Origin of the sequence: Amycolatopsis tucumanensis, from assembly GCF_021654135.1 — a bacterium.
In the GTDB taxonomy this organism is placed as follows: Bacteria; Actinomycetota; Actinomycetes; order Mycobacteriales; family Pseudonocardiaceae; genus Amycolatopsis_E; species Amycolatopsis_E tucumanensis.
In genome coordinates, this window is the sequence record NZ_JAKGSD010000006.1 from 54,991 (window position 1) to 102,754 (window position 47,764).

Below are 47,764 nucleotides of genomic sequence, written 5' to 3' on the forward strand. Positions count from 1 at the left end.
TCGCCGAGCTGGCGGGACGGTAGGCAGCCAACAAAAACTCAGCCCCCGTTTCCCTTGGTTGGGAGACGGGGGCTGAGCTGCTGTGGGCCCAGGAGGACTTGAACCTCCGACCTCTTCGTTATCAGCGAAGCGCTCTAACCGCCTGAGCTATGGGCCCTCGAACGGAGAGAAGACTACAACATGCCTTCTACTCGCGTTCCGACAGGGTCACCTCTAGGCCTCCGGCCAGGTCGGCGGACACGTTGTAGATGAACGCGCTCACCGTGGCCAGCGCCGAGAGCAGCACGATGTTGATCGCGCCGAGGATGGCCGCGATGCCGAACACCCGGCCGGCGCTGATGAGCGGTTCGTTGGTCACGCCGGCACCCTCGCCGGACACCAGGGACGAGTAGGTGCCGTTCAGCTTGTCCCACACGCCCATGCCGTCGAGCACCGTGTACAGCACGCCGACGGCCACCAGCCACACGAAGAACAGCGCGACACCGAGAACCAGCGACAGCTTCAGCACCGACCACGGGTCGAACCGCTTGATCTGCAGGCTCGCCCGGCGCGGGCCGCGGCCGGGGCGGCGCAGTGCGCTGGGCGTCGAACGTCCCTTGGTGCCGGCACTGGCGACGCTCACCGTTTCCTGCCCCCTCAACCCTGACAACGCGTCGTCGCGCGCCGCGGGGTTGCCGAACAGACCCTGCGCCGCCGAACCGGTGACGACCGGCTGGTCGTCACCGTTCGAGTACAACACAGTTTTCTCGGCCTGGCCTTCCGACGACCACCCGTCCCGGTAACCGCCTGCCTTGGGGTCGGTCGTCGTGCCCTGACCGGCGTCGCGGCTCAGCCGCTGCCAGGGCGGCGTGCCCGCGTCACCGGTCTGCGCACCGTGCTGTTCGGGGTTCTCCGGTGTCGTCACTTAGCTCTCTTCCGAGACGGGTTCTTCGGTTCCTCCGTTGCCTTCACCATTACCGACGCCCGAGGGCTCATCAGCGTTGCGTGCGACCGCGAGAAGAGTCGTACCCTCGCCCAGGTTGATCAACCGCACGCCCTTCGTCTGCCTGCCCGCCTTGCGCACCTGGTCCGCGGGCGTGCGGATGACGCCGCCGCTGGAGGTGATGGCGTAGAGCTCGTCGTCGGCGTCGACGATGAGCGCCCCCACCAGCCTGCCACGCTTGCGGTCGTGCTGGATGGTCAGCACACCCTTGCCGCCGCGGCCCTGCACCGGGTAGTCCTCGATCGGCGTCCGCTTGGCGTACCCACCGTCGGTGGCGACCAGCAGGAACTTGTCCGGCTTGACCACGTTCAGCGCGAGCAGCTCGTCACCGTCGTTGAACCGCATTCCGAGCACACCCGACGTCGGGCGGCCCATCGGGCGCAGCGTCTCGTCGGTGGCGTGGAACCGGATCGACTGGCCCTCGGCCGACACCAGCAGCAGGTCGTCCTCCGGGCCGGCGAGCACCGCACCGACCAGCTCGTCGCCCTCACGCAGGTTGATGCCGATCAGGCCGCCGGAGCGGTTCGAGTCGAACTCGCTCAGCCGCGTCTTCTTGACCAGGCCCTTCTTCGTGGCCAGCACCAGGTACGGCGCGACCTCGTAGTTCGGGATCTCGATGATCTGCGCGATCGTCTCGTCCGGCTGGAACGCCAGCAGGTTCGCGACGTGCTGACCGCGGGCGGCGCGGTTGGCCTCGGGCAGCTCGTACGCCTTCGCGCGGTAGACGCGGCCCTTGTTCGTGAAGAACAGGATCCAGTCGTGCGTCGAGCACACGAAGAAGTGCTGGACGATGTCGTCCTGCTTGAGCTGCGCGCCCTGCACGCCCTTGCCACCGCGGCGCTGCGAGCGGTACAGGTCGGTCTTGGTGCGCTTCGCGTAGCCGGTGCGCGTGATGGTGACCACCACGTCCTCGACCGCGATCAGGTCCTCGACCGACACGTCGCCGTCGAACGGGATGATCTGGGTGCGCCGGTCGTCACCGAACTTGTCGACGATCTCGGTCAGCTCGTCCTTGACGATCTGCCGCTGGCGCTCCGGCTTGTCCAGGATGTCCTGCAGGTCGGCGATCTCCAGCTCGATCTTCGCCAGTTCGTCGACGATCTTCTGCCGCTCCAGGGCAGCCAGGCGGCGCAACTGCATGTCCAGGATCGCGGTGGCCTGGATCTCGTCGATGTCCAGCAGCTCGATCAGGCCGGTGCGCGCCTCGTCGACCGTCGGCGACCGGCGGATCAACGCGATGACCTCGTCCAGCTGGTCCAGCGCCTTGACCAGACCACGCAGGATGTGGGCGCGTTCCTCGGCCTTGCGCAGGCGGAACCGGGTCCGCCGGACGATGACCTCGATCTGGTGCTTGACGTAGTGCCGGACGACCTGGTCCAGCCGCAGCGTGCGCGGCACCCCGTCGACCAGGGCCAGCATGTTGACGCCGAAGTTGTACTGCAGCTGGGTGTGCTTGTAGAGGTTGTTCAGCACCACCTTGGCGACCGCGTCCCGCTTGAGCGTGACCACGATCCGCATGCCGCGCCGGCTGTTCGACTCGTCGGCGATGTCGGCGATGCCGGTCAGCTTCCCGTCCCGCACCAGGGTGGCGATGTTCTCCACCAGGTTGTCCGGGTTGACCTGGTACGGCAGCTCGGTGACCACGAGCGTGGTGCGGCCGCGGGCGTCCTCCTCGACCTCGACCACCGCGCGCATCCGGATCGAGCCGCGGCCGGTGCGGTAGGCCTCCTCGATGCCCGACGTGCCCAGGATCAGGCCCTTCGTCGGGAAGTCCGGGCCCTTGATCCGCTGCATCAGCGCGGCCAGCGTCTCGTCGTCGCCGGCCTCCCAGTTGTCCAGCGCCCACACGACACCCTCGGCGACCTCGCGCAGGTTGTGCGGCGGGATGTTGGTCGCCATGCCGACCGCGATGCCCGACGTGCCGTTGACCAGCAGGTTCGGGATCCGCGACGGCAGGACGTCCGGCTCCTGCGTGCGGCCGTCGTAGTTGGGCGAGAAGTCGACGGTCTCCTCTTCGATGTCCCGCAGCATCTCCATGGCCAGCGGGTCGAGCCGCGACTCGGTGTACCGCATGGCCGCCGCGGGGTCGTTGCCCGGCGAGCCGAAGTTGCCCTGGCCGTCGATCAGCGGGTACCGCAGCGCCCACGGCTGGGCCAGCCGCACGAGGGCGTCGTAGATCGCCGAGTCGCCGTGCGGGTGGTAGTTGCCCATCACGTCGCCGACCACGCGCGAGCACTTGTTGTACCCGCGCTCCGGCCGGAACCCCGAGTCGTACATCGAGTAGAGGACGCGGCGGTGCACCGGCTTGAGGCCGTCCCGCACGTCCGGCAGCGCGCGCGACACGATCACGCTCATCGCGTACTCGATGTACGAGCGCTGCATCTCATGCTGGATGTCGACCGGCTCGGTGCGGTCGTGTTCCGGCGGCAAGGTTTCCGTCATGGGGTCCTTCTACTGACGAATGGGAAAAGGAGGCGGGGGCGCGCTACACGTCGAGGAAGCGGACGTCCTTGGCGTTGCGGGTGATGAACGAGCGCCGGGCTTCGACGTCCTCGCCCATCAGGACGCTGAACAGCTCGTCCGCCGCGGCGGCGTCGTCCAGCGTGACCTGCAGCAGCAGACGGCGGGACGGGTCCATCGTGGTCTCCCACAGCTCTTCGGCGTTCATCTCGCCGAGACCCTTGTACCGCTGGATGCCGTCTTCCTTCGGCACCTTGCGGCCGGCTTCGGCGCCGGCCGCGAGCAGACCGTCGCGCTCCTTGTCCGAGTACGCGTACTCCGGCTCCGACCGCGGCCACTTGATCTTGTAGAGCGGCGGCTGCGCGAGGTAGACGTGGCCGTGCTCGATCAGCGGGCGCATGAACCGGAACAGCAGCGTCAGCAGCAGGGTGCGGATGTGCTGGCCGTCGACGTCGGCGTCGGCCATCAGCACGATCTTGTGGTACCGCAGCTTGGAGAGGTCGAAGTCGTCGTGGATGCCGGTGCCCAGCGCGGTGATCAGCGACTGGACCTCGTTGTTCTTGAGCACCCGGTCGATGCGGGCCTTCTCCACGTTGATGATCTTGCCCCGGATCGGCAGGATCGCCTGGAACCGCGACTCCCGCCCCTCCTTGGCCGACCCGCCCGCGGAGTCACCCTCCACGATGTAGAGCTCGCACTCCTCCGGGTTGGTCGACTGGCAGTCCTTGAGCTTGCCGGGCAGGCCGCCGATCTCCAGCGCGCCCTTGCGGCGCACCAGGTCGCGCGCCCGGCGGGCGGCCATCCGCGCCTGCGCGCTGGACAGCGCCTTGTTGATGATCGTCTTGGCTTCGGCCGGGTTGCGCTCGAACCAGTCGGACAGCCACTCGTTGGTCTTGGACTGGACGAACGACTTGGCCTCGCTGTTGCCCAGCTTGGTCTTGGTCTGGCCCTCGAACTGCGGCTCGGCCAGCTTGATCGAGATGATCGCGGTCAGGCCCTCGCGCACGTCGTCGCCGGAGAGGTTCTCGTCCTTCTCCTTGAGGAGTTTCTTGTCCCGCGCGTACGCGTTGACCACGCGGGTCAGCGCAGCGCGGAAGCCCTCCTCGTGGGTCCCACCCTCATGGGTGTTGATGGTGTTGGCGAAGGTGTGCACCGACGGCGTGAACGAGTTGTTCCACTGCATCGCGACCTCGACCTCGAGGCCGTCGCCCTTGGCGTCGAAGCAGATGATGCTGGAGTGGATCGGGTCCTTCGAGCCGTTGATGTGCTTGACGAAGTCCTCGAGCCCGCCCGGGTAGTGGTAGACGCGCTCCTTGACCCGCGCCTGCTTGCCGTCGGCGTCGGCCTCGGTCTCCGCCTCGGTGACCCGCTCGTCGCGCAACGTGATGCTCAGGCCCTTGTTCAGGAAGGCCATCTCCTGCAGGCGGCGCGAGACCGTCTCGGTGTTGTACGTCGTGGTCTCGAAGATGTCCGGGTCGGCCCAGAAGGTGGTGGAGGTGCCGGTGCCCTCGGCGGGGCCGACCTCTTCCAGCGGGCCGGGCTTGGAGTGGTCGTAGTGCTGACGCCACTTCTTGCCGTCGCGGGAGACCTCGACGTCGAGCGCCCTGGACAGGGCGTTGACTACGGAGACACCGACGCCGTGCAGACCGCCGGACACCGCGTAGCTCTCGCTGTCGAACTTGCCGCCCGCGTGCAGCACGGTGTGCACGATCTCCAGCGTCGACTTCTTGTGGACCGGGTGCTCCTCGACGGGGATGCCGCGACCGTCGTCGACCACGCGGACGCCGCCGTCGGCGAGGAGGGTGACCTCGACCTTCGTCGCGTAGCCAGCCATGGCCTCGTCGACCGAGTTGTCGACGACCTCCCAGATCAGGTGGTGCAGACCGCGTTCACCGGTGGAACCGATGTACATGCCTGGCCGCTTGCGGACCGCCTCGAGACCCTCGAGCACCGTGATGGAGGACGCGTTGTAGTCGTTCTGCTGAGCTGCCACGAGCCTGCTTTCTCCTCAGTCTTGCCCAAGGGACTCCCCCACTGCCCTCCAGTCTACTTGGCCAGCTCCGCTGACATGCCGCAAGGACACCCCTGATTTCGTCACAGAGGCCCGAACGCGAGCGTCGCCGGGTCCGGCGCTATCCGGCGGGGGTCGAGCCGCGATACGACGCGCTCAGTCACCCATAGGTGTCGCGTGGCCCGCGACCGGGCACGTGCCGCGGGCCCTTCCGCCAGCTCGGGGCGGTCGGGCCGTGGATGCGCATGCGCTTGACCACGCCGTGTCCCACCCCAGCGGCGATCTTGGCGATGAGCTGGCTCTGCAGCAGGCGCAGCTGCGTGGCCCACGCTGTCGAGTCGGCGCGGACGGTGAGCTCGCCGTCCTTCAGCGTCACCGGCTGGGCGTGCTCGGCGACGTCCTCGCCGACCAGGCGGGCCCACTCGCCGAAGACCCGGCTGCTGGTCACGCGCTCCTGCCAGCCGCGTTCGGCGACCAGCCGCCCGACGAGGCGGCCGAACGGCTGCGGGTCGCGGGCGTCCGGGCCGGCTCCCGACCAGCGGCGCCGGCGCGGGCTCTGGCCGCCGAGCTCGAACTTCCGCCTGCCCGGCTCGGTGCCCCTGGCGTCGGCCTTGGCGCGAGCGGCGGCCAGTGCGGAGCGGACGAGATCACGTCCGGTAGTGTTCCCGTTCGGCCCAGCCGGGACGTCACCGTCCGTGTCTGATCCACTCTTCTGGGGAGTCTGCGCCGCTTGTGGCGCGGTTGAAGATCGCTCGTTTGGCCGCTTGGTCACGCGGGGCGATAACGCGTTCACCGTGTTATCCACACTATCCACAGAGTTGTCCCCAGATCGGTGGGTAACTCCTGTGTCGCCGGTCACTCGCCGTGGCTCATCAGGCCGTTGGTCATCAGGCACTGCGCACCTCCCCGTCGGCGACGGTGAACCGGACCCCGGCCAGTTCCCCTGGCACGTCCTCGTCCACCGCCGCGGTGACCAGCACCTGTTCGGCACCCGCGGCCACCTCGGCCAGCCGTGACCGGCGCCGCCGGTCGAGCTCGGCGAAGACGTCGTCGAGCAGGAGCACCGGCTCACCCGCTTCCCGCCGCAGCAGCTCGTAGGACGCCAGCCGCAGCGCGAGGGCGAACGACCAGGATTCCCCATGGCTCGCGTAGCCCTTCGCGGGGGCCTCGCCGAGGACGATTTCCAGCTCGTCGCGGTGCGGCCCGACCAGGCTGATCCCCCGTTCCAGCTCCTGCTGCCGGACCTGCGCCATCGCCTCCACCAGGATACCGGTGAGGACCTCCGGTTCGGCGCGTTTCCCGTCCGGCACCCCGTACCCCTCGGGTAGTGCCGGGCCGAGGCTGGACCGGTACGAGATCTTCGCCGGCCGCGAGTCGGGCGCCACCCCGGCGTAGGCCGCGGTGGTGTGCGGCCCGAGGTCGGCGACCAGGTCGAGCCGCGCGGCGAGCAGCTGGGCGCCGACCACCGAGAGGTGGTTGTCCCACACCTCCAGGGTCGACAGCGCGTACGGGTCGTCGCGCGCCACGCCCTTCTTCTTGCCCGCCGTCTTCAACAACGCGTTGCGCTGCTTGAGGATCCGCTCGTAGTCGGCGCGCACCCCCGCGTACCGGGGCGCGCGCTGCACCAGCAGCTCGTCCATGAACCGGCGGCGCTCACCCGGGTCGCCGCGCACCAGCGCCAGGTCCTCCGGGGAGAACAACACGGTGCGCAGGATCCCGAGGATGTCCCGCGGCTTCCCGACCGCGCCCCGGTTGACCCGGGCGCGGTTCGCCCGGCCGGGGTTGATCTCCAGCTCGACGGTCAGCTCGCGGTCCTCGTTGACCACGGCCGCCCGCACGAGTGCCCGCTCACAACCGTGCCGCACCAGCGGGGCGTCCGTCGCGACCCGGTGCGACCCGAGGGTCGCCAGGTAGCCGATCGCCTCCAGCAGGTTGGTCTTCCCGCGGCCGTTCTGGCCGACGAGGACCGTCGGTCCGGGGGTGAGCGGCAGGTCAGCGTGCTCCCAGGAGCGGAAGTCGGTGACCTGCAGGTGCCGTATGTGCACGGCTGGGTGCCTACTCGCCGGCCTTCTTCACGGCGTGGCCGCCGAACTGGTTGCGCAGCGCCGCGACGGCGCGCATGGCGGACGAGTCCTTCCGCCGCGAGGCGAACCGCGCGAACAGCGCGGCCGAGATCACCGGCGCCGGCACCGCGTGGTTGATGGCCTCCTCCAGCGTCCACCGGCCCTCGCCGGAGTCCTCGACGTAGCCCTCGAGGTCGTCCAGCTCCGGGTCCTCGTCCAGCGCGCGCACCAGCAGGTCGAGCAGCCAGGACCGGACGACGGTGCCGCGCTGCCAGCCCTTGATCACGGCCGGCACGTCCTCGACGACCTTCGCGGCCTCGAGCAGCTCGAAGCCTTCGGCGTAGGCCTGCATCAGGCCGTACTCGATGCCGTTGTGGATCATCTTCGCGTAGTGGCCCGCGCCGACCGAGCCGGCGTGCGAGAAGCCCTCCTCGCGCGGGCCGTCCGGGCGCAGCGCGTCGAAGATCGGCATGGCGCGCTCGACGAGCTCCTTGTCGCCGCCGACCATCAGGCCGTAGCCGTTCTCCTTGCCCCACACGCCACCGGACACACCGCAGTCGAGGTAGCCGATGCCCTTGGCGGACAGCACCTCGGCGTTGTGCTTGTCGTCGGTGAACCGGGAGTTGCCGCCGTCGATCACCAGATCGCCCTCGGCGAGCAGCTCACCCAGCTCGGCCACCGTCTCGCGGGTCGGCCCGCCCGCGGGGACCATCACCCAGACGATCCGCGGGGCGTCCAGTTTGGACACCATGTCGGCGAGCGAGGTCGAGTCCGAGACCGCCTGGTTGCGGTCGAAGCCGACCACCTCGTGCCCGGCGGCGCGCAGCCGCTCGCGCATGTTGAAGCCCATCCGGCCGAGGCCGACCAGTCCCAGCTGAACCATGGAACTCCCCTTCGTGCTTTCTCCGTCGCGGTCAGCCGGGTAGGCGGACCGGCATCAGTAGATAGAGGTAACCAGGAACGACCTGGCCCTGCTCATCGGCCGGCTTGATCAAAGCCGGACGGTTCGGGGTGGTGAAGGTCAGCTCGGCGCGGTCGTGGTGCAGCGCGCCCAGGCCGTCGACGAGGTAGCCCGGGTTGAACGCGATCGTCACCGGCTCGCCTTCGTACTCCACCGGCAGCTCCTCTTCGGCGCTGCCCTCGTCGTCGCCGCCGGCCGACAGGCGCAGCGAGTTGTCGCCGAACTCCAGCCGGACCTGGGTACCCCGCTCCGCCACCAGCGACACACGTTTGATCGCCTCCGAGAGCGGGGACACCTCGATCACCGCGCGGGAGGAGTGCTGGTTCGGGAGGAGCTGCCGGTATGGCGGGAACTCGGCGTCGAGCAGCCGGGTGGTCGTGTAGCGGCCGTTGCCGGACAGGCCGAGCAGGCCCTCGCCGCTGGCGAGCCCGACGGACACCTTGTTGCCCGCGGTGCCGAGCGACTTGGCCGCCTCGGCGAGGGTGCGCGCCGGGACGAGCACCGCGGCGTCGGCCAGACCCTCGGCGGGCTCCCACGCGAACTCGCGCATCGCCAGGCGGAAGCGGTCGGTGGCGACGAGGGTGAGCGAGTTGCCGGAGATCTCCAGCCGCATGCCGGTCAGCATCGGCAGGGTGTCGTCCTTGCCCGCCGCGACGGCGACCTGGGTGACCGCCTGGCCGAACGCCTCACCGGCGACCTCGCCGGCGAACGTCGGCTGGGCCGGCAGCTGCGGGTAGTCCTCGACCGGCATGGTCGGCAGGCTGAACCGGGCGCTGCCGCAGGTGATGGAGGCGCGGGAGCCCTCGACGGAGATCTCGACCGGCTGGGCCGGGAGCGCCTTGGTGATGTCGGCGAGCAGCCGCCCGGACACCAGCAGCCTGCCGCCGTCGGCGATCGTCGCCGGGACGCCGACCGTCGCGGAGACCTCGTAGTCGAAGCCGGAGACGGTGAGCGCGTCGGTGGAGCCGTCGGATCCGGCGTCGAGCAGCACCCCGCCCAGGACCGGGACCGGTGGCCTCGACGGCAGGCTGCGTGCCACCCACGCGACGGCGTCCGCGAGCCCGTCGCGCTCGACGCGGATCTTCATGTGCCCATCCTTTCGACAGCCGAGCCCCTCATCGCGGCCCGAGAAGATCGACAAACGTCCCCGGGCAGGCCTCGAGCAGCGCGCTGGCCAGGGATCTCGCAGTGTGGTGTGGCCCGGTGCCGATGTCGCCAACGACGAGCGGGCTGGGTGTGGATACCCACGTTAGAACGTGAGCGGCACCGGCGTCACTCGGGGCAGCCCATCGATTTGTCGATAAGACGATCTCGTCCGGAGCTCTGTCCCCATGTCCACAGCCCCCTGTTTTTCTCCGAAGGACTTCTTGAGAAAAAACCAAAGGCAGTGACAGTAATAGGGGCTGTGGATTCTGGGGACTACTGCCGTCGTCGCAGGTCCGCTCGCGCGGCGGGGTGTGGACATCTGTGGAGTACTACCGGTGGACAACTCGGGCCGTCCGTGGACAACTTCGGGCGCTCCCCAACTGATCCACAGTTGTCCCCAGCTGTCCACAGAACTGTCCCCAGTTGTGGGGATGTTCGTCCCCATGGCCGCGCACAGACGCGGTCGCCGTGGAACCAACCCAGTGGGTGACCACGCTCGCGTCGATCGATGCGTTCTCGTTACTGGGATCACAGATTTCGCGCCGCAGCGCGGCCCGCCGCGGCCGCACTCGCTGTCACACAAGCGATCCCGGCCCACGCGGCGAACGGCAGCCGCTCACCGAGAACAAGCGCGCCGGCCACTCCCGCCACCGCCGCTTCGAGGCTCTCCAGCACCGCGACCGTGCGCGGTGGAACCCGGCGCAGCGCGGCGAGATCGAGCGAGTACGGGATCACGGCCGACAGCACCGCGACGCCGAATCCCGCCAGCAGCAAGGAAGGCCGCCACACCGGCGCGGTCACGCCGAAGGGCAGCGCGAGGATCGCGGCCACCGTCACCGCGAGCGCGAGCATCGATCCATCCGGGACACTCGCGCCGACTTTCCGGCTCAGCACCAGGTATCCGCCCATCGACACGGCGGACAGCAGAGCGAGCGCGACTCCGGCCGCCGGAAGCGTCGTCCCGGACGGCGAATGGAACAGCCACACCCCGAAGGCGGCGACCAGAGCGAAACCGACGTCACGCGCTCGCCGTGCCGTCGCCACCGCAACTCCCAGCGGACCGAGCAACTGCAACGCGCTCGCCACGCCCAGCGGCAGGAAACCCAGCGCCGGGTAGATCAGGTTCATCCCGGCGATCGCCACGCCGAAACCCAGCACCGGCGGCAGGTTCCGGCGCGACGGCAACGCCGGGCGGTGGATCGCCAGCAGCACGAGCGCGGCGAAGGAGAGCCGCAAGGCGACCACCCCGCCGGGGCCGGCCGCGGCGAAGAGCTGCTTCCCGAACGCCTGCCCGGTCTGCACGCTGACGACGCTGCCGAGGACGAGAAGTGCGGCTCCCATGCCGTCGAGTCTTGGCGCGGACCCGGTGAAGATCCATCGAGACTTCGCGCACGGAACTCTTTAGCCTCCACTACATGATCGACCTCCGGCGCCTGAGCGTCCTCCGGGTACTGGCCGAGCACGGCACCGTCACGGCCGCCGCGGAGGCGCTGCACCTGACCCCGTCGGCGGTCTCGCAGCAACTCCGGTTGCTCGCCAAGGAGGTCGGTGTCGAACTGCTGCGCCGCGATGGCCGCCGCGTCCGGTTGACCCCCGCCGCGGTGGTGTTGCTCGAGCACGCGGATTCGCTGTTCGCGCAATGGGAACGGGCGCGGGCCGACCTGACCGCGGGCGAAGAGGTCGGCGCCGTGCGCATGTGCGGCGTCTCGTCGACGGTCGCCGCGTTGCTCGGTCCTGCGGTCACGCGGCTGCGGCAGGAGCACCCGCGGCTGACGGCGCGCGTGATAGAAGAGGAAAGCGCTGACTGCTACGAGCTGTTGCTCGCCGAGGCGGCCGACATCGCCGTCGTGCTGCCCACGCCCGAAGCGCCGCCCGTCGACGACCCCCGCTTCACGCAGTGGCCGCTCCTCGACGACCCGCAGGACCTCCTCGTCGCCGCCGGACATCCGCTGACTCGGCAGGACGCGGTGGAACTCGCCGACGCCGCGCGTGAACCGTGGATCGTGAAGCCGCGCCACAACGACACGTACACGCTCCTGCAAGCCGCTTGTGCCGCCGCCGGTTTCACGCCGCGCATCGCGCACGAAGCCAAGGAGTGGTTCGCGGTGTCCGCGCTCGTCGCCGCCGGGCTCGGGGTGTGCCTCGTGCCGCGGCTCGCTCCCCTGCCACCGCAGCACGAGGTGGTGCGGATTCCGTTGCGCGGCAACCCGCGTCCGTCGCGGCGCATCGTCGGCTGCGTCCGGCGCGGGAGCGAGGAGCAGTGGCCGATCGCCCGCGCGATCGCGGCGATCGAAGCGGTGTGCGCGGAGCGGGCTACTGACGGGCGCGCTGTTTGATGCGCGCGGTGAGTTCCTGCACCTGGTCGTAGATCCGCCGGCGCTCGGCCATCTCCTTGCGGATCTTCTTGTCCGCGTGCATGACCGTCGTGTGGTCGCGGCCGCCGAACGTCTGCCCGATCTTCGGCAGCGACATGTCCGTCAGCTCGCGGCACAGGTACATCGCGATCTGCCGCGCCGTGGCAAGGGCTTTCGTCTTGCCGGGGCCGCACAGGTCGTCGACCGTCACGTCGAAGAACTCGGCCGTGGTGGCCATGATCGTCGGCGCGCTGATCTCCGGCGCCTGCGAGTCCGGGATCAGGTCGCGCAGCACGATCTCGGCGAGACCGACGTCCACCGGCTGCTGGTTCAGCGACGCGAACGCGGTGACGCGGATGAGCGCGCCCTCCAGTTCTCGGATGTTCGCCTCCACGCGCGAGGCGATGAACTCGAGCACGTCACCCGGCACGGCCAGCCGGTCCTGCGCCGCCTTCTTGCGGAGGATCGCGATGCGCGTCTCCAGTTCGGGCGGCTGGATGTCGGTGATGAGGCCCCACTCGAACCGCGTGCGCAGCCGGTCCTCCAGGGTCTCCAGCCGCTTCGGCGGCCGGTCCGAGGACACCACGATCTGCTTGTTCGAGTTGTGCAGCGTGTTGAAGGTGTGGAAGAACTCCTCCTGAGTACCTTCCTTGCCCTCCAGGAACTGGATGTCGTCGACGAGCAGGATGTCGATGTCCCGGTAGCGCCGCTGGAACGCCACCTTCCGGTCGTCGCGCAGCGAGTTGATGAAGTCGTTGGTGAATTCTTCGGTCGAGACGTAGCGCACGCGCATCCCGGGGAAGAGCCGCTGTGCGTAGTGCCCGACGGCGTGCAGCAGGTGCGTCTTGCCCAGCCCGGACTCGCCCCAGATGAACAGCGGGTTGTACGCGCGGGAGGGCGCCTCGGCGACGGCGAACGCGGCCGCGTGCGCGAAGCGGTTGGACGCGCCGATGACGAACGTGTCGAACGTGTACTTCTCGTTGAGCCGCGTCTTCGACGTCTCCGGCTGGGCCGGCGCGGTGTAGGGCTGGCCCGCGCTCGGCTGGCCGGAGAACATCGGCCAGATCTCGTGCGCGGCGGCCAGGGCCTCGCCCTCTTCGTCGACTTCCTCGTCACCGTCGTCCTCGGGCAGGACGGCCTTCACCGGTTCCGGCGGGTGCGCCCGGACCCGCCGCAGCGGCGGGAGCATGCCGTCGTCGAGCGGCGGCATCTTCGGGGGCATCACCGGCGCCTCGGCCGCGGCGACGGGCGCCGTTTCCACCCGGGCGGGTGACGGGTACGGGGCGGGCGGCGGAGGAGGCGGGGTCACCTCGGCGGTGTCGACCTTCACGGCCAGCGAGACGGGACGGCCGAGCCGGCGCGAGAGCGCGTGCGTGATCGGGTCCCGCAGGGCGCGCTCGATCGCTTCCTTGGCGAAGTCACTCGGGGCGGCGAGCAGGGCCGTGCCGTCGAGCAGGCCGATCGGGCGGGTGACTCGCATCCAGGCCCGCTGCTGAGGCGAAAGCGTGCCGTCCGACAGCTCCCGGACCACCTGGTCCCAGACCACGCCCAGATTCAACTGGTGCTCGGACACCGACTTCGTCCCCTCCCCTCGTCACCCCGGACGACCCCACCGACCTCGAAGAACACCCGAGCCGGGCGCCTGGCTCACTCACACGAGCGGCGCCTCGCAGCCCCCTGGTCACCGCGCGCAGCAAGTATCCACAGAGTTGTCCACAACTGTGCACTAATGTACGGCGGCCCGCAGTCACTCCACCTGCGGGTGCGAACCTACGCCAGCCAGAGCCTCCACACCTTCTTACGGCGGCGCCGAGCACCTCGAACGGGTGACCCAAGAGGAGACACGCTAACAAAGGCCCGTGCCGTGCCACAAGGCACCGTGGGAGCCAGGATGGCATGCCTCACGTGGCGTCGCCACTCGGTCCCCCGCTGTGGTTGAGGGGGCCGGTTGCCGGGCCGGTGAGCGGGGTGCGTACTCTCGATAAGTCTCCCGCGCGCGACGGGTTTGTTCGCATGCGCGCGATTCGAGACACCCCCGAGCTGATCGGTGGCTCCAGCTTGCCGCCGAGTATGTCGAGACCAGGAGTTAGCAGTGAGCAAGGGTAAGCGCACCTTCCAGCCGAACAACCGTCGACGCGCCCGGACCCACGGCTTCCGGCTGCGGATGCGCACCCGCGCCGGTCGCGCGATCCTGTCGGCCCGCCGTCGCAAGGGCCGCGAGAAGCTGTCCGCCTGATAGCGCCGTTCCGAGGCGCGACGTGCTGCCCCGTGCCGCCCGGTTGCGGCGCAGTGAGGACTTCCGCGAGGTCATGCGCAGGGGTGCTCGGGCAGGTCGGCGCCGCCTCGTGGTGCACGCGGTTCAGTCCACCGACCCGTCCGCGGGAACGCCGCGGGCGGGTTTTGTGGTGAGCAAGGCCGTGGGCAACTCAGTTGTGCGCCACCGGGTGACCCGGCGCCTGCGGCATCTCGTCATGCAGCGCCTCGGAACCGTGCCGCCCGGCAGTTCGTTGGTCGTGAGGGCCCTGCCGCCGGCGGCCACCGCGTCCAGTGCCGAACTCGGTGCCGATCTGGACGCGGCGCTGAAACGGCTGAGCCTGCTCCCGGGCCGCCCATCCGACGGCCCGGCGACACCCCGGCCGGACACGGCCGCGGACATGAGGGGCCACGCCGGTGAATGACGCCAGCACCGATGCACCGCGGAAGGTCGAGCGCCCTGGGCCGGTCGCCCAGGTGTTGTTGCTCCCGCTGCGGTTCTACCGCCGTTTCATCTCGCCCTACCTCCCGCCGAGCTGCCGCTTCTACCCCAGCTGCAGCACGTACGCGGTCGAGGCTCTGACCCGCTTCGGCGCCGCGAAGGGCAGTTACCTCGCCCTCCGACGGCTGCTGCGCTGCGGCCCGTGGACGATGCCCGGCCGCGACCCGGTGCCTGAGGTGTTCTCGTGGCGCCACCAGAGACCTGGTTTGTCAACCGAGGAGTAGCTCAGTGCTCGACTTCATCTACTACCCCGTGTCCTTCATCCTGTGGTGTTGGCACAAGGTCTTCGGGTTCGTCTTCGGGGCCGACAACGCGATCACCTGGCTCCTGGCGATCATCTTCCTGACCTTCACGGTTCGCGGCATCATGTTCAAGCCGTTCGTGAACCAGGTCCGGTCGATGAAGAAGATGCAGGAGTTCGCGCCGGAACTGAAGAAGATTCAGAAGAAGTACGCGAACGACCGCCAGCGCCAGGCGATGGAGATGCAGAAGCTCCAGAAGGAGCACGGCGTCAACCCGCTGGGCAGCTGCCTGCCGATGCTGCTGCAGATCCCGGTGTTCATCGGTCTGAACTGGGTGCTGCGCGCGTTCTCCATCCAGCCCGCGGACGGCAGCCCGAAGACGGAGAACTACTTCTTCGACCAGGCCGGCGTCGAGTCGTACGTGCACGCGAAGCTGTTCGGCGTCAACATCGGCGATGCCATCCACAACGCCTCGATGCTGGGCGGTCAGGGCGGCGGCTGGCACTGGCACGTCGCGCCGGTCGCGATCCCGCTGATGATCCTCGCGTCGGTCCTGACCCACCTGACCGCGCGGCACTCGGCGCAGCGGCAGAACCTGAACCCCGAGGCGATCACGCCGCAGACGCAGATGATGCAGCGGCTGACGATGTACATCTTCCCGCTCGGTGTTCTGGTGTTCGGTGCGTTCTTCCCGATCGGTCTGCTCGTCTACTGGCTGGCGAACAACGGCTGGACCCTGATGCAGCAGCGCCTGGTCTACACGCGCATCGACAAGGAAGAGGCGCAGAAGAAGGCCGAGGCCGCCGAGAAGCGCAACTCGCTGGCGCCGCGCCCGGGTGCGAAGCCGAAGCCGGGCCAGAAGCCGGTCCAGCCGAAGAAGACGGACGACGGTGACGGCGCGGCCGACAAGCCGGCCGCCGACGGCAAGCCGGCCGCCGACGGCAAGCCGGCCGCCGACGGCAAGGCGACCGGGCAGAAGCCGGGTTCGAAGGCCGGCTCCCCGCACCGCTTCCCGCAGCAGGGGCAACGCCCGCAGAACGGCTCGGCGCAGAAGCGCAAGAAGCCTTCGCAGGGCGGCAAGAACTCAGGACAGAAGGGCTCGGGGCAGAAGCGCCGCTGAGCGCTGGAGCCCGGTGAAAGGAGATGACGATGGCGGAGACGGTCGAAGCGATCGACGCTGACGACGAGGCGCCCGCTGCGGAGGCGACGGGTTCGTCGACGGAGGACCTGCTGGTCCGCGAGGGCGACATCGCGGGCGACTACCTGGAGCGGCTGCTGGACCTGCTCGACTACGACGGGGACATCGACCTCGACGTGGAGAGCGGCCGCGCGATCGTGAGCATCGACGGCGGTGACGATCTGGAGAAGCTGGTCGGCGGACGCGGCCAGGTGCTCGAGGCGCTGCAGGAACTGACGCGGCTCGCGGTGCAGCAGGAGACCGGCACTCGGAGCCGGCTGATGCTCGACATCGCCGGCTGGCGGGCCGGCCGCCGCGCCGAGCTGAGCGAGCTGGGCCGCACGACGGCCGAGACGGTCAAGGCGACGGGCGAGAAGGTGCGGCTGCAGCCGATGAGCCCCTTCGAGCGAAAGGTCGTCCACGACGCGGTGGCCGCCGTGGGCGGCGTCAAGAGCGAAAGCGAGGGCGAGGAGCCCAAGCGGCGAGTCGTGGTGATGCCGGACGCATAGGCGTTCAGGTTTCTCGGAAGGCGGCCCACTTCGGTGGGCCGCCTTTTTTATGTCCGCGATTTCGAGCGCTGGTTCTCTCACGCTGGCGACCCGGTGCGCCGGCGGCGTCAGAGCGGTGGCTCTTCCCGCGCCCGCCGTCCGAGCGGCGGCCCGCTCGTGGCTTGCTGTGAAGCGGCCCAGCGGTGGTACCGCGCGGGTTGGCGGGTCTCGCGGTGGCTCTGCTTCGACCCGGCGCCGCGCATTGCGCGGACGCGAGACTCTCGAAAGGTTGCTCACTTCGCGCGAGTCGGGCGGCGGCTCGCGGGCGGGGTCGCGTCTATGACTGTGCGTCGGTTTCACGTGGAACCAGCCGCTGACACTCCTCGGGGCAGTTTCACGTGAAACCGTCCACAGTTGCGGTCCGCCTCCCCGCGATGATGTTCGCGTCGTGGAGAATCGGGGGCGTTGGTCGTTTCACGTGAAACCCGAGGAGTGCTAGTGGTGCCGGTGCCCGACGTGGCGGGGCGAGTGTTCGGCGATGGGCTCGAGCAGGCCGTCGCCTTCGCTGAGATGCTCGAGCGGTTCGGCGTCGAGCGGGGGTTGATCGGACCGCGTGAGGTGGAGCGGCTTTGGGATCGGCACCTGTTGAACTCCGCCGTCGTCGGTGAGCGGATCGCGGACGGCGTCCGGGTGATCGACGTCGGGTCCGGTGCCGGCTTTCCCGGGGTGCCGCTCGCCATCGCGCGGCCGGATCTGGAAGTCGTTCTCGTCGAGCCCATGGCTCGGCGCGCCGACTGGTTGAACGAAGTCGCCGAGACCATCAAACTGGACGTCACCGTCGTCCGCGGCCGGGCGGAGGAGAAGGCACTCCGGGATCGCGTCGGGACCGCGGACGTCGTCACCTCGCGGGCCGTCGCTCCGCTCGCGCGATTGGCGGGCTGGTGCCTCCCCCTCGTCCGGGAGGGTGGCATGATGCTCGCAGTCAAGGGAGCTAGTGCCCGGGACGAAGTTGCCCGTGATGCGAAGGCGGTTGCCCGCGTCGGTGGGGGTGCTCCAACGGTCTCTGAATGCGGGGTCGGCGTGCTCGAAACGCCGACGACCGTGGTGCGGGTGGAGCGCGTACGAAGTGCCCGTCGCCCGCGCCGTGCGGGATGACAGGATGGCGTACTGGATGGCTTGTGGAGGCCAGATCAGCATGATGCGACCCATGTTCCACGTGAAACCAACAGCGTCGATTGCGGAAAGGTGGCTCGGCCGGTGACCCCGCCTGCGTCAGACTGGACCCCCATTGCCGAAGAGGCCGAGCGCGCCGCCCGCGTGCTGCACCCGGAACCCAACTCCCTCCCCCGGCCCGATCAGCGCCGCGTGCTGACCGTCGCCAACCAGAAGGGCGGCGTCGGCAAGACGACCAGCGCCGTCAACCTCGCCGCGGCCCTCGCGGTGCACGGGCTCAAGACCCTCGTCATCGACCTCGACCCGCAGGGCAACGCCAGCACCGCGCTCAACGTGGACCACCGCTCCGGCACCCCCTCCATCTACGACGTCCTCCTCGGCGACCTCCCCCTGGGCGAGGCGATGGCCGTCAGCGAGCAGTCCCCCAACCTGTTCTGCGTCCCCGCGACGATCGACCTCGCCGGCGCCGAGATCGAGCTCGTCGAGATGCCCTCCCGCGAATCGCGGCTGAAGGAGGCGCTCACCGGGGAGGTGGTCGACCAGCTCGGCGTCGATTACGTCTTCATCGACTGCCCGCCCTCGCTCGGCCTCCTCACGGTCAACGCGATGGTCGCCGCCCGTGAGGTGCTCATCCCGATCCAGTGCGAGTACTACGCACTCGAAGGCCTCGGGCAGCTCCTCAGCAACATCGAGCTGGTGCAGAAGCACCTCAACCCCAGCCTCTCCGTCTCGACGATCCTCCTCACCATGTACGACGGCCGCACCAAGCTGGCCGACCAGGTGACCGCCGAGGTGCGCGACCACTTCGGCGACGTCGTCCTCAAGACCGTCATCCCCCGCAACGTGAAGGTGTCCGAGGCGCCCAGCTACGGCCAGACCGTGCTGGCGTACGACCCGGGTTCGCGGGGCGCGATGAGCTACGTCGATGCGGCTCGCGAACTCGCGGAGCGTGGCAGCAGCAACGGATCGAGGAGGGGCACGTTATGACCGAACGCAGGGGTGGCCTGGGGCGTGGCCTGGCCGCGCTGATCCCGACCGGACCGCCCGCAGGCGAGAACACCCCCAGTGCGCCGGCTCGCCCGGAGGCGCCGTCTCGCAACGGTGACAAGGACTGGTTCGCGGCCAACAGCGAGGTCGTCCCCAGCGGTGAGGTGGCCGGCGCCGTCTACCGCGAGATCCCGACGAGCTCGGTCAAGCCCAACCCGAAGCAGCCGCGGCAGGTCTTCGACGAGGACGCCCTCGCCGAGCTGGAGCACTCGATCCGCGAGTTCGGCCTCATGCAGCCGATCGTCGTCCGCGAACTCGGCGGCGGCGAGTACGAGCTGGTCATGGGCGAGCGTCGTCTGCGTGCGTCCCAGCGGGCCGAGCTGGAGAACATCCCGGCCATCGTCCGGCAGACCGCCGACGAAGCGATGCTGCGGGACGCGCTGCTGGAGAACATCCACCGCGTCCAGCTGAACCCGCTGGAAGAGGCGGCCGCCTACCAGCAGCTGCTCGACGAGTTCGAGGTGACGCACGAGGAGCTCGCCTCCCGCATCGGCCGCAGCCGCCCGGTCATCACCAACACCATCCGGCTGCTCAAGCTCCCCCTCCCCGTGCAGCGCCGCGTCGCCGCCGGGGTTCTCTCCGCCGGGCACGCCCGGGCGCTGCTCTCGCTCGAAGATCCGGAGCAGCAGGAGGAGCTCGCGACGCGCATCGTCGCCGAGGGGCTCTCGGTCCGCGCGACCGAGGAGGCGGTGACTCTCAAGAAGAGCGAGGCGCCGGCCAAGCCGAAGGCCGCTCCCCGCAAGGCGATGCAGGCGCCCGGTCTCCAGGATCTGGCGAACCGGCTGTCGGACACCTTCGACACCCGCGTCAAGGTCGACCTCGGCCGCCGGAAGGGGCGCATCGTCGTCGAGTTCGGCTCGATCGACGATCTGGAGCGAATCGTCTCGATCATGGACCCGAATCGGGCAAATCAGGCGCTGCGAACCGATGAGGAATGACACCAGGTCGTTTCGTCACGGTGATGATTTGATCTGACAACACTGAGGGCCACCTCCCGCTCGGGAAGGTGGCCCTCAGTGGTTCCGGGGACGTGTCAGGCGGACCGGCGGATCGCCCGCGCGACGAGATCGGCGAACACGGCGCCGAGCGACGTGCCCGCGGTCTCGATCGCCATCGGCACGGTCGACGTCTCGGTGAGGCCCGGCGACGAGTTAACTTCGAGGAACTGGACCGTGCCGTCGGCGGTCACGATCGCGTCGGTCCGGGAGATGTCCCGCAGACCGAGCAGCTTGTGCGCGGCGACGGCCAGCTCGCCGACTGCCTTGGCGGACGGCTCCGGCAGCCGGGCCGGGGCGAAGAAGTCGGTCAGCCCCGCGGTGTAGCGCGAGGTGTAGTCGTAGACACCGCTCTCCGGCACGATCTCCACGGCGGGCAGCGCCTCCGGCTCCCCGTCCCGCTCGACGACCGCCACCGCGACCTCGACACCCTCGACCAGCCGCTCCGCCAGCACGGTGTCGCCGTACGCGAAGCAGCCCACCATCGCGGCGGGAAGCTCGGCGGCGTCCCGCACGACCTGGGCGCCCAGCGCGGACCCGCCCTGGTCGGGCTTGAGGATCAGCGGAAGGCCCAGGTGGTCGACGATCGCATCCAGCACGCCCTGCGCGCCCAGCTCCCGGAAGGTGCTGTGCGGCAGCACGACCCAGTCCGGGGTCGCGTACCCGGCGGCGGACAGCACGGCCTTCGCGGTCGGCTTGTCCCACGCCCGGCGGCACCCGCGCGAGCTGGTGCCCACGTACGGCACCTTCAGCATCTCCAGGACGGTCTGCACCGATCCGTTCTCGCCCTGGCCACCGTGCAGTGCCACGACGGCCGCGTCGGGCCGTTCGGACCGCAACCGGTCGAGCAGGCCCGCGTCGGTGTCCCACTCCTCGACGGTCAGCCCCTGCTCCCGCAGCGCGGCGGACAGCCTGCGGCCGGACCGCAGCGAGACATCGCGTTCATGCGAAAGCCCGCCCGCGAGAACGGCGACGGTCGGCATAACCACGCCGGCACTCTCCTCAATCAACAGTCTAAATAGGACTCAGCAGCGCGGCGATCAGGCCGTGTCCGGCGACGGCGTCTCCGGGCCGGGGATCGCGCGCATGCTGACGTTACCGAACGTGCGCACCAGGTCCATTTCGGACTCGAGCACCGCGGCCAGGCGACGCACGCCCTCCTTGATCCGCTCGGGCGTCGGGTAGCAGTACGACAACCGCATCTGCCTGCTGCCGAAACCGTCGGCGTAGAAACCGGTTCCGGACGCGTACGCGACCCGGGCGGTGACGGCGCGGGGCAGCATCGCCTTGGTGTCGACGCCCTCCGGCACCGTCACCCACACGTAGAAACCGCCGTCCGGGTTCGTCCAGCTGCAGCCGGACGGCAGGTGCTGCTCCAGGGCGGAGAGCATCGCGTCCCGCCGCTCCCGGTAGTTCTCGCGGAAGGTCTTGATCTGGCCCTTCCAGTCGTGCGTGGCCAGGTACCGCGACACGATCATCTGGTTGAGGCTCGGCGGGCACAGCGTGGCCGACTCGGCGGCCAGCACCAGCTTCTCCCGCACCGCGTGCGGCGCCAGGACCCAGCCGACCCGCAGGCCGGAGGCGAACGTCTTGGAGAACGAGCCCAGGTACACGACGTTGTCCGGGTCGAGCGACCGCAGCGCCGGGTAGGTCTGGCCGTCGAAGCCGAGCAACCCGTACGGGTTGTCCTCGACCACCAGCACGCCGTGCGCGCGGCAGATCGCGAGGATCTCGGCGCGCCGCTCGACCGCGAGCGTCACGCCGGCCGGGTTGTGGAAGTTCGGGATCGTGTAGAGGAACTTGACCCGCTGTCCGGCCTTCTCGGCGGCCGCGAGTGCCTCCCGCAGCGCCTCCGGCACCAGCCCCTGGTCGTCCATCACGACGTGCACAACCTTCGCCTGGTACGCGGCGAACGAGCCCAGCGCGCCCACGTAGGACGGCCCCTCGGCAAGCACGACGTCGCCAGGGTCGCAGAACAGCCGGGTGACCATGTCCAGGCCCATCTGGGAGCCGACGGTCACCACGATATCGTCGGAGTGCGCGTTGATGCCCTCCATCGCCATGACCTCGCAGATCTGCTCGCGCAGCACCGGCACGCCCTGCGCGGAGCCGTACTGCAGCGCGACCAGGCCGTCCTCCGCGATGATCTCCCCCACCTGCGAGGACAGGCTGTCCAGCGGGAGCGCGGCGAGGTTCGGCATGCCGCCGGCGAGCGAAACCACCTCCGGGCGGCTGGCCACCGCGAAGAGAGCTCGGATCTCCGACGCCGTCATGCCTGCCGTGCGGGCGGCGTAACGGGCGAGGTGGGGATCGAGGTCTCGGCGGCCAGTGTGCTCAGGTGGATTCGCAGTCATCGCACTTCGCTCTGTCGAATGGTCAGTTTCCCGAGTGTAACCACTCGTCCTTGTGATATTCCCGGCCTTCCGGCGCGGGTCACAGACGCCTATCCTCAAATGCGGCCGAGCAGGCTGCGGCGGTACGCCACGCCCTGCTCCACGTCGGGCCGGCCGCCGCGAAATCCGGGGAGGGGATCAGGTGTCGCGTCGAGTCGTGGGCGTCACCCTCGACAACCTGGAACACCTGCCCAAGAACTGCCGCCGGTGCGTGTACTGGGAGCTCGCGCCGCACCTGCGCGCGCAGGCGGAGGAGTTCGGCCAGACCGAGGTCGAGAAGGAGGCCTGGGTCTCCTCGGTGCTGCTGGAGTGGGGCTCCTGCGGCCGCATCATCTACAGCGACTCGCTGCCCGTCGGGTTCGTGCTGTACGCCCCGCCGAACCTGGTGCCGCGCTCGGTCGCCTTCCCCACGTCCCCGCCCAGCGCGGACGCGGTGCTGCTGACGAGCTTCCAGGTGCTGCCCGAGTTCCGCGGTGGCGGGCTGGGCCGCACGCTCATCCAGGCGGTCGCCAAGGACATGACGCGCCGCGGTGTGCGCGCGATCGAGGCGTTCGGCGACGCGAGCCCGGACGACGCCGACAACGAGCTGCTGGGGCACACCTGCGTGGTCCCGGCCGACTTCCTCACCGCGGTCGGGTTCAAGACCGTGCGCCCGCACCCCAAGTGGCCCAGGCTGCGCCTGGAGATCCGGTCGGCGCTGTCCTGGAAGGAAGACGTCGAAGCGGCGCTGGAGCGGCTCCTCGGCCAGGTGACCATCACCACAGCCGAGCCCAGCACAGCCCGCGCGTAGACGGAGTTATCCACAGAAACGGTCCACAAGGCAGCAGTTGTCCACAGGTTTCTGTGGACAACTGCTGTGAACGAGTGGGCTTATTCGGCCTTCGCCAGCTCGTGGGCGAGCACGTCGGCGAACGTGAACGTGCCGGTCGGCTGGTCGCCCTCACCGAGCAGGTACAGGCGCTTGACGGCGATCAGGATGCCCTCGGCGACGATGTCGCGGAACGCCGGGTCGGACAGCTTCGCCCGGTCGCCGGGGTTGCTCAGGTAGCCGATCTCCATCCGCACCGCAGGGCACCGCGTCAGCCGCAGGATGTCCCAGGTCTTGGCGTGCGTCCGGCAGTCCAGCAGACCGGTGCGGGCGGCCACCTCGCGCTGCAGGTAGCCGGCCAGCAGCTCACCCACCGTCGACGTGGTGCCCAGGCCGTTGCCCCAGTGGAACGAGGCGACGCCCTGCGCGTGCGGCGAGGAGTTGCGGTCGCAGTGCAGCGACAGGAACAGGTCGGCGCCCGCGTTGTTGGCGAACGCGGCGCGCTCCGCCTCCGCGGGCCCGGTGTCCGGGCCACGCGAGATCAGCGCCTCCATGCCGGTGGCCTTCATCCGGCCTTCCAGACGGCGCGCCAGGTCCCACACGATGTCGGCCTCGCGCAGGCCGCCGATCTCCACACCCGGGTCGGCGCCGCCGTGACCGGGGTCGATGACGATCCGCTTGCCACGCAGCCGCGGCCCGGACTGGCGGACCTGCTCCTGCTCGCGCAGCAGCACCGGGCGGCCACCACGGGCACGCGGGGAGAGCTGCCGCAGCGCGCGCACGGTCGCCGGGCCGCAGATGCCGTCGATGACCAGGCCGTAGTCGCGCTGGAAGTTGCGCAGTGCGTGCTCGGTCTTCGGGCCGAACATGCCGTCCGGGCGGCCGGCGTCGTAGCCCAGCTCGGTCAGCCGGTCCTGCAGCGCGAACACGTCGTCGCCGTGCACCGGCGAGGAGATCAGGTAGGCCAGCGGCCTGCTGCCAAGGTGGAAGGTCGCGCCGCGCAGCACGTGGTAGGTGGCCGGGCCGACGACGCCGTCGATGAGCAGCCCTCGGCGCTGCTGGAACCCGCGGACGGCCCGTTCGACCTCGTGGTCGAACAGGTTGCCGGCATCCGGCCGGAGCAGACCGATCGAGGCCAGCATCGACCTGATCTCAGCGACGTCGTCCCCGACGTCGCCGCGGCGGAGCACCCGCATGCACTCCTCGCTCTTTCCTTGGGCATCGATCAAAAACCGATGCGGCACAAACAGTCCCGGGCTAACCTCGGGTACCCATTCTGCCCTGAGGACTCTCCGTGACCGCGTAGGGCCGGTCGGTGCGTCATCCGGGCGGGTGAGCATGGAAAAACCCGGGGGCCGTCCGTAGAAGACGTTTACCCCCGGGTCCGGGTTGCCTTCGTCAGGCGAGAACGTCGGACAGATCCGACAGCAGCGCGGCCTTCGGCTTGGCGCCGACGATCTGCTTCACCGGCTTGCCGCCCTGGAACAGGATCAGCGTCGGGATCGACATGACCTGGTAGTCGCGGGCGGTGCCCGGGTTCTCGTCGATGTCCAGCTTCGCGACGGTCAGCTTGTCCTTGTGCTCGGCGGCGATCTCCTCGAGCACCGGGGCGACCATCTTGCACGGCCCGCACCAGGTCGCCCAGAAGTCGACCAGGACCGGCTTGTCGCTGGTCAGAACGTCGTCGGCGAAGGACTTATCGGTCACCTTGACGGTGTCGGACATTTCATCTCCCTACTTGGTACGAGCTTGGAGTTCAGTTCGCGGAGCCGTAGCCGCCGCCCACCAGTTCGGGCGCGATCTCGGCTTCGGGGTTGCCGGCGTGCTCGGCCAGCCAGCGCTCGGCGTCGATGGCCGCGGAGCAGCCCGAGCCGGCGGCGGTGATGGCCTGCCGGTAGGTGTGGTCGACCAGGTCGCCCGCGGCGAAGACGCCCGGCAGGTTGGTGTAGGAGGTGCGGCCCTTGGTCAGGACGTAACCCTCGGCGTCCAGCTCGACCTGGCCCTTGACCAGCTCGCTGCGCGGGTCGTGGCCGATCGCGACGAAGAAGCCGGTGACGTCGAGCACCGACTCCTCGCCGGTGACGGTGTCCTTGAGCTTCAGGCCGGACACGGTGGTGTCGCCCAGCACCTCGACGACCTGCTTGTTCAGCGCCCACTTGATCTTCTCGTTCGCGCGGGCGCGCTCGAGCATGATCTTGGAGGCGCGGAACTCCTCGCGCCGGTGCACGATCGTCACCGACCGGGCGAACTTGGTCAGGAAGGTGGCCTCCTCCATGGCGGAGTCGCCACCGCCGAGCACGGCGATGTCCTGGTCGCGGAAGAAGAAGCCGTCACAGGTCGCGCAGGCCGAGACACCGCGGCCGAGCAGCTCCTGCTCACCGGGCACGTTGAGGTAGCGCGCGGCCGAACCCATGGCGAGGACGACGGCCTTGGCCGCGTGACGCGTGCCGTGGGCGGTGACGTACTTGACGTCGCCCTCCAGCTCGAGCTTCTCCACGTCCTCGGCGCGCAGCTCCGCGCCGAAGCGCGCGGCCTGCTTGCGCATCTCCTCCATCAGGTCCGGGCCCTGGATGCCGTCCCGGAAGCCGGGGTAGTTCTCGACCTCGGTGGTGGTCATGAGCGCGCCGCCGAACTGGGAACCCTCGAACACCAGCGGTTCGAGCTGGGCACGCGCGGCGTACACCGCGGCCGTGTACCCGGCCGGACCCGACCCCACGATGATGAGGTTCCGAACGTTTTCCGCTGCCACCCGTAGACCTCCGCTCGTCGTGACCTGCGTACCAGGCTCAACACGATCGTAGGGTCCAGTGTTCCCGGCGTGACACGCGTCGCCCGTGTCGCGGAAATCCACAGGTCGTGGCTTGCTTGGCGGTGCGGGTGGCGGAACCTCAGAAGCCCCCTCGCTGTGGGATCGCCTCCTCATGAACGCCGGTTCACCACGTCGGCGCTGTCCTCGCGAGGGGGCTCCTGAGAACCCGCGGCGGTGCCGGCCGGCGGCCGCCTCAAAAAGCAGATCAGCCGATCACCTTGTCCAAGAGCACCCCGGCGTTGCCCGCGCCGCAGGTCGGGGCGAACGCGACCAGCCGGAACTTCGCCAGCTGGCCGGTGGTCAGCAGCGTCAGCACGGCCGGCTGCCCGTCGATGGAGCCCTGGCGGACGCCGATCGGCTTGGCGGTGTCGGCGAAGCCGGCGGCGGTCAGGCAGGTCTGCAGCGCGTCCGCGTTGCCCAGCGGGCCGTAGTCGAACGTGCCCTGCATCTGGCCGACCGCGCTCGCGGCCTGGTCGCTGCGCAGGTTCAGCGGCGGCTGCGGCGCGCTCTGACCCGGCGGGGGCGCGGCCACGTTGCTGCCCGGCGACGGCGACGTGCCACCCGGGATGGCGATCGCGACGGCGGCCACCGCGGCGGCGGCCACGGCCACCACCCCGCTGATCCAGCCGATGCGCTTGTTGCGGCGACGGCGGGCCGCGTCCAGGCTCACCACCGGCGCCACGCCCGGCTGCTGCTGCTGTGGGAACGCGCGGCGCGACTCCTCGGCGATCGCGGCGTCCAGGCGAGCCGCGAACTCGGCCGGCATCGGCGGGACGTCCGCGCTCAGCTCAGCCAGGTCGGCAGTGGTCGCCTCCAGCGCCTCGATGATCGCGCGTGCCTCGGGATCGGCCTGCACCAGCGGCCACAGGCGGGCGGCTTCGTCGTCGTCCAGGACGCCGGCGTGCAGGTCCGCGAGCAGGTCGACAGACCAGGGCGGGCCGGCGGCCTCGATCCCCCGACTCTCGTCCGTCATCGTCCCTCCCTCTCGCGCTGTGCCCCAGACCGGCCGCCGCGCTCCCGTTTGCTTTCGGGAGTTGGGACGTTCGCTAATGCATCCGGGTTCCGGAGATGGCCGAGAACTTTGGCGAGTTTGGCGCGGCCGCGGGCGCAGCGGCTCTTCACCGTGCCCTCCGCGATGCCGAGCATCTTCGCGGTCTCGCTGACCGAGTACCCCTCGACGTCGACCAGCACGATCGGCATCCGCTGGTCCTCCGGCAGCTGCGCGAGCGCCTCCTTGATGACCAACCGGGTCTCCCGGTCGGCCATCGAGTCCCGCGGCGTGGCCGGCTCGTTCACGCCGGTCTCCGGCAGCGGCACCGTCGGACGGGCCTGCCTGCGCCGGACCCGGTCCAGGCAGGCGTTCACCACGATCCGGTGCAACCAGGTGGTGACCTGGGATTCCGCGCGGAAGTTCGCGGCGGCGCGGAAGGCGGAGATGAAGGCGTCCTGCAGGGCGTCGGCGGCTTCCTCGGGGTCGCGCAGGGTGCGCAGGGCCACCGCCCACATGCGGTCCCGATGCCGCCGGACCAGTTCGCTGAACGCGTGCGGATCCCCCGACGCATGCGCCGCGATGAGGTCGGCGTCCGTTGGTGCAGCTGCGGTCACCCGCAGCACCCTACTGGGCGGGGAGGAAGGTCAATTCGCCTATCTGGGACTGGTAGCCCTTGTCCGTGTCACTCAGCTGAGTGATCCAGATGATCACGTACTGCCCCTGCTGGGGCTGCGGAAGGGTGATGTCGGTGGTCTGCCCGTTCAACGTGGCCGTGCCGATCACGCGGGTGTCGGCCAGCTCCGGGTTGCGCGAGTCGGCCAGCCGGACCTCGATCGAGGTGCCCGGGCTGTCCGCGGCCACCGTGATCTTCGCCAGGTTGATCGGCTTCTCGAAGCTCGCCAGCAGCCCGACGCCCTCCTTGATGGCCGGGAACTGCTGCCGGTACTGGTCGGTCCGCCAGATCGTGGTGGGGTCGCCGTCGACGGTGTTGCGGGCCCGGCTGGTGTTGTCGCCATTGCCGTCCGGGTTGTAGACCGTGACGCTCTCCGGGCCGACCGCGGCGCCGATCTGCGCCTGCCCGCCGGGCGACGGCGGCGGGTTCGGCGACGGGTTGACCGGGGCCGACGCGGACGCCGTCGGGGTCGGGTTGGCCACGTTGATCGGCGGGCCGCCCGAGCTGGGATCGTCCTGGAAGAAGCTGATCGCCAGCATGCCGAGCCAGGCCAGGATCGCGACCGCGGCGACGACCAGCACGGTGACGCCGAGCGCCAGCTTTCGCCGCCGCGCGCGGTCCTTGACCGGCTTCTTCGTCGTCCAGATCGTGCCGTCGCCGTCGGCCTCCATCTGGGCCTTGATCAGCTGCGTCCGCTCCTCGGCCTCGGCGGCCATCTCCAGCGCGCGCACGATCGCCGCGCTGGTGCGGATGCCGCCAGGGCCGCCGTCCTCGACCGTGCGGACCGCCAGCGACGACAGCTCCTGCGGCACCGACGGCTGCAGCGAGCGCGGCGGCACGAGCCGTCCGTTCGGGGCGTGCGGCGCGGCCGGGATCGCGGCCGGCCCGCCCGGCAGCGGCCAGCGGCCGGTGAGCAGCAGGTACAGGATCCCGCCGATGGCCTTCACGTCGTCGCGCAGCGTCGCGTCCGGCAGCGGGCCGGGGAACGCCAGGCGGAGCGAGCCTTCGGTGGTCAGGCGCAGGCGCTGCGGGTGGTCCAGGCCGAGCACGAGACCGGAGTGGTGGGCCCGCTCGACGGCCTCGGCGAGCCGCTGGACCATCCGGGCCGCGGCGAGCGGCTGGACCGGGCGGTCGGCGACCAGATCGATCAGGTCGGTGCCCTTGGTCCACTCGGTGACCACGACGCCCAGCAGGCCCTCACCGGAGGTGATGCCGTTGCCGAGGGTGAGCACGTCGAGCACCCTGGCGACCGCTTCGTGGTTGAACTTGGCGGCGTGCGTGGCGCGTTCGAGGGTCTTGCGGGCCTGACGTGCGGCTTCGGCGTCCGCGGGGTCGCCGACGAGCAGCGTCAGCGCGACGTCCCGCCGCAGCTGGCCGTCCCGCGCACGCCACAGGTGGGCGCCCGCCCGCTCGTCGATGCCGAACTGGGCGAGCAACCGGTACCGGCCGTCTCCGACCACGCTGCCCGGCGCGAGGGAGCCTCCCCTCGCGCGGACACCCGTCCGGATCGGACCGGACTGCTCGCTCCGCTTCTCGTTCACCCCACGCTCTCTTTCCCGCGCCCTGTGGTCGAGGGTACGTGAACACACGGGGTGAGACAGGGTTATCCGTGAGTGGTTCGTTACCCGCGCTTGATCAATCGGGTGATTCTCTTCGTGGCCGGCGACAGCTCGTCCACCCTGAGCAGCGCCAGTACGCCGAACGACACACCGAGGCCGACGATGCCCTGCAGGATCAGCTTGATCCACGCGGTCAGCCGCTCGCCGAAGTCCGGGACCACCCACCCGACCGCGACCGCGGCGAGCACACCCAGCCCGCTCGCCACGACGGTGAACAGGATGACGCCGAGCACGCGCTTGCTGCGCAGGTTGCCCAGGCTCACCCACAGCCAGACCTGGCCCATGATCGCGCCGACCACGAACGTCAGCGAGTTGACCATCATCGCGCCCAGCACGATGTTCTGGTCCGACAGCAGCACCGGGCACAGGTACAGCAGCGGGATCTTGACCAGGGTCATCACGACCATGATCAGCGTCGGCGTGCGGGCGTCCTTCATCGCGTAGAACACCCGCAGCTGCAGCATGACCAGCGCGTACGGCAGCAGGCCGAACGCCGAGATGGCCAGTGCCTCACCCAGCCGCGACGCGTCCGCGGTCGAGTTCTCCCCGCCGCTGAACAACGCCACACCGACCGAGGTGCCGATCACCGACATCACCGCGGCGATCGGCACGAGCATCACCGTCGAGATGCGGGAGGCGTAGGACAGGTCGGCGACCACCTTGCGGGTGTCGCCGTCGGCGGCGTTGCGCGACAGCCGCGGCATGATCGCGGTCAGCAGCGAGACGCCGATGACGCCGTACGGCAGCTGGAACAGCAGCCAGGCGTTCGAGTAGATCGTCACACCGCCCGGGTCACCGCTGGTCAGCACGCGGGTGTTGACGGTGAAGCCGATCTGGCTGACCGCGACGTAGCCGAGGATCCACAGCGCGAGGCCGCCGAACTCCTTCATGCGCTTGTCGATGCCCCAGCGCCACTTGAACCGGAACCCGCTGCGCAGCAGCGGCGGCACCAGCATGATCGCCTGCACGACGATGCCCATGGTCACGCCGATGCCCAGCAGCAGCAGCTTCGGCTGGCTCATCTCGACCGGGTTGAACGTGATCTCGCCGGGGGTGAGCATGAACACGGCCAGCGTGAAGATCACGACAAGGTTGTTCACCACCGGCGCCCAAGCCGGCGGCCCGAAGATCTGCTTGGCGTTGAGGATCGCCGAGAGCAGCGCGAACAGGCCGTAGAACAGGATCTCCGGCAGCAGCAGCCTGGCGAACGCCGTGGTCAGGTCCGAGCTGGTCTTGCCCGGTTCGCCGTCCAGGTAGAGCGAGGTCAGCCACGGCGCGGCGGCCACCGCGACCACCGTGCCGATCACCAGCAGCACGAACGCCACCGTCAGCATGCGCTGGGTGTAGGCCAGGCCGCCGTCCTTGTCGTCCTGCGACCGCACCAGCAGCGGCACCACGACACTGCTCAGGACGCCGCCGAGCAGCAGCTCGAAGACGATGTTGGGCAGCGTGTTGGCGATGTTGAACGAGTCGTTCACCACGCCGGTGCCCACGGCCCAGACCAGCATGATCTTCCAGAGGAACCCGGTGATCCGGCTGATCAGGGACGCGATGGCGATCCGGCTGCTGGACTTCGCCAGCGACGGCGCGGCCGGCTTCTCCGGCGCCTCGACGGGCGCGTGGAAGCCGGTGGCGTCCAGGCCGGGACCCTCGCCGAACGAGGTGGACGGCGACGCCGTGATGCGCGGCATCATCCGCGTCGCCAGCGCGTCGTAGGGCCGCAGCACGTCCGGGTCGGCCACCGGCCAGCGGTTGCCGCCCTGCACGCCGCTGATCCGCGGGATCAGCATGGTCGCGTCGGGGTCGTTCGGCGGCAGCGGCGGCGCGCCGAACGGCATGCTGTCCTGGTGGCGCTGCCGCTCCTGCCGCCACGGCCGCACCGGCTGGCGGCGGTCCGGCGGGGCCTGTCTGCCCGTGGGCGGCGGCTGCCTGCGATCCGGCGGCGGCTGGCGGCGCGGTGGCTGCGGCAGCCGGTCCGGCGGCAGTTGTCCCTGCTGGCGAGTCGGCTGCGGGGGCCGCGGCCTGCCGTTCGCCGCAGGCGGGATGCGGCGGGTCTGGTCCTGCCGAGCGCGATCAGGCGGCGGCGGGCGCCGTGTTCCGCGGTCGGCGGGACGCTCGGGTGGCCACCCCGGGTCTCTGTCCAACGCGCGCGCCCAATCCTCGCCGGTCCGGTTCTGGCACCCCAGAGTAGTCGGTCAGGCCTTGCGGGCCCGGACGCGACGGTAGATCTGGCGCGCGGAGAGCAGGACCAGGGCCGCCGCGCCCGCGATCGTGAGGACCAGCGTCACGACGCCGTACTCGTTGGACCGCAGCTCGAACCGCGCCGGGTTGCCCAGCGGCGTGCCGCCGGGGGTGGTCAGCGAGACGGTCAGGTTGAACACACCGGCGCGCAGGGCCTCGGCCGGGATCCGCTCGCTGCCGCCGAGGCCGGCCGGGACCAGGCGGTCCGGCACCTGCTCGACGCGCAGGCCGGGCGTGTTGCTCAGCTGGATCCGCACCGCGATCTGCACCGGCAGCCGGTTGTTGAACGACACCGGCAGTGGCGCCGACCCGGACGCCATCGAGATCGGCACCGGCGGGGTGTCCACCGTCACGCGGCCGAGCAGGCCGTCCAGTTCGGCGCGGGCGTCGGCGGCCGAGGCCTCCGCGGCGCCCTGCCGCGCGCGCCAGGCCGCCGACGTGCTGCGGACCAGCGCGAACCGCAGTGGTTCGAGCAGCTCGGCGGGCTCCACCTGCGCGGCCGGGTCGATCTGCATCGCGCCCTGCAGGTCGGCCATCGTGGTCTCGATGGAGCTCATCTCGTCGGTGACCGACGTCGGGGTCGCGGTGGCCAGGTCCTCGGCCGTGTAGCTCATCTTGGCGCTGCCCGTGCTCGCGGTCGCCAGCAGCGCGGGCAGCGACTGCGGGGTCAGCATGTTGCGGTCGACGAAGTCGCCGACGTTGCGCAGGAAACCGGTCAGCTCGTCCTGCGTCGCCGTCCACCGGCGGGGCGGGGCGACCAGCACCGGACGGGAGGCGCCACCGGCAAGGCCGCCGCGGAACGCGAGCGCGGCCAGGCCGTTCTGCGTGGCGATGTCCGGGTCGTCCACCGGCGTCGCCGCGGTCGCCTCGGTGCTGCCGGACGCGCCGGCCAGCCCGGACAGGACCAGCGAGTCGACCTGCTGCGCCCGCAGCGCGGTGCCGTCCAGCGTGACCGCGCCGGACGACTGGCCGCTCGTCGACGAGTCGACCGGGTCGGTGATCAGGGTGCGCACCCCGGCCCCGCTCAGCGCGGCCAGCGTGCTCTGGTCCAGCGCGCCGCCCGCCCACAGCACGCCGTTCTGCGGGGTGACGCCGAGCAGCTCCTGCACTCGCGCGCCGGTGTCCAGGGCGAACGGCAGCAGGTCACCGCTGCGGACCTTGGTCAGCGCGGTCAGGTCGGCGTCGGCGTAGGGCAGCTGGACCACGCACTGCCCGGTGACCAGCTCCCGCAGCGACTGCAGCCACGCCTTCGCGGCCTCCGCGCCGGTGCCGCCGGTGGTGCCGGTCGAGGTGCGGACCTGGTAGCCGCGGGACATCGCGTCCACGGTGTCGAGCAGGTCGGGGTCGATGGCGTAGCAGAGCGCGCGGGTCAGCTGCGGGTCGTCGCGGACCGCGCTCGCCGACTCCACCAGCCCGTACAGGCGGCCACCGGGCCGCAGCTCGGTCGCCAGCACGTCGTCGGACAGCACCGCGGTGCCGCCCAGCGGCGCGGCCACGATCCGCGGGCGGGTGTCGGCGATCGGCCACAGCATCGTGAACGGCGACGGCGAGGTGTTCTGGCTGGTCGCGCTCTTGCCCGGCGCGGACAGGACGGGCAGCAGCATGCTCATCGACGCCAGCCGCGCCGCGCCGCCGTAGTCCGGCGTGCCGTTGACGTTGACCAGCATCGGGTACACGCCGGCGCTGTTCACGCGCAGGTTGCCGCGCGTCCCGTCGAGCCGGACGGTGACGCTGAGCTGGGCGGTCTGCCCCGGCTCCAGGGTCGACGGCTCGACGTCGACCCAGTCGGTGCTCGACGCGGCGGCCGCGGCCGCGCCGCTCATCGCGGTGCGCACCTGGCGCTCGGTGGTGAGCCGCTCGCCCAGCTCCAGCCGGACCTGCAGGTCGCTGATCCGGCGGTCGCCCACGTTCGTCACGGAGCCGGTGACGTTGAGCGTCACCGAGTTCGTGGTGATCACGCGCGGGTTGAGCTGCGCGACGTCCAGCCGCAGGCGGCTGGGCGCGTCCGACTGGGCACTCGCCGTGACCGGGGTGAACATCGCGAGGAGGAACGCAACCAGCCCGGTGGCGGCGAACCGCTTCACTCCGACGCTCCTTCTGTCGCTCGCGTGTCGTCGTCGAACAGTTCCCGCGCCTTGCGCACCAGGGACCGCTCGTCGGTGTAGGCGAGCCGGGTCTCCAGATCGGCGATCGGCACCCAGGCCACCTCGGTGACCTCCGAGTCCTCGTCGGACAGCTCGCCGCCGGTGGCTTCCAGCAGGAAATGATGCACCGTCTTGTGCACCCGCCGTCGCTCGGCCACGAACCAGTAGTCGATGGTGCCGAGCGGCCGCAGCACTTCCGCGGAGATCCCGGTCTCCTCCTTCACCTCGCGCACCGCAGTCTGCTCGATCGTCTCGCCGTCTTCGATGTGGCCCTTCGGCAGCGACCACAGCAGCTTCCCGTGGCGGTCCAGCCTGCCGATGAGCACGGCGTTCTCCTTGGCGGGATCGACCACGAGGCCGCCGGCGGAGGTCTCCACGGAGGTCGTCATCTTCCGGCCGCGGCGGCGGCGTGACCGGCGTCGCGGCTTACCCCCGCCGGAGCGACCGGCCGATCCAGACATGCTGCGATGCTAGTGCGTGGCGGCCCCTTCCGGCCGCTACTGCGTAGTTGACTGTTCACTCCTCGTCGATCGGTAGGCTGGTTCCTCGTGTCTGTCATGGTTGAGTCGACTCCCGAGGCGGTTCGATCCCGGTGAACGAACTGACCGCGAAGCGGAACGCGGTGACCGAGCTGATGCGGATCTCGCCGCTGGCCGACGAGCTGGCCGGGCTGTTCGCGAAGGCCGGGCACCGGCTGTACCTGGTCGGCGGCAGCGTCCGGGACGCGCTGCTCGGCCGGCTGTCCGCCGACCTCGACTTCACCACCGACGCGCGGCCCGAGCAGATCCTGAAGGTCGTCCGCGGCTGGGCCGACGGCGTGTGGGAGGCGGGCATCGCCTTCGGCACCGTCGGCGTCACCAAGCGCGGCTCGACGCTGGAGATCACGACGTTCCGCGCCGACGTCTACGACCGGGTGAGCCGCAACCCCGAGGTGACCTTCGGCGACTCGATCGAGGGTGACCTCAAGCGCCGGGACTTCACGGTCAACGCGATGGCGATCGACTTGTCGACCAAGCAGTTCGTCGACCCACACGACGGGATGGACGCGCTGCGGCGGAAGGTGCTCGACACCCCCGCCACCCCGGAGGAGTCCTTCGCCGACGACCCGCTGCGCATGCTGCGTGCCGCCCGGTTCGCCGCCCAGCTCGGCTTCGAGCCGGCGCCCCGCGTGGTGACCGCGATGACCGAGATGGCAGGCGAGATCCAGCGCATCACCGCCGAGCGGGTGCAGACCGAGCTGTCCAAGCTGATGCTCGGCCGGTACCCGCGGCGCGGGCTGGAGCTGATGGTCGACACCGGGCTCGCCGAGCACGTCCTGCCCGAGGTGCCCGGCATGCGGCTGGCCATCGACGAGCACCACCAGCACAAGGACGTCTACCAGCACTCGCTGACCGTGCTGGACCAGGCGATCGCGCTGGAGCGCCGGGACGACCCGGACGCCGAGCCCGACCTCGTGCTCCGGCTGGCCGCGCTGCTGCACGACATCGGCAAGCCCGCCACCCGCCGGTTCGAGGAGGGCGGCGGCGTGAGCTTCCACCACCACGAGGTGGTCGGCGCCAAGATGGCCCGCAAGCGCTTGCGGGCGCTGAAGTACCCGAAGCAGGTCATCGAGGACGTCGGCCAGCTGGTGTTCCTCCACCTGCGGTTCCACGGCTACGGCAAGGGCGAGTGGACCGACTCGGCGGTGCGCCGGTACGTCACTGACGCGGGTGAGCTGCTGCCCCGGCTGCACAAGCTGGTCCGCGCCGACTGCACGACGCGCAACAAGCGCAAGGCGGCCGCGCTGCAGCGCACCTACGACGAGCTCGAGGAGCGGATCGCGCGCATCCAGGCCGAGGAGGACCTGGCGAAGGTGCGGCCCGACCTGGACGGCAACGAGATCATGAAGATCCTCGGCCTGCCGCCGGGGCCGATGGTCGGCAAGGCGTGGAAGCACCTGAAGGAGCTGCGCCTGGACCGCGGGCCGCTCGACCACGACGAGGCCGTCGCCGAGTTGCGCCGCTGGGCCGAGGAGAACGGCCTGTAACTTCAGGGTGCGTCGAGACGACCGGGAGGTCGTGATGTCCCCACCGCGAGCGGCGAGTTACCTGGGCACCCTGCTGCGGCGGGGCGCGCCCGCGATGGCCGGCGCGACCGGTGGACTGGACGACGAGGTCGCCGACCCGGCGCCGGTGTCCCCACTCGCCCGGATGCGGCGCATGGCGGGGCCGGTCGACCTCGCGGCGCAGGACAACCTGCTGCTCCGCGCCACCCGGTACGTCGCGATGGTCCCGCTGATCTACCGCGTGCTGGCGGTGGCCGGGGCGCTGGTCGCGTTCCTCGCCGGCGACCACGGTGGCGTGGCGCCGGTGGTGGCGGTCGCGGTGTGCTCGATCGCGCTGAACCTGTACGGGCTGCGCTGGCTGTTCCGGTCGACGCCGTTCCACGGCGGCGGCGCGGTCCGGCTGCTGGTGCTCGACGTGGTGTTCACGGTCGCGGCCAACCTGGTGGTCGCGGCGACGGTGCCTGCCCCGGCCTTCACAGCCGCGATGCAGGTGCCGGGCAAGCACCTGCTCGGCGGGGTCGCGTTGCTGACCCTCGCGCTGGGAGTCGGGTACGGGCTGGGGCTGACGGTGCTGAGCGTGCCGCTCGCCGGGGCCGCGTGGTGGCTCAACAGCGGCGTGTTCAACGTGAAACAAGCCTTCGCCGGGGTCGGGACGATCATCGGCGTCCTGGTGACGGCGACCGGCGCGCTGGTGCTGCTCGGCCTCGGCACCCGGCTGGCGCTGGCGTACGGGATCAGGCACGGCCGCGAGGCGGAGCGCGCGCGGCAGCACCGGATGCTGCACGACACGGTGCTGCAGACGCTGGAGACGATCGCCCTGCCGGGCTCCGGCAGCAGCGAACACCAGCTCAGCGAGATGCGGCGGCTGGCCCGCGCGCAGGCGATCGAGGTGCGGCAGACGATCGAGGGCGCGGAGGGCAGCGGCCCCCTCGGCGAGAAACTGGCGGCCCTGGCAGCGGAAATGGCCCGTGACGGCCTGCGCGCCCAGCTGGTCATGGCGGAGCTCGACCCGGACACCCTGACGGAGGTCCGGCAGGTCGCCATCCGCGACGCGGCCCGCGAGGCCCTGCGGAACACGCTGAAGCACTCGGGCACCGACCGGGTCGTCGTGCGCGCTGAGGAACGGGACGGCGGGGTGGCGGTGGTGATTCGCGACCACGGCGCCGGCTTCGACGAGGCGGACCGCCCACCGGGCTTCGGAATCAGCGAGTCGATCACGGCGCGCCTGGCCGAGGCGGGCGGCCAGGCGCGGGTGGAGTCCAGCCCGGGCAGCGGAACTCGCGTGACGCTCTGGATGCCGCGATGATTGCCGGGGTATCGCGCGGTATGGCGCGTTCGCGCTGAAAGGAGCTGATTTCGGGTGGATAACTTGCCGCGCAAGACCGAAGAACAGAACGACACCCGGAGGCTCGCCATCGAAGCGCTGGAGACCGCCCGCGAAGCCCGTGTGCTCGCCGTCGCGGCCTCGAAGGAGGTCGGCGACGTGTCAGCTCAGCTGAGAGGGCACATCACGGTGCTCCACGCGCTGCGTGAGACCCAGCTCGAGCAGGGGGCCCGGTTGGATCGACTCGAACGGAGGGTGGACGAGGGCTTCGCGCGGGTGGACGCGAGGTTCGAGCAGGTGGACCGGCGGTTCGAGCAGGTCGACGCCAGGTTCGAGCAGGTCGTCGACCAGATGAACGCGCGGTTCGATCAGCTCGTTGCGCTGATCAAGAGCAGCAAGCGCTAAAGCCGCTCCAAGCCGCCCGTTTCGAGGTGGTGCCCGACGGGGTGCGGCAGGAAGTACGCCACCGCCCCGCCGGGCATCGCTCCCCAGGGTTGTGTCACGCCGGTCAGCACGCGCACCGGCCGCGCCACCCGGTACAGCGCTCGCTGCCCCTCCCGCTCCGGCAGCAGCGACGTCTCCGGGAACCGCGCCGTCTCGTCGTGCACCAGGTTGCCCGCCTCGCCGCCGAACCGCACCAGCGTCGTCCCTGCGGGCAACGTGATCAGCCGCTTCGCGCGGTAGAAGGTCAGCGGCGGCTCGCCCCGCTGCGGTGTGATCGGCCAGTCGCCCTCGTCGTCGACCACCCGCACCGGGTACAGCAGCAGCGATCCGAGCAGGAACCGCGCCGCCTCCTCGACCCGCGCGAACGCCGCCGGCTCCGCGCCGTCCGGACCGGTGACCTCCCAGCTCGACTCGGTCCGCTGCAGGCTCCACGCCCCCTCGGCCCGCGAACCGATCCGGTACGCCGAGGGCGCGATCCCGTACTCCGCCAGCCGCCGCTCCAGGACCGTCAGAACCTCCGACGCCCGCAGCCCGTACGGCGGATCGCCGCCGCGGTCGATGAGCGTGACCGCGTCCACCTCACCCGCGTCGGGCTGTGGCGGCAGCGGCCTGCCCAGCAGCTCCGCCTCCGCGGCCGCGAGCAGGTGCGCCGGCACGGTCGGCGCCCGGTAACCCTGCGCGCGCACGTGCTCGACCAGCTCCGGCTGCGGCGGCAGACCGTATTTCCGCAGGTAGTGCGGCACCGCCGCGGCCCAGATCCAGGTGCCGTCGGTGTGGAAGGCGTCGGGCACGTCCGGCTGCGCCGCCGGCGCGAACAGGTCCGGCAACCGGTTCGGCCTGGCCACCGCGACCGGCGCCCGGTACAGGTAGTCGAACAACGCGCGGGCCTCGTCCGGCGGCAGCGCCTGCCGGTTGACCACGGGCGGCTCGCCGGGCCCGTCGACGACCGCGGCGTGCCGGAACGCCGCGTCCACCGGCAAGCCGGCCTTCGCCGCGAGCCAGTCCGGGACCTGCTTCCGGTCGCGCGGGAAGTGCTCCAGCTCGGCCTCGTACGCGCGGGCCGTCGGCCTGCCTGAGGGTGACTGGCGCCAGTTCGGCTCGGCCGACGAGTCGTAGTCGAACGTGAAGTCGGCGGGCGCGACCAGTGTCAACGTGCCCTTGAACCACGTCCCGGCGCCCGGCTGGTACATCGCGGCCCGCAGGTCGCCGAACAGCTGCCCGAGCCGCGGCGACGCGGGCAACGACACCGACTCGCCTTCGCCCGCGGCGCGGACCTCGATCTCCGCGTAGTCCCCGACCTGCCGGAACTGCGCGGCGATCCGCTCCCAGCCGTCGGGCACGACGTCCCGCAGCAGCCGCGCGATCTCCCGCACCAGCTCCTGTGGATCCCCGGCTCCGAGCTGCCGCACACCGGCGGCGAAGTCGTGCCGCTCCTGCCAGATCGCGGTGATTTCGGCCTCGGTGGCGTCGACGGCGAAGTCGTGCAGGCCGAGCTGCCGCGCCCGCGTCTCGTCGGTGCCGTTCCAGCGCAACGTCAGCCCCTCGCCGGGGGCGACGCGGTAGATGTCGTCGTCGAACAGGCAGTGCGTCTGCAGGCTGAAGGTCGCGGCGACCTCGGCTTCCGGCAGCACCTTCGCCGGCCGCCCGTCGAACTCCTTGTCGAAGTCGGCGGGCGCGTCCTCGCCGGACGGCGTCACGAGCAGGACGGTGCCGTCCGCGCTGGAGCGTTGCGCCGGGAAGACGCGCCCCTGCCACACGGCGTACAGCCCGTCGGGGCGCTCCGCCAACTCCACTCGGTACCGCACGACTTCCCCCTGCGTCCGGAAAACGGGCCCGTCAAACTTAACCGGGCGGGTACCGGCGCGCCCAGTCCTCCCGCAGCGACCGGCTGCGTGTGATGCCGTACAGGTTGAAGTGCAGGTAGATGTCGTTGGCGATGTTGTCCAGCAATCCCAGCGGCGTCAGCGCCCCGACCAGGTCCGCGGGCAGGCCGGGCACGCCGAGCCGGGCGCCGGCCAGCGCCCCGGTGAGCGCGGCGGTCAGCGGCGGTTCGGCCGACTGCAGTCCGGCGGCCTGGATCGCGGCGAACGGGTCGTGCTGCCGCTTGGTGGCGGCGAACACGGCGCGCCCGGCCACCGCGAGCGGGCTCGCCGGGTCGCCGAGCGTCTCGATCTGCTCGGTGTCCGGGATGTCGCGGCCGTCGCGCATCGCGAGGACGATCGCGGCGATCTCGTCGAACGGCGTCTGCCCGGACTTCCGCAGCTCACCAAGGATGGCGTGGAATGGCCACGATGGCTCGCCGTTGACCAGCACCTTCGTGAGCAGCCGCACGACCAGCTCGACCGCGGTGGCGGCCTCGCCGCCCGCGCCGGTCATGGCCCGCGCGACGGCCATCTGGTACGACAGCCCGGCGTTCTCGAGCTCGAAGCCCGCGGTCATGGTCGCGGCGAGCACGGCGGTCAGCGGGTTCGGCGGCGCTTCCGGGCCGTCGCCGAGCGCGACCGAGAGCCAGCTGTCCGGCTTCGGCGCGGGCGGGAACCCCTCGGGCACGTCGCCGGTGAGGGTCATGAACGGCAGGCCGCGCATGACGGCTTCGGTGTGCCGGAGGGCCTGCCGGGTCATCGGGCCGAGCATGTCGCCGTTGCCGAGGGCGAGGCACTCCCCGACCGCGAACCCGACGTAGGCGCCGACGACGCGGTGCCAGGCGAACAGCCCCGAGGGTGTCCCGGCGTCCTGGAACTTGCCCAGCGTCCACGGCCTCGGTTCGGGGCGCCCGGTGTTGTCGTAGTGGTTGATCAGGCCCGCCCCGGCGAGGTCGGCAGGCCACTCGACCGGCCGGCCGTCGTGGCGCAGCCGCAGGTTGCGCACCCACAGGGCGTACGCGCGCGCGTAGCGCTCGCATTCGTCGGCGCTGAGCTCGTACCCGTTCTTCCTGGCCCAGCCGCCGACCGCGCGGAGCCGCTGCGGAACGAGGTCGCCGAGCCCGGACTCGCCGGCCAGCTCCGCGATCCGCGGGGAAACCTCGGGCGCGACTTCGTCGACATACCGGCCCGGGTTCTGCTCGGCCCCGTCGATCTCCGCCGCCAGGTCGACGCCCACGGACAGGACGTGCCCGGGGTCCAGGTCCAGCCGCGTCTCCCCCGCGCCGGGCCGCAGCAGGTCGCGGGGCCGGATCCGGCGCCACCGGTGCACACCGGCCGGGACCGTGCCCGTCGCGGTGTAGGCGGGGACGACGATCTGGCCGTCCCGCGTGCGATTGCGGACGGGCTCGCCGTCCGCACCGAGCGGAACCAGGACCTCGCAGTCCAGCAACAGCCTGCGCATGGTCGGCCCGTCGATCCAGCCGACGCGGTGCATGCCCAGCAGCCTCGCCGCCGGGGTGGTGGCTTTCGGGCTGCCGAACCACTCCGGGCCGGGCCGGTGCGCGGGGTTCTCCCGGACGTTGCCGGTCGGCTGCTCGCGCTCGTCGACCTCGATCCACCGCACGATCGCCGGCTCCGGGGTGCCGAGCCCGGGGAACTCGTTGCGCCGGAACTCGGGGTCCGGCACGGCCTTCCAGTCGGTGAAGCGCTGAGCCGTCACGGCCGGATCGCCGGATAGCGCCGAAGCCATCGCTGTCCTTCCTCCCCCTCCGGGATCCCCTCGAACCGGCGGGCGACGTCCGTGACGACCCGCTCGATCAGCGGTTTGAGTTCGAGCTGGTCCACCCACTTCTGCGGCAGGCCGGGCACGCCGTTGCGCGCGCCGGCCAGCGCGCCGGCGATCGCCCCGGTCAGCGCGCCGCGCCCGGAGTGGTTCACCGCGCGCAGCAGGGCGACCTCGGGGTTGTTCTCGAACCCGCTCACGGCGGCGAGCGCGCGCCCGAGGACGGACGCCGTGTCGTGGCCGTCACCGATCTCCTCGGGTTCGGGCAGGCGGTACAGGCCCTGTTCCGGGATGGCGATCAGGGACCGCGCGGCCAGCTCGCGCACGGCGTCCCACCGCGGTCCTTCCCGGTCCTGCAGCACCGCACCGGCCGACACCCACAACGCGGGGCTGAACTCCCGCTCCAGTGATCGTTCGAACAGCAGGCCGAGGAACACGGCGAAGGTCAGGTCGGTCCCGTCCGATTCCGGCAGGGCCGAGAAGGAGCGGACAGCCGCCTCGGACGCACCGAACGGCACCTCGCCCCGGCCACCGATGGTGAGCACACCGGGCAGCGCGCCGAGCAGGACCGCCGGGCCGGAGCGGAGATCGGCCGGGTCCGGATCGCGGACGGCGTGCAGCTCGGCCAGGTGCGGCAGCCACCCTTCGATGTCCGGCACCGCCTCGCCCTGGGTATGCAGCCACCGGGTGGTCGCCTCGTGCGCCGCACCGCCGCGCAGGACGGCCTCGGTGAGGAACAGCAGGCGCTGGGTGAGCGGGCCGACCGGACCGGGCTCGGTCCCGTCCGCCGAGTTGCCCAGCGCTTCACCGAGCGCGAAGCCGACGTACGCGCCGAGGATGCGTTGCCAGCTGAAGTTGGTGTCCTGGCCGACGTCGGCGAACTTGCCGAACGAGTCCACCCGCAACACCGGTTCGCCGTTGTCGTCGTACCCGCGGGCCAGGCCGAACGCGGCGAGGTCGTACGGCGGTCGCGGCGGCAGCGCCATGCCCATGCGCCGGACCCAGGACCGTCCGGTGACCACTCGGTAGCACTCGTCCGCGGTGAGCTCGAAACCGTGGGCGCGGGCGCTGTCCCCCGCGTCGACCGGCAGGTCCACCGGCTCGGGCAGCCCGATCCGCGCCGCGGTGTCGGCGGCCCAGCGCGTCAGGTCCGCCGAGGCCTCCACGCATTCGCCGGTGACCTCGATCTTGTCGCTGTACCGGGGGAACTCGGCGTTCGCCGCGCGGATCTCCTCGGTGGTGACCTCGACCGGGAGCTGCCACGGGCCGTGGATGACCAGGTCGGCTTCCGGCACGTGGGACAGCAGGGTCACCGGGTCCAGCCAGAACCACTCCCGGCTGCCCGGCGGGAAGAAGCGGGTCGACGTCCACAGCTCCACCGTGCGACGACCGTCCTTGGTGGACTGGTGGCGCACCCGGCCGTCGGACAGCGGCACCAGCACGCTCTCCTCGAGCAGGCCGATGACGAACTTCCGCTGGTCGATCCAGCCGATGTGGCGGAACTCGACGAGGTGGTCGAGCGTGGTCCACGGCATCGGGTAGCCACGCCGGCTCGGCCCCGTCCGGTACTCGGGGTTCGGGCGGAACTCGCCGGTGTCCGTGCCGTCCGGCAGGTGGCGCTGCCAGCCCGTGATCGCGGCGAGCGGCACGCCGAGGCGGCCGAGGCCGGAGGCGGCGTACTCGGGGTCGATGACCTCGGCCCAGTGGTCGCGGCCCGGGTACTGGGCGGGGATGCTGAAGCCACCGCTGATGGGCGACGCGTGGCGCAGGTCGCCCTCCGGGTCGCGGACGATCAGCGCGGGTGGCGGGATGATCTGCTCGCCGAGGTCGCCGCCGTCGAGGTAGGCGGTGGAGTTGTAGGGGACGTACCAGCCCTCCGGGCGCCGCACGAGGTTCGCCTGGTCGGCACGCAGGCCGGCGCCGGGGTGGACCTCGCGCAGCCACTCCTCGACCTTCGCGACCGCTTCTGCCGCTTCCACTACTCGATCCTTTCCAGGCTTGCGTCCGCCAGGTGCTCGCTCAGCGGTTTCGGCAGGACGTACGCGACACCGCCACCGGGCAGGTTCGCCCAGGGGATCGCGATGCCGGTCACGACCGCGAGGCTGCGCCGGAGCCGGTAGCGCCGCTCCTCGCGGTCCCGCTCGATGGGCAGCGAGGTCGCGGGGAAACGGGTTTCGTCGTGGTGGACCAGGTTGCCGGTCTCGTCGCCGAAGCGCTGCACGACCGTGGCCGCGGGCAGCCGGATCAGGCGTTTGTTGCGCAGCAGGGTCAGCGGCGGCTCGCCCTCGGCGGGCTGGATCGGCCAGTCCGCGAGCTCGGCGGAGGTTTCCAGCGGAGTTTCGGCGCCGCCCGTGGTCCGCGCGGGGTGCAGCAGCAGGGCGCCGAGCAGGTGCTGCGCCGCGTCCTCGGCGCGTTCGAAGTACTGCGGGCGCACCGGCGCCCCACCGGCGTAGCGCGCGACTTCCCAGCCGCGATCGGTCGGGTTGAGGCACCACGCGCCGTCGGCTCGCGACGCCAGCCGGTAGGCCGCGGGCCAGATGCCGTGCTCGGCCAGCCGCTGCGCCAGCACCACCAGCAACGCCGGGTCCTCCAGCGCCGGATCCGTGCGGGTCTCCAGTTCAGCCGCGATGTCGCCGGTGGTCGGCAGCGCCTCGCCCGGATCGGCCTTCGGACGGGACCGGCCGAGCAGGTCGGCCGCCGCGGTGCGCCGGGTCAGCTTGTCGACATAGGGCGGCTGGAAGTCCTGGTCCCGGATGTGCGCGAGGAAGTCCGGCTCCGGTGGCGTGCCGTACTTGCGCAGGTAGTGCGGGACCGACGCGTGCCAGATCCAGGAGCCATCGGTGTGGTAGCTCTCCGGCACGTCGGACTCGGTGCCGCCGCTGAAGATGTCCGGGCCCAGCCCGCTGCCGACCAGCACCGCGGGCTGGCGTTCGAGGTACCGCAGGAGCGCCGGCACCTCGTTCTCGGGCACCGGCGGACGCCCCATGACGGGCGCGGCGCCGTCCTCGTACGTGTCGACCACGCGGGCGTGCCGGAACTTGACGCCGAGCGGCAGGCCGGCCGCGCGGCGCCACCAGTCCGGCAGGTGCTCCGGATCCCGGGGAAACGCTTTCAACTCGGCTTCCAGCGCGGCGGACAGGTGGTCCGGGGGCGTCCGCCACCACGGTTGGCTCGTGGTGCTGACGTCGAGGTCGAACTCACCGGACGGGTGCAGCGCGTATCGGGCCTGCAGCCAGGCCCCGACACCCGGCTCGTACATGGCCTCCCGTAGTTCGGCGAACACCTCGGCCAGCTCGGCCGACGCCGGGAAGGTCCGGCCGGAGCCGCGCGTGAACGCGATCGGCTCCAGCTCGGCGTGGTCACCGACCTGGCGGAAGTTCAGCTCGATCCGTTCCCACCCGGACGGCGCGTCGGCCCTGGCGAGCGTGCCGATGCGCACGAGCAACGGACGGTGCGGCTCCATGATCGCCGTCGCCTCCCTGCCCATCTCCGTAGTGCCGCTCACTGTAACCAGCTCACGCGAGGATGGAGGTGCACGGGAAACCAGCGGGCTGCGCCTCCCACATGCCGAACGTGCGCCGCTGCACCGACTCGATGAAGGACTCCTCCTGGGCGGTGAGCGCCCGGCCCTCTTCCTTGGCCTGCTTGCGCATCCCGTCGACGGTGGCGTAGAGCGCGAACAACGGTCCCTCGCCGCGGAGGTAGAAGGCGCGCTCCCGTTCGGTCTCCGCGATGAACTCCGCCTCGGTCAGCGAGCGGAAGTTCGACGGCAGCTCGTCCTGCAGGACCTTCTCCAGGTGCGTGCTGTTCTCCTCGAACTGGCCGGTGCGGACGTTGAGCAGGAAGCCGGTGAGGTTGCCGTCGCCGTCCCAATCGACCCTGTAGGTCTTGTTGAAGCACTTGAAGTACTGCGGGGTCGGGACCTCGACGGCTTCCTCCACCAGGGGTTGCTGGGGTCCGTCGAGCTTGCGGTGCCTGCCGCCCCGGGCGGTGCCGCCCGCGGCGCCCGGCCCGGCCATGCCCGGCATCGGGGGCATCATGCTGACCGCGCCGACCGTGCCGTCCGAGGTGCGCACCTGCATGTCCAGTCCGCCGCCCTGGGCGAGCCGGTCCTCGGTGGCGAGGACCTCCATGCCGGGGGTGCCGGCGAGCTGGGCGGCCGCGCGGTAGGCGTCGTCCGCGCTGCCGACCTGCATCCCCGCGGACGCGAGGCCGGACAGGCGGGAGGCGTCGCCGTCGAAACCGGCGAGGTTCCGCTGGAGCTCGTCCCAGCCGGGTGAGGTCGCGGGGAGGGCGGTGCCCCCGACCGCGTTCGCGATGCCACCCAGCGCCGAGTCCAGCTCCCGCCGTGCGGCGGCGGCGCGCTCCAGCTGGTCGCGCAGGTAGGCGTCCGTGTAGGCGGGGTCGCTCGCGCGCGAGGGGTCGAACCCGGGCAGCAGCTGGTCACCGATGCCGCCGGGCGGGAAGCCTCCGCCTGCCGGGGGGAAGCCTCCGCCTGCCGGGGGGAAGCCGGGCTGCTGGGGCCGCTCGGGCGGCGGCTGGTGCTCGGCCGGTGGCCGGAAGTCCGCCTCGACGTGGTCCGGGAACTTCGGCATCGGCAGCCGCTCGTCCCAGGCTTCCTCGACCACCGGGATCGCGTCCGGGTAGGTGATCAGGTTGACCAGGATGCCCAGATTGGTGAGGAGCAGGCGCCGGAAGCCCGGGTTGTTGTCGACGGCGTCGCGGAGCTCGGGGTGCTCGTCCAGCAGCCGCTGAAACGCGTCGTCGACGCGCATGGTCTGCCCGTTGACGACGACGGTGTCCTCGCCGGGGCGGAGATCGTCCGCGCCGCGGTCCGCGGTGTCGTCCGCGGCCCGGTGGTCGTCTGGGTTCTCGTCCCGTGGCCCGGGTTCGTCCGGATCCGCGGGGGTTTCGTCACGGGAGGTCGGCGCCTCGGCGGTGTCATCCCGGGGCACCGGCTCGTTCGAGGTGACGTCGCGTGGCTCGGCGGTTTCGTCCCGGGGAGCCGGTGCTTCGGGAGCGTCGTCGTGCCGTGCGTCCGGGAGGGTGTCGCGTGCCTGCGGGGTTTCGTCCCGGGGAGCTGGTGCCTGCGGGGTGTCGTCCTGTCGGCTTGCGGCGTCGGGAGCGGTGTCGCGTGCCTGGGGCGCTTCGTCCCGGGGAGCCGGTGCTTCGGGAGCGTCGTCCTGCCGTGCGTCCGGGAGGGTGTCCCGTGCCTCCGGGATCCCATCCCGAAGCGCGTCGCGGCGGTCATTCCGCGGCTCCGGTTCGCGCGGCGTGTCGTCGCGCGGGGACTGCTCTTCGGGAGTCTCGTCCCGGCGAGTCGTCTCGTCCCGCGGTGCCGCTTTCTCCGGCGTCCCGTCTCGGTCGGCCGGCGCGTCCGCCTGCGATGCCTGGTCGCGCTGGAGCTCCAGGGTGTCGTGTCCGTCCGGCGTTCCGCCGTCGTGGACGGGCGGTTCGACCGGCATGAACGGCCCCAGGGTGATCGGGGTCGTCGGCGTGGCCGAGCCGTGCTGCAACGGCGTCATCGGAGTGTCCTGCAGCTGCGGGATCTGCTGGACCGGCGTGTCCGGAACCTGCGTAGTCTGCTGGACCGGCGTGTCCGGAACCTGCGGGATCTGCTGGACCGGCGTGTCCGGGACCTGCGGGTTCGGCGCCTGGGTGTTCGGCGCCTGCAGGTTGACCGTCTGCGGAGCGGGCCCCGGGGTGTTCGGGGCCTGCAGGTTGAGGGTCTGCGGGCCGGGCGCGTTCGGAGCCTGCTGCGTGCCGTAAGGCAGCGCGAACTGCGGGTTCGCCGCCAGCCCGTTGCTGGTGGCGAGCGACCCGAACGGCAGGAGGCTGACGCTCGTCGGGTTGGTCGGAAGCCTCATCAACCCGCCGTTCTGCGGGTCTATGAACACGACGCCTTCCGGCGTGTTGACGGCGAGGGCGACGTGCGCCTGGTGCGAACCGTCGGGCTGCTGGTACGACACGTAAATCACGTTGTGCGAGCCGTGCGGCATGTTCGCCACGCGCGCGATCGCATTGTCGTAGCTGCCCACACCGTGCACCCACTTGGCGCCGAGCTGGTCCTCCAGCCACTTCATGCGGTCGAAGGCCGCGAGGTCCTTGGGCAGGACCGGATCGGCCTGCGCGTCGATCCCGATCAGCCGCTGCGCGTAGGCCACGACGCACCGAGTGCAGTTGTGCCAGTAGCCCATGTCCACGGCGTTCGGCAGGACGCGGTTCGGGTTGACGTTCGGCAGCTCCGGGTGCCGCGCCGCGACGTAGGCGCGTTCGTTGGGGCCGACAGTGCCCGCGTGGATGGCGGGCAGCTGGTGGAGCGGTGTCGCGCCGGCCATGTTCGACCAGGGCGCCGGCTGGTTCTGCAACAGCGGCACGCCCTGCTGCACCAGTGGGCCGGGTTGCGACTGGACCGGCGCTTGCTGTTGGTACGGGTTGTGCACGGGCGCCTGCTGAGGCGGCCCGAACTGCCCCTGCTGCTGGTAGGGGTTGTGGACGGGCTGCTGGTGCTGGCCCTGCTGCTGGTAGGGGTTGTGGACCGGCTGCTGGTGCTGCCCCTGCTGGTACGGGTTGTGCACGGGCGCCTGCTGGGGCGGCCCGAACTGCCCCTGCTGCTGGTGAACCGGCGCGGGACCGGCTTGGTTCGGCTGCGTCGGCGCGGGCTGCTGGTACGGGTTGTGCACCGGCGTGTGCTGGGGCGGTCCGAACTGCCCTTGCTGCTGGTAGGGGTTGTGGACCGGCTGCTGGTGCTGCCCCTGCTGGTACGGGTTGTGGA

Annotated in this window: 39 protein-coding genes and 1 tRNA gene (1 of these 40 cut by a window edge); 14 read left to right on the forward strand and 26 right to left on the reverse strand. The window is 70.9% G+C overall.

The features are described from left to right. Positions 1 to 23: the 3' end of an LLM class flavin-dependent oxidoreductase gene (locus L2C96_RS09000; RefSeq protein ID WP_237335830.1), read on the forward strand. It extends 805 nt beyond the left edge of the window; the window shows 23 of its 828 coding nt (coding positions 806–828); its start codon lies off the left edge, out of view; the stop codon is at positions 21 to 23. 60 nt (positions 24 to 83) lie between these two features. On the opposite strand, the gene L2C96_RS09005 is transcribed toward L2C96_RS09000, so the two are convergent. From L2C96_RS09005 to L2C96_RS09045, 9 genes are all read right to left on the reverse strand, one after another. Beyond that, positions 84 to 157, reverse strand: a tRNA-Ile gene (locus L2C96_RS09005). A gap of 30 nt (positions 158 to 187) precedes the next feature. Then, complete coding sequence (locus tag L2C96_RS09010) at positions 188 to 904, reverse strand: DUF3566 domain-containing protein (RefSeq protein WP_017985957.1); 717 nt, start codon at positions 902 to 904, stop codon at positions 188 to 190. Beyond that, on the reverse strand, positions 905 to 3,424 hold the full coding sequence (gyrA, locus tag L2C96_RS09015; RefSeq protein ID WP_237335831.1) for a DNA gyrase subunit A: 2,520 nt from the start codon (positions 3,422 to 3,424) through the stop codon (positions 905 to 907). 43 nt (positions 3,425 to 3,467) lie between these two features. Then, positions 3,468 to 5,435, reverse strand: a complete 1,968-nt coding sequence (gene gyrB / locus L2C96_RS09020; protein ID WP_020416238.1) for a DNA topoisomerase (ATP-hydrolyzing) subunit B — start codon at positions 5,433 to 5,435, stop codon at positions 3,468 to 3,470. A gap of 178 nt (positions 5,436 to 5,613) precedes the next feature. Next, positions 5,614 to 6,225 (reverse strand): DciA family protein, encoded by a 612-nt coding sequence (locus L2C96_RS09025; protein ID WP_027935582.1) that lies wholly within the window; start codon positions 6,223 to 6,225, stop codon positions 5,614 to 5,616. A gap of 115 nt (positions 6,226 to 6,340) precedes the next feature. Beyond that, positions 6,341 to 7,498, reverse strand: coding sequence for a DNA replication/repair protein RecF (recF, locus tag L2C96_RS09030; protein WP_237335832.1), 1,158 nt, complete (start codon positions 7,496 to 7,498; stop codon positions 6,341 to 6,343). A gap of 10 nt (positions 7,499 to 7,508) precedes the next feature. After that, positions 7,509 to 8,399, reverse strand: a complete 891-nt coding sequence (gene gnd / locus L2C96_RS09035) for a phosphogluconate dehydrogenase (NAD(+)-dependent, decarboxylating) (RefSeq protein WP_020416235.1) — start codon at positions 8,397 to 8,399, stop codon at positions 7,509 to 7,511. A gap of 31 nt (positions 8,400 to 8,430) precedes the next feature. Continuing rightward, positions 8,431 to 9,564, reverse strand: a complete 1,134-nt coding sequence (gene dnaN, locus L2C96_RS09040; protein ID WP_017985951.1) for a DNA polymerase III subunit beta — start codon at positions 9,562 to 9,564, stop codon at positions 8,431 to 8,433. 587 nt (positions 9,565 to 10,151) lie between these two features. Continuing rightward, positions 10,152 to 10,964: an EamA family transporter gene (locus L2C96_RS09045; protein ID WP_020416233.1), complete on the reverse strand. Its 813-nt coding sequence runs from the start codon at positions 10,962 to 10,964 to the stop codon at positions 10,152 to 10,154. Between the two features lie 74 nt (positions 10,965 to 11,038). Between L2C96_RS09045 and L2C96_RS09050 the strand changes: the two genes are divergently transcribed. Next, the gene (locus L2C96_RS09050; protein ID WP_020416232.1) at positions 11,039 to 11,959 is read left to right on the forward strand and encodes a LysR family transcriptional regulator; all 921 of its coding nucleotides are present in this window, start codon (positions 11,039 to 11,041) and stop codon (positions 11,957 to 11,959) included. Here the strand turns inward: L2C96_RS09050 and dnaA are convergent. Further along, positions 11,937 to 13,550 carry a chromosomal replication initiator protein DnaA gene (gene dnaA / locus L2C96_RS09055; protein WP_020416231.1) on the reverse strand — a complete coding sequence of 538 codons (1,614 nt, stop codon included), beginning with the start codon at positions 13,548 to 13,550 and terminating at the stop codon, positions 11,937 to 11,939. The two genes, L2C96_RS09050 and dnaA, sit on opposite strands and share 23 nt — an antisense overlap. A gap of 519 nt (positions 13,551 to 14,069) precedes the next feature. Here dnaA and rpmH point away from each other — a divergent pair. The 8 genes from rpmH to L2C96_RS09095 all read left to right on the forward strand — a co-directional run bounded on the left by rpmH (position 14,070) and on the right by L2C96_RS09095 (position 19,797). Further along, a complete protein-coding gene (gene rpmH / locus L2C96_RS09060; RefSeq protein WP_017985946.1) occupies positions 14,070 to 14,213 on the forward strand; it encodes a 50S ribosomal protein L34 in 144 nt (47 codons plus the stop codon). 22 nt (positions 14,214 to 14,235) lie between these two features. After that, positions 14,236 to 14,655, forward strand: coding sequence for a ribonuclease P protein component (rnpA, locus tag L2C96_RS09065; RefSeq protein WP_081617639.1), 420 nt, complete (start codon positions 14,236 to 14,238; stop codon positions 14,653 to 14,655). After that, entirely contained in the window at positions 14,648 to 14,956 is a 309-nt protein-coding gene (gene yidD / locus L2C96_RS09070; RefSeq protein ID WP_027935580.1) for a membrane protein insertion efficiency factor YidD, read from the forward strand. Before rnpA ends, yidD begins: the two co-directional genes overlap by 8 nt. A gap of 4 nt (positions 14,957 to 14,960) precedes the next feature. Further along, complete coding sequence (gene yidC / locus L2C96_RS09075; protein WP_237335833.1) at positions 14,961 to 16,094, forward strand: membrane protein insertase YidC; 1,134 nt, start codon at positions 14,961 to 14,963, stop codon at positions 16,092 to 16,094. Positions 16,095 to 16,123: 29 nt separating this feature from the next. Next, a complete protein-coding gene (locus L2C96_RS09080) occupies positions 16,124 to 16,660 on the forward strand; it encodes a Jag family protein (RefSeq protein WP_020416228.1) in 537 nt (178 codons plus the stop codon). Between the two features lie 477 nt (positions 16,661 to 17,137). Continuing rightward, complete coding sequence (gene rsmG, locus L2C96_RS09085) at positions 17,138 to 17,794, forward strand: 16S rRNA (guanine(527)-N(7))-methyltransferase RsmG (RefSeq protein ID WP_237335834.1); 657 nt, start codon at positions 17,138 to 17,140, stop codon at positions 17,792 to 17,794. Positions 17,795 to 17,896: 102 nt separating this feature from the next. Next, positions 17,897 to 18,799, forward strand: a complete 903-nt coding sequence (locus L2C96_RS09090) for a ParA family protein (RefSeq protein WP_084506005.1) — start codon at positions 17,897 to 17,899, stop codon at positions 18,797 to 18,799. After that, positions 18,796 to 19,797, forward strand: coding sequence for a ParB/RepB/Spo0J family partition protein (locus tag L2C96_RS09095; protein ID WP_237335835.1), 1,002 nt, complete (start codon positions 18,796 to 18,798; stop codon positions 19,795 to 19,797). The genes L2C96_RS09090 and L2C96_RS09095 overlap by 4 nt, the downstream gene beginning before the upstream one ends. A gap of 95 nt (positions 19,798 to 19,892) precedes the next feature. Here L2C96_RS09095 and L2C96_RS09100 read toward each other — a convergent pair whose 3' ends face one another. After that, a complete protein-coding gene (locus tag L2C96_RS09100; protein ID WP_237335836.1) occupies positions 19,893 to 20,843 on the reverse strand; it encodes a D-alanine--D-alanine ligase family protein in 951 nt (316 codons plus the stop codon). Between the two features lie 51 nt (positions 20,844 to 20,894). After that, the gene (locus tag L2C96_RS09105; protein WP_237335837.1) at positions 20,895 to 22,208 is read right to left on the reverse strand and encodes an aminotransferase-like domain-containing protein; all 1,314 of its coding nucleotides are present in this window, start codon (positions 22,206 to 22,208) and stop codon (positions 20,895 to 20,897) included. 181 nt (positions 22,209 to 22,389) lie between these two features. Here L2C96_RS09105 and L2C96_RS09110 point away from each other — a divergent pair, with 181 nt between their 5' ends. Further along, complete coding sequence (locus L2C96_RS09110; protein WP_027935576.1) at positions 22,390 to 23,037, forward strand: GNAT family N-acetyltransferase; 648 nt, start codon at positions 22,390 to 22,392, stop codon at positions 23,035 to 23,037. Between the two features lie 80 nt (positions 23,038 to 23,117). Here the strand turns inward: L2C96_RS09110 and L2C96_RS09115 are convergent, their stop codons facing one another. From L2C96_RS09115 to L2C96_RS09155, 9 genes are all read right to left on the reverse strand, one after another. Then, a complete protein-coding gene (locus tag L2C96_RS09115) occupies positions 23,118 to 24,251 on the reverse strand; it encodes an N-acetylmuramoyl-L-alanine amidase (protein ID WP_020416221.1) in 1,134 nt (377 codons plus the stop codon). 202 nt (positions 24,252 to 24,453) lie between these two features. After that, positions 24,454 to 24,780: a thioredoxin gene (trxA, locus tag L2C96_RS09120; RefSeq protein ID WP_017985934.1), complete on the reverse strand. Its 327-nt coding sequence runs from the start codon at positions 24,778 to 24,780 to the stop codon at positions 24,454 to 24,456. A 31-nt stretch (positions 24,781 to 24,811) separates the two neighbouring features. Continuing rightward, positions 24,812 to 25,804 (reverse strand): thioredoxin-disulfide reductase, encoded by a 993-nt coding sequence (trxB, locus tag L2C96_RS09125; RefSeq protein ID WP_237335838.1) that lies wholly within the window; start codon positions 25,802 to 25,804, stop codon positions 24,812 to 24,814. A gap of 265 nt (positions 25,805 to 26,069) precedes the next feature. Then, a complete protein-coding gene (locus L2C96_RS09130; protein ID WP_237335839.1) occupies positions 26,070 to 26,837 on the reverse strand; it encodes an anti-sigma factor family protein in 768 nt (255 codons plus the stop codon). Then, the gene (gene sigM / locus L2C96_RS09135) at positions 26,834 to 27,469 is read right to left on the reverse strand and encodes an RNA polymerase sigma factor SigM (RefSeq protein WP_027933195.1); all 636 of its coding nucleotides are present in this window, start codon (positions 27,467 to 27,469) and stop codon (positions 26,834 to 26,836) included. Before sigM ends, L2C96_RS09130 begins: the two co-directional genes overlap by 4 nt. Positions 27,470 to 27,479: 10 nt before the next feature. Beyond that, positions 27,480 to 29,069, reverse strand: coding sequence for a protein kinase family protein (locus L2C96_RS09140; protein ID WP_237335840.1), 1,590 nt, complete (start codon positions 29,067 to 29,069; stop codon positions 27,480 to 27,482). 80 nt (positions 29,070 to 29,149) lie between these two features. Beyond that, a complete protein-coding gene (murJ, locus tag L2C96_RS09145) occupies positions 29,150 to 30,985 on the reverse strand; it encodes a murein biosynthesis integral membrane protein MurJ (protein WP_157358404.1) in 1,836 nt (611 codons plus the stop codon). A 357-nt stretch (positions 30,986 to 31,342) separates the two neighbouring features. After that, positions 31,343 to 33,472, reverse strand: a complete 2,130-nt coding sequence (locus L2C96_RS09150) for a DUF6049 family protein (RefSeq protein WP_237335841.1) — start codon at positions 33,470 to 33,472, stop codon at positions 31,343 to 31,345. Then, positions 33,469 to 33,993 (reverse strand): NUDIX hydrolase, encoded by a 525-nt coding sequence (locus tag L2C96_RS09155; protein WP_237335842.1) that lies wholly within the window; start codon positions 33,991 to 33,993, stop codon positions 33,469 to 33,471. The genes L2C96_RS09150 and L2C96_RS09155 overlap by 4 nt, the downstream gene beginning before the upstream one ends. A 131-nt stretch (positions 33,994 to 34,124) precedes the next feature. Between L2C96_RS09155 and L2C96_RS09160 the strand changes: the two genes are divergently transcribed. Genes L2C96_RS09160 through L2C96_RS09170 form a run of 3 tightly spaced genes read left to right on the forward strand, consistent with a single transcriptional unit; the run spans position 34,125 to position 37,305 of the window. Beyond that, positions 34,125 to 35,558 (forward strand): CCA tRNA nucleotidyltransferase, encoded by a 1,434-nt coding sequence (locus L2C96_RS09160; protein WP_020416214.1) that lies wholly within the window; start codon positions 34,125 to 34,127, stop codon positions 35,556 to 35,558. A gap of 34 nt (positions 35,559 to 35,592) precedes the next feature. Beyond that, positions 35,593 to 36,882 (forward strand): sensor histidine kinase, encoded by a 1,290-nt coding sequence (locus tag L2C96_RS09165; RefSeq protein ID WP_237335843.1) that lies wholly within the window; start codon positions 35,593 to 35,595, stop codon positions 36,880 to 36,882. Positions 36,883 to 36,936: 54 nt separating this feature from the next. Further along, positions 36,937 to 37,305, forward strand: a complete 369-nt coding sequence (locus L2C96_RS09170) for a hypothetical protein (RefSeq protein WP_237335844.1) — start codon at positions 36,937 to 36,939, stop codon at positions 37,303 to 37,305. On the opposite strand, the gene L2C96_RS09175 is transcribed toward L2C96_RS09170, so the two are convergent. The 5 genes from L2C96_RS09175 to L2C96_RS09195 all read right to left on the reverse strand — a co-directional run. Further along, on the reverse strand, positions 37,302 to 39,149 hold the full coding sequence (locus L2C96_RS09175; RefSeq protein WP_237335845.1) for a TNT domain-containing protein: 1,848 nt from the start codon (positions 39,147 to 39,149) through the stop codon (positions 37,302 to 37,304). The genes L2C96_RS09170 and L2C96_RS09175 overlap by 4 nt on opposite strands. 37 nt (positions 39,150 to 39,186) lie before the next feature. Then, positions 39,187 to 40,956, reverse strand: coding sequence for an ADP-ribosylglycohydrolase family protein (locus tag L2C96_RS09180; RefSeq protein ID WP_237335846.1), 1,770 nt, complete (start codon positions 40,954 to 40,956; stop codon positions 39,187 to 39,189). Beyond that, positions 40,923 to 42,968, reverse strand: a complete 2,046-nt coding sequence (locus tag L2C96_RS09185) for an ADP-ribosylglycohydrolase family protein (protein ID WP_237335847.1) — start codon at positions 42,966 to 42,968, stop codon at positions 40,923 to 40,925. Before L2C96_RS09185 ends, L2C96_RS09180 begins: the two co-directional genes overlap by 34 nt. Next, positions 42,968 to 44,476, reverse strand: a complete 1,509-nt coding sequence (locus L2C96_RS09190) for a TNT domain-containing protein (RefSeq protein WP_237335918.1) — start codon at positions 44,474 to 44,476, stop codon at positions 42,968 to 42,970. The genes L2C96_RS09185 and L2C96_RS09190 overlap by 1 nt, the downstream gene beginning before the upstream one ends. Positions 44,477 to 44,504: 28 nt before the next feature. Then, on the reverse strand, positions 44,505 to 47,764 hold a 3,260-nt coding region (locus L2C96_RS09195), incomplete at its 5' end, for a toxin glutamine deamidase domain-containing protein (RefSeq protein WP_272882250.1).

Bases quoted from the DNA above. Each gene is read 5' to 3' on its own strand.
- gnd (WP_020416235.1), bottom strand. From the start codon at position 8,399: ATGGTTCAGCTGGGACTGGTCGGCCTCGGCCGGATGGGCTTCAACATG.
- L2C96_RS09095 (WP_237335835.1), top strand. From the start codon at position 18,796: ATGACCGAACGCAGGGGTGGCCTGGGGCGTGGCCTGGCCGCGCTGATC.
- L2C96_RS09115 (WP_020416221.1), bottom strand. From the start codon at position 24,251: ATGCGGGTGCTCCGCCGCGGCGACGTCGGGGACGACGTCGCTGAGATC.
- L2C96_RS09050 (WP_020416232.1), top strand. From the start codon at position 11,039: ATGATCGACCTCCGGCGCCTGAGCGTCCTCCGGGTACTGGCCGAGCAC.
- L2C96_RS09080 (WP_020416228.1), top strand. From the start codon at position 16,124: ATGGCGGAGACGGTCGAAGCGATCGACGCTGACGACGAGGCGCCCGCT.
- L2C96_RS09180 (WP_237335846.1), bottom strand. From the start codon at position 40,956: ATGGCTTCGGCGCTATCCGGCGATCCGGCCGTGACGGCTCAGCGCTTC.
- L2C96_RS09130 (WP_237335839.1), bottom strand. From the start codon at position 26,837: ATGACGGACGAGAGTCGGGGGATCGAGGCCGCCGGCCCGCCCTGGTCT.
- dnaN (WP_017985951.1), bottom strand. From the start codon at position 9,564: ATGAAGATCCGCGTCGAGCGCGACGGGCTCGCGGACGCCGTCGCGTGG.
- L2C96_RS09105 (WP_237335837.1), bottom strand. From the start codon at position 22,208: ATGACTGCGAATCCACCTGAGCACACTGGCCGCCGAGACCTCGATCCC.
- L2C96_RS09155 (WP_237335842.1), bottom strand. From the start codon at position 33,993: ATGTCTGGATCGGCCGGTCGCTCCGGCGGGGGTAAGCCGCGACGCCGG.
- L2C96_RS09165 (WP_237335843.1), top strand. From the start codon at position 35,593: ATGTCCCCACCGCGAGCGGCGAGTTACCTGGGCACCCTGCTGCGGCGG.
- trxA (WP_017985934.1), bottom strand. From the start codon at position 24,780: ATGTCCGACACCGTCAAGGTGACCGATAAGTCCTTCGCCGACGACGTT.
- L2C96_RS09045 (WP_020416233.1), bottom strand. From the start codon at position 10,964: ATGGGAGCCGCACTTCTCGTCCTCGGCAGCGTCGTCAGCGTGCAGACC.
- L2C96_RS09190 (WP_237335918.1), bottom strand. From the start codon at position 44,476: ATGGGCAGGGAGGCGACGGCGATCATGGAGCCGCACCGTCCGTTGCTC.
- gyrA (WP_237335831.1), bottom strand. From the start codon at position 3,424: ATGACGGAAACCTTGCCGCCGGAACACGACCGCACCGAGCCGGTCGAC.
- murJ (WP_157358404.1), bottom strand. From the start codon at position 30,985: ATGCCGTTCGGCGCGCCGCCGCTGCCGCCGAACGACCCCGACGCGACC.